64 protein-coding genes, 1 tRNA gene, 1 other RNA gene and 2 other annotated features (1 of these 68 running past the window's edge) are annotated in these 57,671 nt (G+C 34.5%); of the genes, 9 read left to right on the top strand and 57 right to left on the bottom strand.

Annotated elements, in window-relative coordinates; genetic code table 11:
• On the top strand, window positions 1-370 hold the 3' end of the coding sequence (locus EDD63_RS03910) for a glutamine synthetase III family protein (RefSeq protein ID WP_134168690.1). Its footprint begins 1,730 nt before the window's first position; 370 of the gene's 2,100 nt are visible here — the last part of the coding sequence; its start codon lies off the left edge, out of view; it ends in the stop codon at window positions 368-370.
• A gap of 40 nt (window positions 371-410) precedes the next feature.
• Here the strand turns inward: EDD63_RS03910 and EDD63_RS03905 are convergent, their stop codons facing one another.
• From EDD63_RS03905 to EDD63_RS03890, 4 genes are all read right to left on the bottom strand, one after another.
• The gene (locus EDD63_RS03905) at window positions 411-1,124 is read right to left on the bottom strand and encodes a hypothetical protein (RefSeq protein ID WP_134168688.1); all 714 of its coding nucleotides are present in this window, start codon (window positions 1,122-1,124) and stop codon (window positions 411-413) included.
• 111 nt (window positions 1,125-1,235) lie between these two features.
• Window positions 1,236-2,072: a MetQ/NlpA family ABC transporter substrate-binding protein gene (locus tag EDD63_RS03900; protein ID WP_134168686.1), complete on the bottom strand. Its 837-nt coding sequence runs from the start codon at window positions 2,070-2,072 to the stop codon at window positions 1,236-1,238.
• Between the two features lie 26 nt (window positions 2,073-2,098).
• Window positions 2,099-2,836 carry a methionine ABC transporter permease gene (locus EDD63_RS03895; RefSeq protein ID WP_208318296.1) on the bottom strand — a complete coding sequence of 246 codons (738 nt, stop codon included), beginning with the start codon at window positions 2,834-2,836 and terminating at the stop codon, window positions 2,099-2,101.
• Entirely contained in the window at window positions 2,836-3,870 is a 1,035-nt protein-coding gene (locus EDD63_RS03890) for a methionine ABC transporter ATP-binding protein (protein ID WP_134168684.1), read from the bottom strand. The genes EDD63_RS03895 and EDD63_RS03890 overlap by 1 nt, the downstream gene beginning before the upstream one ends.
• A 33-nt stretch (window positions 3,871-3,903) precedes the next feature.
• Window positions 3,904-4,141 (bottom strand) — a binding site (T-box leader).
• A gap of 108 nt (window positions 4,142-4,249) precedes the next feature.
• On the opposite strand from EDD63_RS03890, the gene EDD63_RS03885 reads away from it, so the two are divergent.
• Complete coding sequence (locus tag EDD63_RS03885; RefSeq protein ID WP_134168681.1) at window positions 4,250-5,023, top strand: alpha/beta hydrolase; 774 nt, start codon at window positions 4,250-4,252, stop codon at window positions 5,021-5,023.
• 34 nt (window positions 5,024-5,057) lie between these two features.
• On the opposite strand, the gene EDD63_RS03880 is transcribed toward EDD63_RS03885, so the two are convergent.
• Window positions 5,058-6,827, bottom strand: coding sequence for an oleate hydratase (locus tag EDD63_RS03880; RefSeq protein WP_134168679.1), 1,770 nt, complete (start codon window positions 6,825-6,827; stop codon window positions 5,058-5,060).
• Between the two features lie 166 nt (window positions 6,828-6,993).
• Between EDD63_RS03880 and EDD63_RS03875 the strand changes: the two genes are divergently transcribed.
• A complete protein-coding gene (locus EDD63_RS03875; protein WP_134168677.1) occupies window positions 6,994-7,575 on the top strand; it encodes a TetR/AcrR family transcriptional regulator in 582 nt (193 codons plus the stop codon).
• Window positions 7,576-7,597: 22 nt separating this feature from the next.
• Here EDD63_RS03875 and EDD63_RS03870 read toward each other — a convergent pair whose 3' ends face one another.
• Window positions 7,598-9,079 carry a nicotinate phosphoribosyltransferase gene (locus tag EDD63_RS03870; RefSeq protein ID WP_134168675.1) on the bottom strand — a complete coding sequence of 494 codons (1,482 nt, stop codon included), beginning with the start codon at window positions 9,077-9,079 and terminating at the stop codon, window positions 7,598-7,600.
• A 4-nt stretch (window positions 9,080-9,083) separates the two neighbouring features.
• On the bottom strand, window positions 9,084-9,695 hold the full coding sequence (locus EDD63_RS03865) for a cysteine hydrolase family protein (RefSeq protein WP_134168673.1): 612 nt from the start codon (window positions 9,693-9,695) through the stop codon (window positions 9,084-9,086).
• A 128-nt stretch (window positions 9,696-9,823) separates the two neighbouring features.
• Between EDD63_RS03865 and EDD63_RS03860 the strand changes: the two genes are divergently transcribed.
• Window positions 9,824-10,231 carry a hypothetical protein gene (locus tag EDD63_RS03860; RefSeq protein ID WP_134168671.1) on the top strand — a complete coding sequence of 136 codons (408 nt, stop codon included), beginning with the start codon at window positions 9,824-9,826 and terminating at the stop codon, window positions 10,229-10,231.
• Window positions 10,232-10,684: 453 nt separating this feature from the next.
• Here the strand turns inward: EDD63_RS03860 and EDD63_RS03855 are convergent, their stop codons facing one another.
• The 7 genes from EDD63_RS03855 to EDD63_RS03825 all read right to left on the bottom strand — a co-directional run bounded on the left by EDD63_RS03855 (window position 10,685) and on the right by EDD63_RS03825 (window position 18,197).
• Window positions 10,685-11,395, bottom strand: coding sequence for a LiaF transmembrane domain-containing protein (locus EDD63_RS03855; protein ID WP_134168669.1), 711 nt, complete (start codon window positions 11,393-11,395; stop codon window positions 10,685-10,687).
• Window positions 11,388-11,849, bottom strand: a complete 462-nt coding sequence (locus EDD63_RS03850; RefSeq protein WP_134168667.1) for a LytTR family DNA-binding domain-containing protein — start codon at window positions 11,847-11,849, stop codon at window positions 11,388-11,390. Before EDD63_RS03850 ends, EDD63_RS03855 begins: the two co-directional genes overlap by 8 nt.
• 226 nt (window positions 11,850-12,075) lie before the next feature.
• A tRNA-His gene (locus EDD63_RS03845) sits at window positions 12,076-12,151 on the bottom strand.
• A gap of 79 nt (window positions 12,152-12,230) precedes the next feature.
• Window positions 12,231-12,902 carry a hypothetical protein gene (locus EDD63_RS03840; RefSeq protein ID WP_134168665.1) on the bottom strand — a complete coding sequence of 224 codons (672 nt, stop codon included), beginning with the start codon at window positions 12,900-12,902 and terminating at the stop codon, window positions 12,231-12,233.
• A 134-nt stretch (window positions 12,903-13,036) separates the two neighbouring features.
• Window positions 13,037-15,121 (bottom strand): elongation factor G, encoded by a 2,085-nt coding sequence (locus EDD63_RS03835; RefSeq protein WP_134168663.1) that lies wholly within the window; start codon window positions 15,119-15,121, stop codon window positions 13,037-13,039.
• Window positions 15,122-15,132: 11 nt separating this feature from the next.
• Entirely contained in the window at window positions 15,133-15,801 is a 669-nt protein-coding gene (locus tag EDD63_RS03830) for an ankyrin repeat domain-containing protein (protein ID WP_134168661.1), read from the bottom strand.
• Between the two features lie 182 nt (window positions 15,802-15,983).
• Window positions 15,984-18,197: a peptidase U32 family protein gene (locus tag EDD63_RS03825; protein WP_134168659.1), complete on the bottom strand. Its 2,214-nt coding sequence runs from the start codon at window positions 18,195-18,197 to the stop codon at window positions 15,984-15,986.
• A gap of 83 nt (window positions 18,198-18,280) precedes the next feature.
• Here EDD63_RS03825 and EDD63_RS03820 point away from each other — a divergent pair, with 83 nt between their 5' ends.
• A complete protein-coding gene (locus tag EDD63_RS03820) occupies window positions 18,281-18,793 on the top strand; it encodes a nitroreductase family protein (RefSeq protein ID WP_134168657.1) in 513 nt (170 codons plus the stop codon).
• 11 nt (window positions 18,794-18,804) lie between these two features.
• On the top strand, window positions 18,805-19,647 hold the full coding sequence (locus tag EDD63_RS03815) for an aldo/keto reductase (protein ID WP_134168655.1): 843 nt from the start codon (window positions 18,805-18,807) through the stop codon (window positions 19,645-19,647).
• A 26-nt stretch (window positions 19,648-19,673) separates the two neighbouring features.
• Here the strand turns inward: EDD63_RS03815 and EDD63_RS03810 are convergent, their stop codons facing one another.
• Window positions 19,674-20,132, bottom strand: coding sequence for a GNAT family N-acetyltransferase (locus EDD63_RS03810; RefSeq protein WP_134168653.1), 459 nt, complete (start codon window positions 20,130-20,132; stop codon window positions 19,674-19,676).
• A gap of 1 nt (window position 20,133) precedes the next feature.
• Window positions 20,134-20,772: a hypothetical protein gene (locus EDD63_RS03805; RefSeq protein ID WP_134168651.1), complete on the bottom strand. Its 639-nt coding sequence runs from the start codon at window positions 20,770-20,772 to the stop codon at window positions 20,134-20,136.
• Window positions 20,773-20,882: 110 nt separating this feature from the next.
• Between EDD63_RS03805 and EDD63_RS03800 the strand changes: the two genes are divergently transcribed.
• On the top strand, window positions 20,883-21,761 hold the full coding sequence (locus EDD63_RS03800; RefSeq protein ID WP_134168649.1) for a class I SAM-dependent methyltransferase: 879 nt from the start codon (window positions 20,883-20,885) through the stop codon (window positions 21,759-21,761).
• A 26-nt stretch (window positions 21,762-21,787) separates the two neighbouring features.
• On the opposite strand, the gene EDD63_RS03795 is transcribed toward EDD63_RS03800, so the two are convergent.
• From EDD63_RS03795 to EDD63_RS03605, 41 genes are all read right to left on the bottom strand, one after another.
• A complete protein-coding gene (locus EDD63_RS03795) occupies window positions 21,788-22,657 on the bottom strand; it encodes an HAD family hydrolase (protein WP_134168647.1) in 870 nt (289 codons plus the stop codon).
• 8 nt (window positions 22,658-22,665) lie between these two features.
• Complete coding sequence (locus tag EDD63_RS03790) at window positions 22,666-23,436, bottom strand: histidinol-phosphatase (RefSeq protein WP_208318295.1); 771 nt, start codon at window positions 23,434-23,436, stop codon at window positions 22,666-22,668.
• A complete protein-coding gene (gene hisE, locus EDD63_RS03785) occupies window positions 23,436-23,768 on the bottom strand; it encodes a phosphoribosyl-ATP diphosphatase (protein WP_134168642.1) in 333 nt (110 codons plus the stop codon). Before hisE ends, EDD63_RS03790 begins: the two co-directional genes overlap by 1 nt.
• 8 nt (window positions 23,769-23,776) lie before the next feature.
• Entirely contained in the window at window positions 23,777-24,094 is a 318-nt protein-coding gene (gene hisI, locus EDD63_RS03780) for a phosphoribosyl-AMP cyclohydrolase (protein ID WP_134168640.1), read from the bottom strand.
• Window position 24,095: 1 nt separating this feature from the next.
• Complete coding sequence (hisF, locus tag EDD63_RS03775) at window positions 24,096-24,857, bottom strand: imidazole glycerol phosphate synthase subunit HisF (RefSeq protein WP_134168638.1); 762 nt, start codon at window positions 24,855-24,857, stop codon at window positions 24,096-24,098.
• Window positions 24,851-25,582, bottom strand: coding sequence for a 1-(5-phosphoribosyl)-5-[(5-phosphoribosylamino)methylideneamino]imidazole-4-carboxamide isomerase (gene hisA / locus EDD63_RS03770; RefSeq protein ID WP_134168636.1), 732 nt, complete (start codon window positions 25,580-25,582; stop codon window positions 24,851-24,853). The genes hisF and hisA overlap by 7 nt, the downstream gene beginning before the upstream one ends.
• Window positions 25,560-26,183 (bottom strand): imidazole glycerol phosphate synthase subunit HisH, encoded by a 624-nt coding sequence (gene hisH, locus EDD63_RS03765; RefSeq protein ID WP_134168634.1) that lies wholly within the window; start codon window positions 26,181-26,183, stop codon window positions 25,560-25,562. The genes hisA and hisH overlap by 23 nt, the downstream gene beginning before the upstream one ends.
• Window positions 26,180-26,764 carry an imidazoleglycerol-phosphate dehydratase HisB gene (hisB, locus tag EDD63_RS03760; protein WP_134168632.1) on the bottom strand — a complete coding sequence of 195 codons (585 nt, stop codon included), beginning with the start codon at window positions 26,762-26,764 and terminating at the stop codon, window positions 26,180-26,182. Before hisB ends, hisH begins: the two co-directional genes overlap by 4 nt.
• A 9-nt stretch (window positions 26,765-26,773) precedes the next feature.
• On the bottom strand, window positions 26,774-27,790 hold the full coding sequence (gene hisC / locus EDD63_RS03755; RefSeq protein WP_134168630.1) for a histidinol-phosphate transaminase: 1,017 nt from the start codon (window positions 27,788-27,790) through the stop codon (window positions 26,774-26,776).
• Window positions 27,777-29,069, bottom strand: a complete 1,293-nt coding sequence (gene hisD, locus EDD63_RS03750) for a histidinol dehydrogenase (protein ID WP_134168628.1) — start codon at window positions 29,067-29,069, stop codon at window positions 27,777-27,779. The genes hisC and hisD overlap by 14 nt, the downstream gene beginning before the upstream one ends.
• Window positions 29,053-29,697, bottom strand: coding sequence for an ATP phosphoribosyltransferase (gene hisG / locus EDD63_RS03745; RefSeq protein ID WP_134168626.1), 645 nt, complete (start codon window positions 29,695-29,697; stop codon window positions 29,053-29,055). Before hisG ends, hisD begins: the two co-directional genes overlap by 17 nt.
• Window positions 29,694-30,818 (bottom strand): ATP phosphoribosyltransferase regulatory subunit, encoded by a 1,125-nt coding sequence (gene hisZ, locus EDD63_RS03740; RefSeq protein WP_134168624.1) that lies wholly within the window; start codon window positions 30,816-30,818, stop codon window positions 29,694-29,696. Before hisZ ends, hisG begins: the two co-directional genes overlap by 4 nt.
• Window positions 30,819-30,852: 34 nt before the next feature.
• Window positions 30,853-31,093, bottom strand: a binding site (T-box leader).
• 107 nt (window positions 31,094-31,200) lie between these two features.
• On the bottom strand, window positions 31,201-31,536 hold the full coding sequence (locus tag EDD63_RS03735) for a hypothetical protein (protein ID WP_134168621.1): 336 nt from the start codon (window positions 31,534-31,536) through the stop codon (window positions 31,201-31,203).
• Between the two features lie 75 nt (window positions 31,537-31,611).
• Window positions 31,612-32,823, bottom strand: coding sequence for an HlyD family secretion protein (locus tag EDD63_RS03730; protein ID WP_134168619.1), 1,212 nt, complete (start codon window positions 32,821-32,823; stop codon window positions 31,612-31,614).
• On the bottom strand, window positions 32,801-33,283 hold the full coding sequence (locus EDD63_RS03725; RefSeq protein WP_134168617.1) for a hypothetical protein: 483 nt from the start codon (window positions 33,281-33,283) through the stop codon (window positions 32,801-32,803). The genes EDD63_RS03730 and EDD63_RS03725 overlap by 23 nt, the downstream gene beginning before the upstream one ends.
• 11 nt (window positions 33,284-33,294) lie before the next feature.
• Window positions 33,295-35,451 (bottom strand): peptidase domain-containing ABC transporter, encoded by a 2,157-nt coding sequence (locus EDD63_RS03720; RefSeq protein WP_134168615.1) that lies wholly within the window; start codon window positions 35,449-35,451, stop codon window positions 33,295-33,297.
• A complete protein-coding gene (locus EDD63_RS11535; RefSeq protein WP_166667535.1) occupies window positions 35,441-35,614 on the bottom strand; it encodes a hypothetical protein in 174 nt (57 codons plus the stop codon). Before EDD63_RS11535 ends, EDD63_RS03720 begins: the two co-directional genes overlap by 11 nt.
• Before the next feature lie 88 nt (window positions 35,615-35,702).
• A complete protein-coding gene (locus tag EDD63_RS03715; protein ID WP_134168613.1) occupies window positions 35,703-36,371 on the bottom strand; it encodes a GntR family transcriptional regulator in 669 nt (222 codons plus the stop codon).
• A 27-nt stretch (window positions 36,372-36,398) separates the two neighbouring features.
• Entirely contained in the window at window positions 36,399-37,487 is a 1,089-nt protein-coding gene (locus tag EDD63_RS03710; protein WP_134168611.1) for a DUF871 domain-containing protein, read from the bottom strand.
• A 42-nt stretch (window positions 37,488-37,529) separates the two neighbouring features.
• Window positions 37,530-37,976, bottom strand: a complete 447-nt coding sequence (locus EDD63_RS03705) for a DUF3284 domain-containing protein (RefSeq protein WP_134168609.1) — start codon at window positions 37,974-37,976, stop codon at window positions 37,530-37,532.
• Complete coding sequence (locus tag EDD63_RS11530; RefSeq protein ID WP_166667534.1) at window positions 37,976-38,134, bottom strand: hypothetical protein; 159 nt, start codon at window positions 38,132-38,134, stop codon at window positions 37,976-37,978. Before EDD63_RS11530 ends, EDD63_RS03705 begins: the two co-directional genes overlap by 1 nt.
• A gap of 29 nt (window positions 38,135-38,163) precedes the next feature.
• A complete protein-coding gene (locus EDD63_RS03700; protein WP_134168607.1) occupies window positions 38,164-38,379 on the bottom strand; it encodes a hypothetical protein in 216 nt (71 codons plus the stop codon).
• A gap of 13 nt (window positions 38,380-38,392) precedes the next feature.
• Complete coding sequence (locus EDD63_RS03695; RefSeq protein WP_134168605.1) at window positions 38,393-38,704, bottom strand: PTS sugar transporter subunit IIA; 312 nt, start codon at window positions 38,702-38,704, stop codon at window positions 38,393-38,395.
• A 61-nt stretch (window positions 38,705-38,765) separates the two neighbouring features.
• On the bottom strand, window positions 38,766-40,178 hold the full coding sequence (locus tag EDD63_RS03690) for a PTS sugar transporter subunit IIC (RefSeq protein WP_134168603.1): 1,413 nt from the start codon (window positions 40,176-40,178) through the stop codon (window positions 38,766-38,768).
• Between the two features lie 81 nt (window positions 40,179-40,259).
• On the bottom strand, window positions 40,260-40,562 hold the full coding sequence (locus tag EDD63_RS03685) for a PTS sugar transporter subunit IIB (RefSeq protein WP_134168601.1): 303 nt from the start codon (window positions 40,560-40,562) through the stop codon (window positions 40,260-40,262).
• Between the two features lie 188 nt (window positions 40,563-40,750).
• Window positions 40,751-42,457, bottom strand: a complete 1,707-nt coding sequence (locus EDD63_RS03680; protein ID WP_134168599.1) for a DUF885 family protein — start codon at window positions 42,455-42,457, stop codon at window positions 40,751-40,753.
• A gap of 11 nt (window positions 42,458-42,468) precedes the next feature.
• Window positions 42,469-43,365, bottom strand: a complete 897-nt coding sequence (locus EDD63_RS03675) for a YitT family protein (protein ID WP_134168597.1) — start codon at window positions 43,363-43,365, stop codon at window positions 42,469-42,471.
• Window positions 43,366-43,367: 2 nt separating this feature from the next.
• Window positions 43,368-44,183 (bottom strand): pyrroline-5-carboxylate reductase, encoded by an 816-nt coding sequence (proC, locus tag EDD63_RS03670; RefSeq protein ID WP_134168595.1) that lies wholly within the window; start codon window positions 44,181-44,183, stop codon window positions 43,368-43,370.
• A gap of 61 nt (window positions 44,184-44,244) precedes the next feature.
• On the bottom strand, window positions 44,245-45,681 hold the full coding sequence (gene miaB, locus EDD63_RS03665) for a tRNA (N6-isopentenyl adenosine(37)-C2)-methylthiotransferase MiaB (protein WP_134168593.1): 1,437 nt from the start codon (window positions 45,679-45,681) through the stop codon (window positions 44,245-44,247).
• Window positions 45,682-45,798: 117 nt separating this feature from the next.
• On the bottom strand, window positions 45,799-45,972 hold the full coding sequence (locus EDD63_RS03660; protein WP_134168592.1) for a 4Fe-4S binding protein: 174 nt from the start codon (window positions 45,970-45,972) through the stop codon (window positions 45,799-45,801).
• Window positions 45,973-46,037: 65 nt separating this feature from the next.
• A complete protein-coding gene (locus tag EDD63_RS03655) occupies window positions 46,038-46,832 on the bottom strand; it encodes a TIGR00282 family metallophosphoesterase (protein WP_134168590.1) in 795 nt (264 codons plus the stop codon).
• A complete protein-coding gene (rny, locus tag EDD63_RS03650; RefSeq protein ID WP_134168588.1) occupies window positions 46,832-48,382 on the bottom strand; it encodes a ribonuclease Y in 1,551 nt (516 codons plus the stop codon). The genes EDD63_RS03655 and rny overlap by 1 nt, the downstream gene beginning before the upstream one ends.
• A 163-nt stretch (window positions 48,383-48,545) precedes the next feature.
• The gene (locus EDD63_RS03645; protein ID WP_134168586.1) at window positions 48,546-48,716 is read right to left on the bottom strand and encodes a DUF2200 family protein; all 171 of its coding nucleotides are present in this window, start codon (window positions 48,714-48,716) and stop codon (window positions 48,546-48,548) included.
• Complete coding sequence (locus EDD63_RS03640) at window positions 48,713-49,063, bottom strand: DUF2200 domain-containing protein (RefSeq protein ID WP_134168584.1); 351 nt, start codon at window positions 49,061-49,063, stop codon at window positions 48,713-48,715. Before EDD63_RS03640 ends, EDD63_RS03645 begins: the two co-directional genes overlap by 4 nt.
• A gap of 11 nt (window positions 49,064-49,074) precedes the next feature.
• On the bottom strand, window positions 49,075-49,638 hold the full coding sequence (locus tag EDD63_RS03635; protein ID WP_134168582.1) for a GNAT family N-acetyltransferase: 564 nt from the start codon (window positions 49,636-49,638) through the stop codon (window positions 49,075-49,077).
• Between the two features lie 177 nt (window positions 49,639-49,815).
• On the bottom strand, window positions 49,816-50,850 hold the full coding sequence (recA, locus tag EDD63_RS03630; RefSeq protein WP_134168580.1) for a recombinase RecA: 1,035 nt from the start codon (window positions 50,848-50,850) through the stop codon (window positions 49,816-49,818).
• A gap of 37 nt (window positions 50,851-50,887) precedes the next feature.
• On the bottom strand, window positions 50,888-51,346 hold the full coding sequence (locus EDD63_RS03625; RefSeq protein WP_134168578.1) for a CinA family protein: 459 nt from the start codon (window positions 51,344-51,346) through the stop codon (window positions 50,888-50,890).
• The gene (pgsA, locus tag EDD63_RS03620; protein WP_134168576.1) at window positions 51,346-51,924 is read right to left on the bottom strand and encodes a CDP-diacylglycerol--glycerol-3-phosphate 3-phosphatidyltransferase; all 579 of its coding nucleotides are present in this window, start codon (window positions 51,922-51,924) and stop codon (window positions 51,346-51,348) included. Before pgsA ends, EDD63_RS03625 begins: the two co-directional genes overlap by 1 nt.
• Before the next feature lie 2 nt (window positions 51,925-51,926).
• Complete coding sequence (locus EDD63_RS03615) at window positions 51,927-52,889, bottom strand: helix-turn-helix domain-containing protein (protein ID WP_166667533.1); 963 nt, start codon at window positions 52,887-52,889, stop codon at window positions 51,927-51,929.
• Window positions 52,890-52,984: 95 nt separating this feature from the next.
• Window positions 52,985-53,317: RNase P RNA component class B (rnpB, locus tag EDD63_RS03610), an RNA gene on the bottom strand.
• The gene (locus EDD63_RS03605) at window positions 53,316-53,627 is read right to left on the bottom strand and encodes a DivIVA domain-containing protein (RefSeq protein ID WP_243833730.1); all 312 of its coding nucleotides are present in this window, start codon (window positions 53,625-53,627) and stop codon (window positions 53,316-53,318) included. Before EDD63_RS03605 ends, rnpB begins: the two co-directional genes overlap by 2 nt.
• 111 nt (window positions 53,628-53,738) lie before the next feature.
• Here EDD63_RS03605 and recU point away from each other — a divergent pair, with 111 nt between their 5' ends.
• Window positions 53,739-54,320, top strand: a complete 582-nt coding sequence (recU, locus tag EDD63_RS03600; protein WP_134168570.1) for a Holliday junction resolvase RecU — start codon at window positions 53,739-53,741, stop codon at window positions 54,318-54,320.
• Complete coding sequence (locus EDD63_RS03595) at window positions 54,310-57,186, top strand: transglycosylase domain-containing protein (protein WP_166667532.1); 2,877 nt, start codon at window positions 54,310-54,312, stop codon at window positions 57,184-57,186. The genes recU and EDD63_RS03595 overlap by 11 nt, the downstream gene beginning before the upstream one ends.
• Window positions 57,187-57,671 lie beyond the last annotated feature (485 nt).

Below are 57,671 nucleotides of genomic sequence, written 5' to 3'. Positions count from 1 at the left end.
AACAATGGTAAATATGGCAAAGAAAAACATTATCCCTTCCGTCTTAAAATACATTAAGGACTTAAGTGAAACTGTCGCTGTAAAAAAATCAATTGTTGCTGATTTAGATTGCATTACCGAAGAAGCTATGATTAAAAAACTAAACAAGTTAATCCATGAAGTATACACAAAAACTGAGTTATTAGCAGATGATATTGTTGCCGCAAACGGCATTAGCGATAACATTAAAAACGCGACATACTATGGTGAAAGTGTATTAGCAAAAATGGTAGACTTACGTGCAGTGGTTGATGAAATCGAACAAAACTGTTCTAAAGAATACTGGCCATTCCCATCATATGGAGATTTATTATACTCAGTAGCAGATTAGTCTTAGATATATAAAAAGCCTCGCTTGATTGCGAGGCTTTTTATATGTCTACACTGATTGTACGTTTAAACATTAAATTGAACTCATTATAATTGAAATTCAAATAAAACACATATGTTCCTGAATTCACTTGAGACAGATCAAATGTATAATAATCTTTTTGTTGTTGGTAATCACCTTCAACTTTTACGGTTTCACTTTTCACATACTCAAATGGAATAACTCCCTTTTGATTTAGCGTATAAGAAACCATAGGTGTGCGTGGTTTTTGATCTTTTTGCACATAATATGTAGTTTCCATATATAAAGTAGTCCCTTCAAGTCGATGTTCCTCCTTGAAACTCAATACCTCATCGATATAACGATACAAACGTTTTTCTAGTACTTTCCCATTTCCTAACGTTACTTTTATCGTAAACTCATTATTTCCTGTTTTAATTCCACTTTGAAATAGTGGAGTTGAGTAAACTGCTTGGCTAGTGACATCTTTTAGTAAGGTTGTATCATGAAAAATCTCAATCTTTGAAATTGTTTCACTACCTTGATTTATTTCCCAATGAAACGTTAAGTCGTTTGCAGAAGTCAACTTTAACGAGAAATTAGAAATACTAGTAGTTTTCTCACTATCATTTCCTGCAACAACCGTGTTTGGGGTGTTACTTGGCTGAACAAACTCATAAGTCAATATTGCAATCAATAGCAAAAGCACTGATGCAAGTGCAACAAAAATTTTATTTCGTTTCACAAACTCCATAGACCTCACGCTCCTTGCATTGATTATACCATACAAATAAGAAATGCTTGTCTATTATTGATTCATGCACATAAGAAAACCCAACAGATATTATCTATTGGGTCAAAATAATTAATCAAAAGCTGGAATGACTAAGTCACCAAATGTTTCTTCAATGAATGTTTTAACTTTTTCTGTGTGTAACGCTTTAATTAAAGCTTTTGTTTTTGCACTGTCTTCGTTTCCTTTTTTAACTGCAAGGATGTTTGCATATTTTAATGCACCTTTTGAATCTTTTGTTTCTGCAACAATTAGTTTATCTTCAACTTTATTTGTAAGTGCATAGTTTCCATTAATTACAGCGTAATCAACATCTGGTAGTGTTGCTGGAATTCCAGCTGCTTCCACTTCTTTGATTTCTACATTTTTTGGATTCTCTACAATATCTACAACTGTTGATTTTAAGTTGTTGCTATCTTTGATTTTGATAATGCCTTTTTCTTGTAACAATAGTAATGCACGGTATTCATTTGATGGATCATTTGGAATAGTAATAACTGCTCCTTCTTTTACATCAGCAACTGAAAAATCTGAGTTTGTTTTTTCATTATCCTTTGCATAAATTCCTAAAGGTTCAATGTGAATATTTGCTACAGCTACTAAGTCTGTTCCATTATCTTCATTAAAACTGATTAAGTATGGTTCATGTTGGAAGAAGTTTGCATCAATTTCTCCATCATCTACAACTGTATTTGGTAAAATGTAATCATCAAATACTTTTACTTCTAATTCATATCCTGCTTCTTTTAAATCTTCTTTTACTTCTTCTAAAATTTCAGCATGTGGTGTCGCACTTGCTGCAACTGTAATCTTTTCTAGTTTGTCATCAGCGCCAGCACTATCATCTGATCCTCCACATCCTGTTAAAACCAATAAACCAACAATTAAGCTTGCAATAATTTTTTTCATCTTCTTATCCTCCTTAAGATACACTTTTAATGTGTTAATTTTTTTGCGAAATAATTTGCACTTGATTCAATAATTACAACAATAACTAATATAATGACTACCGTTGTCCATGTTGCATCAAGTTCATGTCTTTGATATCCATAACGAATAGCGAAGGCACCTAATCCTCCACCACCAACTTGTCCTGCCATTGCTGTAAGTCCTAATGCAGAAACAAGTGTCATCGATATAGAACGTATCAATCCTGGAATACTTTCTTTAATGTAAACTCTTGTAATAATTTGTAAGGGGGAATCCCCCATTGAGATACTTGCCTCAATCAATCCAGAATCCACATCTGCCAATGCACTTTGTACTTGTCTAGCAAAGAATGGAATAATTCCAAAAACAAGTGTCACAAGCATTCCTGTGGTCCCTGTCGCCGTACCTACAAGTACTCTTGATAATCCCATCATCAATGGAATCAAAATAACAAATGGTACTGCTCTAAAGAAATTGATAAATTTATCAAATACAAAGTAGATAATTTTGTTTTCCAACAAGCCATCTTTGTTTGTAACTGTCACAATCACTCCAACAAGTAGTCCAAGTAATAATGCAACAATACCAGATGCAAGTAACATCCATATGGTTTCCCAAGTTGCATTAACTAATTCTTTCACCATAATTGGATCATTCATAAATTCCATTGGTAGTATATGATCAATTAATTCAATAACTTTACCAATGATCAATTCAAAGAATTGTGAAATTTGACTTCCCATTAATTTAACACCTCAACTTTCACACCTTGTTTTTCGATATATGAAATAGCATCTTGTCTATCTTTGGTTTCACCTTTTAGTTTTACAACGAGATTTCCAATTGGAGTTGCACTTAGTACTTCAACATTCGCAAATACGATATTAAATTCTAAATTAAATTGGTTAACCAATTCTGACATGATTGGTTCATCGGTGTTACTTGAACCATATGTTAAACGAAGCATCGTTTCATTTTCTTCCAACTTAACAAGTGGATTTTCTTCTTCAATCATTTCATATATTTCATTAATCGAAGTTGTCGTATTAATGAAATTCTTTGTTGTCTGATTTTGTGGGTTACTGAAGATATCCACAATATTTCCTTGTTCAACCACGACTCCATTTTCCATAATCGCAACACGATTACAAATTTGTTTTACAACCGCCATTTCATGCGTGATGATAACAATTGTAAGTTTTAATTTCTCATTAACTTCTTTTAGTAATTGCAATATCGATTGTGTTGTTTGTGGATCCAGTGCACTTGTTGCTTCATCACAAAGCAAGATGCTTGGATCATTTGCAAGCGCTCTTGCAATGGCAACTCTTTGTTTTTGTCCACCAGACAGTTGACTTGGATATGCTTTTGCTTTATCTGACAATTCTACAAGTTCAAGTAATTCACTTACTTTTGCTTCGATTTCAGCTTTACTTTTTCCACTACCTTTTAATGGATAGGCAATATTTTGTGCAACCGTTCTTGAACGCATCAGATTGAAATGTTGAAAAATCATTCCGATTTTCTTACGTTCTTCACGCAATTGCTTTGCTGGTAATTCAATTAAGTTTTTCCCATTTACCCATACTTCACCACTCGTTGGTCTTTCAAGCAAATTGATACAACGTATAAGTGTACTTTTTCCTGCTCCACTAAATCCAATGACACCAAAGATATCGCCTTCATCCACACTTAGCGATACATCTTTTACTGCATGCACATCATGTGTTTTTACTTGAAACGTTTTCGAAATGTGTTTTAAGACAACCTTTTCCATATATCCTCCAAAATCATAAAAAAAACATTCACCCATAAGGACGAATGTCATCGTGTTACCACCTTAGTTCATTATTGCATCACTACAATAACCTCTTCAAGTTCTATCAAACTCTAGCACGTTAACGGGTGCACACGGTACAATCTAAAGCAAGCTCTCAACTGTACTACTCCAAGACCATATTCAAGTTCGACTTATCTTATCCTTTTTCACCAACCAGGACTCTCTATGAAGACTTTTGAAACTCTACTCTTCTTTTCATCGTATTTGTTTTGTATTGAGTTCATTTTATGCTATTCATTTTTTATTGTCAACAGATTTTACATATCTTTTTTTCAAAATTTGTGACGACACATTACTTTTATGTCATAATATACCTATGATTCAATTTATAAAGAAATGGTTCCATCGTCGCTTTTATAAGAAACCTGTGATTCTTTGTATCCATGGATTTGGGCGTCGCCGTTCACACGAATATGATAACTTTAAACTATGGGGACAAGAGGATTATGAGTTTGTAACTTTTGATATCTTTGACTACAAAGATGAAGCAGATACCAATGCAAATCAATGGATTCAGCGATGTGAAATACAAATGGAACAACTCCTTCAAAAACATCATGAAGTATATGTTATCGGCTTTTCTATGGGTGGTGTACTTGCAAGTCATATAGCAAGTAAATATCCAGTAAAGAAGTTGATACTGCTTGCCCCTGCATTTGAATATATTAGTGCAAAAACGGTTTTAGAAGTTGTCGGAAAATTACTCTCGCAACAGAAAAACCCATCCGATATGTCAGTAAAACATACACAAGCATTTCGTGAAGTCGTTAGTGCATGTAAGGATGATATTGCAGCAGTCACTTGTCCAGTTCTATTCATTCACGGTGACAGTGATCCTGTAATTCCATTACGCAGTAGCATTAATGCATACAATAAGATAAAACACGAGGAGAAGCGTTTATACACCTTACATGAGGGTGTTCATCGCTTAATGCTAATGACAAATACAAACAACGAAGTCTACGAATTATTTGATGCTTTTATGCATGATCGAATCGTGACAAAACTTCGACCACAGGCATTTGATCCATATGCTGAAAACAATGAAGAACAACCTGTCGATATACAAAACAAAAATGAAGCAACTTGATGATTCAAGTGCTTCATTTTTTATATACACATACTTATAAAAGTTTTGCATTTTTAAGTAATTCTTCAATATATGTTCCATCTATTTTCTTCATGAAATGTTTAACCAAATGCTTTTCAACAAATGGTAATTCCATTTCACTAAGTTTCTTTTTATCTGATAGATAATATACTGAATTGGCAAGTTCACGAAGATCGTAAGCTGATGCAAAGACCTCAGGAACACCACGTTCAATATCAAGTAATTGATATACAGCTTCCATTGCCGTACGAACTGAATATTCAGTTGTGAAAACGGTATCTCTTTTTGTATCCGCAAAATTTCCAATAAAGGCTAAATTCGTTGCATCTTTTGGTACAACAAGTGGACGGTCACCTTCTTTACGTACCATAAAATACGAAGTGATAAATGGCATATACACTGGAATTGAGACACAACTATTTACCATCGCATCAATTTGATTTTCTGGTACACCTAAGTGATACATCAACTCCGCAGCAATTTCTTTACCCGAGCATTCTTCAACTGGTTTTTTGATGTAGTTTCCTGGAATTCCAGAATATAGCGCATATACCCATGCAACGCTTTCATTGTCTTTTTGTTCCTTGAAGTGTGGTTGTCTATGCATTGTAAATGATAACATCCAATTTGAATCTTTCACTGTGACAATTCCACCAGTCACCACTTTGCCTGAGCGCATTTTACGGTGTGTCAAACGTTCTAAATATGGTTCGATATCAAAGTTTTTAAACGTTACTGTTGCTGAAACATACCAACTTTTTTCTGGTAGATTTTCGCAGAACACATCCGGATTACCAAACTCTTTACTTTGACTTGCTAAGTTTTTCCATAACTTCCAACTTCCACCTAATTCATGTGTGATTCGTGCAGGTGTATTGTGATCACCTTGAGTTGAACTTTCAGTGATAGAACCATTTGTTACAAAGACTAAATCATTTTCTGATAGTACAACTTCCATAGGCTCATCATCCTTAACAAGCTTTAAGATTTTTGCGACTTTTTTATGCTCTGTTATATCAACAAGTACATTATCCACTCGTGTATTCATCTCAAAATGTACACCTTCTTTTTCCAAGTAACTCAACAATGGTTTGACTAATGACTCATATTGATTATACTTTGTGAATTTTAATGCAGTGAAATCAGGTAATCCTTTAATATGGTGAATAAAACGCATAATATATCGACGCATTTCAATAGCTGAATGCCATGTTTCAAAAGCAAACATACTACTCCAGTAAATCCAGAAATTCGATGCGAAGAATTCATCTGTAAATACATCTTCTATTTTCTTACCAATTAGACGATCTTCACTTGTCATAAATAATTCAACTATCTCTTTTTGGGCTTGTTTTGTTAAAGTAAACATACCATCATCAGTAACTCTTTGTCCGCGTTTTTCGATAATTCTACAATTTGAAGAGTTTGGATCATCTTTATCTAACCAGTAAAACTCATCAAGTACAGATGCATTTTCTACTTCTAGTGATGGCACAGAACGAAATAAGTCCCATAAACACTCAAAGTGATTTTCCATTTCACGTCCACCACGGACAACAAATCCATCGTGTGGTATAAATGTTCCATCCAAAGAACCACCATTGATACCTAACTCTTCATAAATATGAATATTACTACCTTTCATTTGACCATCACGAATTAAGAAGACCGCTGCAGCAAGTCCTGCTAAACCTGAACCTACAATATGTGCAGACTTATCATCAACTCCTTGTGGTTTTCTTGGTCTAGCAAATGCTTCATAATTTCCATTTGTATATTTCATATCTTCCTCCTGTATCTCAACATTCCTGCATACATTTCCACTATATAATTAATTAGTTCATGTGCATTAGTTGCATGCTCCTATTATATTTAGCGTACAATAGAGGTACAATAACCAGATTTTAAAATCTGGTGTGTGTAAAACAATTGACGAACGAGGTAGAAAAATGAATACATCACAAATTGAAAAAGGATTAGAGACAAAACATCATATTGATCAAACACTGAAAGCGATGATAGTAGAAATGCCCTTCCACAAAATTACCGTTCAAGAAGTAACTAAACGCTGTAACATTCATCGCAAGACCTTTTACATACACTATCCATCCCTTGATGATTATTTCATTGAACTGCAAGATACCATCTATAATCAATTGATGATGGTCAATGATCACAACTTCAAAGATGTTGATGAAATAAACTATGAACTGCTAATGCAAGTTGTATATGATTTCATCAACTGTGATCAATCGTTTTACAATTATCTAATGCAAGCAAACTCCTATATGTTTATATTCAACGGTGTAAAAAAGCGATATGTAAAACACGTAAAAACGTATATTTTAAAGAAATACCATTGTAATGATAAGGTTGCGCAAATCATTTCATCTTATGTACTTGAAAATATCGTACATTGTTATCGTATGTGGCTTGAACAACCAGATGAAATCAGCTTTCTTGAATATCAAAAACTAACTGCAAATCTTGTATACCACGGTTTGAAAAGCTTAAATGAAATCCCAAAATAAAAAGAGAATCCGCGATTCTCTTTTATTTTTTTCGTACACTTTCTAATAAGCTTAGTTTCAAATCTAACAATTCCTTCGATAAATCTACATAGTATTCTTGTGGATATTCAAAACGTAAGATTTCATCCCACATCGTTTCTCTACTTGCATTTGCATGTTTACGAATATCTTCTAAACTTGGGCAATCATAAACAAGATTTCCATGTTCAATAATTGGAACCAATAAGCGTTCCAAACGATACGTTCCTTTTTCAATAGTTTTAAACTTCCAAACATCTTGTGGGTGATAAATCACAAGATCTTCTTCTTCATTTAACACTTCGTGAGAGAGTGTTAATAAATCAGCAAGTGCTTTTCCATTTTTTAAGCAATATACACGATATAATTCTTTCTTTCCAGGATTTGTAAGCTTGATAGCATTATCTGATACTTTAATTTTTGGCGTATAACTTCCATCTTCTTCTTTAATTGAACTTAGTTTATACACTCCACCAAAGACTGGAGAACTTTTTGAACAAATTAAGTTTTCACCAACTCCAAAAACATCAATTTTAGCACCTTGATCAATTAGTGACTTAATAATATATTCATCAAATGAATTAGATGCAATAATTTTTGTGTCCTGCATTCCTTCTGCATCCAATCGTTCACGAATTCGTTTTGATAAATAGGCAATATCCCCACTATCAATTCGAACACTTTGTAAGTAGTTTCCTTGTGGTAGCAGAACTTCTTTATGCACACGAATGGCATTAAGTAGACCACTGTTTAATGTGTCATAAGTATCTAGCAATAATGATGTTTCTTTTGGAAAGTGTTTTGCATATGCAACAAACGCTTCGTACTCACTTGGATAGCTTTGAATAAAACTATGCGCCATTGTTCCTGAGACAGGCATATGAAACATTTGTCCTGCTTTTGTATTACTTGTTCCAAATACCCCACCAATATATGCTGCTCTTGCTCCATAGTTTGCAGCATCAAAGTTATGTGCACGTCGTGCTCCAAACTCTAATACACTTCTACCTTTACTTGCACGAACGACACGATTTGCTTTTGTTGCAATTAAACTTTGATGATTACAACATAATAGCAAAGCCGTTTCAATTAACTGTGCTTCGATAATTGGTGCTTCGACACGAATAATTGGTTCGTTTGGAAATACGACAGTTCCCTCTTTTACTGCATATACATTACCTGTAAAAATAAAGTGACGTAAATAATCTAGAAACTTTTCATCGAAACGTCCCAATGATTGTAAATAGAAAATATCTTCTTCATTAAAATGCAAGTTTTGAATGTAACCAATCAATTCTTCTAGTCCTGCAAAAATTGCAAATCCTCCATTATCTGGATTTTTACGATAGAAGTAATCAAAAGTTACAACTTGGTCTTGTCTTCCTTCATTAAAGTACACTTGAGACATCGTCAACTCATAGAAGTCCATCACAAGTGATAAATTACGTGCATCACGTAAATCAAATTTTAAATCGTATGTTTTCATAATATTACTCCATTACCACAACTTGAATACCATTGTTTATCATTAATTCACAAGCAGTTTGATTTGCCTTGTCACGAGAATGTACTTCTGGAATATCATACGTTTCCACCATATTCACAGGTACAATAACACGTTTATCACTTAGATTATGTTCATTGATAAATGTTTGTAAACTTAATGCAAAGTGTAAAATGCAAATATCTGTACAACAACCAACTAAGACAAAATCATCAAATTGACTTAATAAGTCAGGTAATTGATCTTGAAATTCTTTTGCCATAAATGTATTGGTACTATTTTTATGAATCAATCGTTTAACTAGTGGTTGCATTTCATCAATCACTTCACTTTCACTAGTATCCTTAATACAGTGAATTGGATATGCATCAAATTCTTTTGCATCCAAGTTGTGAGAATCACATATAAATGTCGTTGCATGTGCTTGTTTTACAAGATCTTGAATTGGATTTGTAATATGCATAATGTAAGAATCACTAAGTGCTCCTTCTTTGATAAAGCCATTAATCATATCCACAACAAACACATGTGGTCGCTGCAATTCAGACAAAGATGTCCTTGCCAAGGTGTCCATTGTTTCTGGTTTTAATTTTGCCATAAACTTCCATCCTTTACTTTATGATTACTATTATACACCAAACTGTGAACTTTACCTGAAAAATATCAACAGCCCTTGTATTATTCTTTAACAGGAATATAATATATCTTAATACAAAAGAGGTAGACATGAATAAATTAAAATACAAGTTATATCAATTTATGCAAGGACGTTATGGAAATGACCAACTGAACACTTTCTTGTTGGCATTTGCAGTAGTCTTCAACATTGTAATGGCATTATTTGTGGGTAGTAATTGGATTACTGCCACAATAACGTGGATTCCGCTTATCATTTTCTGGTTTCGTTTCTTCTCACGTAAAGTATATCGCCGTCGTATTGAAAACAATAAGTTTCTAGGAATGTGGTATAAAATCCGTGCTCCTTTTAGACGCACAAAACGCAGATTTGAAGATAAGAGTCATAAGTACTACAAATGTCCTAAGTGCAAACAAGTTGTACGTGTGCCTAGTGGAAAAGGTAAAATTGAAATCACTTGTCCAAAGTGTAAAACAAAATTTTCAAAGAGAACATAAAAAAAGCCCTTAAATTGGGCTTTATTAATTAGGATGTAAAACAAGGTAGGAAGATAGGAAAGGGATATTTAACCTCGTTTTACTTAGTTCATTATAGCAATAGGTCAAAGAAATGTAAATATTAATTTGAATTTTTTCATTAATGTAAATAAATTGAAAATAAAAAGCAATCATGCGTGTTGATGATTGCTTTTTATTTTGAGTAGACGCCCTTCCTACAAAGCGCATGTCAAAATTAATGTTTTGGGGGGATAACAATGAATTTTAGACAAAAACTCGACATTTCCTACCTTCCTAGTAGGAAAATAAGATATTACTTTGTTCACCCTTCCCTGGTGAACATTTTGGTATGTATACCTTTCCTATCCTGTCTATATAATACCATAAAAGAAAACAATGTCAAGCATTTCCTACACGTTTAGTAGGATTATATTATAATAAAGAAAAAATCACCTAAATATAGATGATTTCCAAATTCCCAAGAGCTACTTCTCCAGTAATAAGAAGTTTTGGTAGATTATAGTCTCTTTCATGAAAACCTTCATCTACACCACCTAAACTAGAAGATACATCAACTTGTGTGTTCCATTCTTTTGGAATATATAAAGTAAGAGTAGCAAGTGATACATCTAGTTTGATTGTCGCTCCCTCTGGATCTAGTTTTGCTTGTTGTAAATATAATTGAAGAGAACCTAAACTAACTTCTGCTGTAATTAGTCGTAGATTTTGTGAATGTATATATTGTGCACTTCCTGATAATGCAGTATCAATATTGATCACACTTTCATCATGGCTGCTTTGTTTTGTATAATCTGCATGTTTTCCACTACGGTGATAGCGAATATGATTGTAACGATAGGAGTGATCTTTGAATATAATAGAAAGTCCAATACTTACAAACACCCCAGCACCCATTAATGGAAAGAAGCTTAAGACATCTTCAATTTGTAGATAGGAACGATTAATCCATACTGCCAAACATAGTGGCATTACAATTAAAAACCAGTTTCTGTATTTAATATTACTTACAACACATAGCAGTAATAGTACAGTCCAAATCATATGCATTAGATTGATAGATAATCCTAACATAGGAACAAGTACAATCATGACCCCTACTGCTATAAACACAATTCCCCATAGCCAATTTGTTTTTTTATTCATAATAACTCCTTTCGTGAAGACGTAGCTTCAATTCTTTGTAATACATTCTAGAAACATAAACTTCTTTTACACTATTCATGAACCGAACCAAACTGCTGCTTGTGAGGTTCTTTTGAATCGACATCACTTTAGTGATATTTATAATCGTCGATTTACTTACTCGCATAAAGTATTCTGGTAATTCTTTTTCTAACTCGTATAGTCGATGTTTAACCATATACGCATCATTCTTCGTGTGGGCATACACGCTGTCTTCTGATGTTTCAAAAAAGAGAATGTTTTCCACTGGTACATACAATTCTTCTTCACCCTTGTAGAGTACTAACCGTTTTACCCCTTTGAGTCGATTTTGGATGAATTTTTGTATATCTTTTATTTCTTTAGTTATATCTTTTGTTTTAATGACAATTTCTTCATCATTATCATCTTCAATTAACTCAATGTGTATCTTCATAAAATTCTCCTTACATGTATTATACTAAACTCAATGAAAAAACATAGGCTTTCACGCTAAGTGGTAAGAATTTACGGTTAAGATGCAATAATTGAGCATCATGCACGCTTTTAAGTAGTTATCTGCACTTGAGATTGTAAAAATGACATACATTGTATGCCAAATGTATGCCAAAATCGAATGAGCATAATAAAAACCTCTATTGCTAGAGGTTTATTGCTTTATATGGGGCGACCGATGGGATTTGAACCCACGCATGACGGGACCACAACCCGCTGTGTTAACCACTTCACCACGACCGCCATATTTCAGTAAGCATTACCTATTATAAACAAAAAGATACCGTTTGTAAATAGGTTTTGCTCACTATTTGAAATAATTTTACTTATTCTCTGGAGTTGGTGTTACTGTCTCAGGATCCACTTGTGCTGAAATCTCAATTTCAACATAATCACCATCTTTTTCTTTTACATTTAAGACACGTCCAATAAAACCAGTAACATCTTTATTTTCTTTAAGATATGCACGAAGTTTCGTCATATCTTTTTTATTGATACTTCCTAAGAAAGTTCCATTATCTAAAGACACCTTTTCTTTTTCTACGATAATTTTAGATCCAATTGCAATTGAGTTATATGCATCTGGTAGTTCTGTTTCTACTTCTGTAGTCATCACAATACGTTTACGCATGCTAGCATTTACATCTACTTTTTTACGCAATCCGTTTACTTTGTCTTTAAAATTAATATTAGGTGTAAACTCAATTCGTTCATCAATGGATTTTAATGCACTAATTGAACCCATTGCCGTTAAAACAAAGAATAACGTAATGAATAAAATAACTACTCCTAAAAAGATACTAAGTGTAAATGCATAAACAGTTAATACCGCAAAGGCAATTGCGATTAAAAGTTCAACAAAGAAACTCTTCTTTAATTGGTCTGCACTTTTCCATTCAGTTCCTATTTTTACTTTTTGCTCAGCAACTTCCCAGTCACCACCATTTTTTTCAACATTTTCTTTTTGTTCATTAACTTCTTGATTCTTTTTCATAACGCGCTCCCAATTCTAACAATAATTATTATACTAAGTATCTGATACTTTTACAATTGCAATCATACACTTCACGTAATATTCAATATTGATATGCAAGAAAACCGATAGTTAAAAACTACCGGTCATTTCTCTTATGCTTCTTTTGCTTTTCGTGCCTTATCAATGATTTGATCTTTCATTGCATTTGGTATTTCATCATAGCGTTCAAATTCTTGCGTATAATGTCCACGACCTTGTGTACAAGCACGTAGTATCGTTGGGAAGTCAAGTATTTCTGCTAATGGTGCAGTTGCTGTAATTACCTGTTTTCCTCCTTCAAGATCCATCGAAATAATCATTCCTCTACGTTTATTGATTTCACCAATTACATTTCCTGTGTATTCATCAGGAACTGAAATTCTCAAACTCATAATTGGTTCCAATAATACTGGGTTTGCTTTAGGAATACCATCTTTATAAGCTAAACTTGCAGCAAGTTTAAATGATAATTCATTTGAATCGACATCATGATATTTACCATCATATAAAACCGCTTTTGTGTTTACCATTTTGTATCCAGCCAGTACTCCAGTTTCCATAGCTTCACGTAACCCTGTTTCAACTGCTGGGAAATATCCTTTTGGCACTGCTCCACCAACAACTCGTGTCTCAAAAACCATTTCTTCTTCATCTGGATTCGGTAAGAATTCAATAAATACATGTCCGAATTGTCCATGACCACCAGATTGTTTCTTGTGTCGACCTTCGGCTTCCACTTTCTTTTTAATCGTTTCACGATATTGTACTTTTGGATCACTTAATTCAACATCGACTTTATAGCGATTTTTCATTTTATTAACAATCACTTCAAAGTGTTGTTCTCCAACTCCATAAAGAACAATTTGTTTCGTTTCTTTATTGTTATCGATCCATGTTGTTTGATCTTCTTCGAGTACTTTTTGAAGTGCTCCATTTACTTTATCATCATCCGCTTTTGTCTTTGGACGAATTGCATGACCAAGTAGTCCTTTTGTAAATGGTATTGGATCTGCCACATAATGTTTTCCTTTATCACAAAGTGTATCATTCGTTTGTGTAAATTGTAATTTACTTACCGCTCCAATATCACCTGTAAATAGTTTTCCTACAGCAGTTTGGTGCTTTCCTTTGATAATAAAGATTTGTGAGATTTTCTCCATTTCATCTTTTTTCGGGTTGTATACTGCCGTATCACTTGTCAGTGTACCACTTAACACCTTTAAGAACGAAATTTTACCAACAAATGGGTCAACAATTGTTTTAAATACAAGTGCGCTTAACGCTTCATCTTCTGCTGTTTGTAGTTCCACTAATTCATTTGTTTTTGTGTCAGTCAGAACAATTGTACCTTGCTCACCATACGTTGGAAAATACTTCACAATAAGGTCCATTAAACGTTCAATACCAACTGATAACGTTGCTGAACCACTAAATACAGGAACAATATCCCCATTACGAACACCAATACGAACACCTTTTGTAAGTTGTGCTTCAGTGAATTCTTCTCCACTAAAGTATTTTTCCATCAATTCATCATCACCCATTGCTACAGTTTCTGCAATTTGTGCTTTATATGTATCAACGATTTCACGATAGTCATCAGGTACATCATATGCTGTATCACGACTAGCCTTTTCACCTTTAAAGTACCACACTTTATCTCTTAAAATGTTAATTGAACCAATTACTTCTCCATTTTCTAAAATTGGCATCTCAAAAGGAATAACACTTTTCCCAAATGTATCACGCAATGCATTGTATGTTTCATCAAATGATGTATGATCTTCATCTAGTTTGTTAATAAAGAAAATTGCTGGAATCTTTTTATCCTTTGCAGCTTCCCACGCATTAATCGTTCCTGGTTGTACTTTATCTTTTGCACTCACAATAATTAATGCATTATCACAAACTTCCATTGCTGCTTCTTGTTCTCCAATATAATCTAGATATCCTGGAGTATCTAAGAAGTTAATTTTATAATCTTGCCACTCAATTGGAACAATCGATGTATAAATCGACATTCCTCTCGCAATTTCTTCACTGTCATAATCAATAAGTGAACTTCCTTCACTTGTTTTTCCAAAACGATCACTTGCTTTTGTAAAATAAAGCATCGCTTCTAAAATAGAAGTCTTTCCTGAACCACTATGTCCTAACACGGCGACATTACGTATTTCACTTGATTTATAATCTCTCATACTTTGTCCCCCTATCCTAATAACGGTTCAAGTTCACTTTTTAATGACTCTCGAACATAATTGATGGCTTTCTTTCCATCTTCATCTTCAATATTTTTATCTGCACCATAATCAAGTAATTTTTCAACTAATCCTGCATATCCAGCATATGCTGCGCGCATTAATGCAGTACAACCATTATTATCTTGTAAGTTTACATCTGCTTTTGCCACTAGCAATAAATCAATTGCATCTTGTTTATACGCTAGACATGCTTCCATTAATGCGGTTCTTCCTTTTTCATCACGTAAATCGAGCATTAAATCACCTTTCAATAATTCACGAATTACACGATCATACCCCAAGAATGCTGCACGCATCAATGCTGTGCGTCCCTTGCAATCTTGAATATTAATATCCGCTCCTGCTTCCATTAATTTCTTTACGATGGTCTTATTACCTTTTTTTGCTGCTCCCATCAATGCAGTTCTTCCTTGATTGTCTCTTAAATTTACATCTGCACCATTATCAATTAAAATTCGTACGACATCTTTATAATCTCTTTTAGCAGCACGCATGAGAATGGTTCTTCCTTCTGGATTTTGATAATTAATATCCAATCCCTTTTTAATTTGGGCAACTAGTGTAGTTACATCCCCCGTAGCTCCTGTGTTCCACAGGATTTTCATTTGCTCGTCCATTTCAACACTTCCTTTCATTCACTAAAAAATGCGAATTCTCTTCGCATCATGAAACAAACAAAAAAATTGGGATGATGATTTCTTCACTTACTGATCCTTGAATGTTTTGCATACTCATCACCCCTCTCTTGAAATTAATATAGCAAATAAAAACCACATGCGCATCCATGTGGTAGTATCTGCTAATAATTTGGAATTTTTGCAAGAATCGCTTTAACTTCTTTTTCTGATTCATCTGTAAAATCAAGTCGAAAGTGTTCAATTCCCATTTGCTTGTATTGATCAATATTTGCAATTTCATCTTTTGGCATATCTTGATAGATGGAAATGTAGCCATCTTTATCTTCTTGAAGATAATATCGATGCTTATGTAAATCCTCTAAATAATATTGCGCATTTACATTTGTCCTTGAAATTGCTGCTTTGATAATATTGGTTTTGATATGCATCACTTTTGCTTTTCCATAAAGAACAACACCTATATTCGGTAAAAAGTGATATGTCTTTTGAAAGTCTTGAACAAGATCAAAAATTGCTTCATGCGTCAATTCGCGTGACACATAAATATGTTGATTTTGCATCGATTGTAAATATGCCAAAGATTCACTGTTGGATACATTAAGACTTTCATCAATGATTTTTCCTTGATTTAGACCTCCGATATCCCCGACCATCTTAGCTTCATCACATTGTGTACTTACAACATTGCTCTGGCGATACATAACAGGCATTTGATCTTTGTAGGTTTTATACAACTCATAATTGCTTGTGAATAGGCTAGCTTTTACATCTTTACATGCAAGTAATTGTTCCTCGTTTAGTACCGTAAGTTCAAGTGAAAAACTTTCAAATGTGTCCTTGATAGGTGCACATGCAAATTGTACATGTTTACGTGTGAAATCTTGTACCCGCAAATCATAAAGTGCATCCAATGCTTGTCGACGTAAAGCATTAATTTGCTGTAAAGGTAAGAAAATATCATCATCTTTTTCTACTTCAATTTGTTTAAAGGCAAATATTGTATCGTTGGTTTTATCGATACGTTTTTGAATATCTGCTGCTTCAACTGGACGCTTTTGTGCTTTATCAATATTACAATCACTTACTTTTTGCACTTCATGGATACCATCACTGACAGTTATTTCTAAAGGTTTACCAATGCGTAATTTCACTTTTGCATACACATCTACTTTTCGTTTTAGGTGTTGATAACTTTGACTAATTGTTGCTTCAAGTTGCACATCCTTTGTCTTAACTACTTCACAGCCAACTTTAACGGAAAGTTTTCCTTTATCAATCTCGATTACATCTCCTTTATTGGCACCATTGACTAGTAAGTCTTGTACATAAATTCGATTCAGTGTAAATCCATCATTACTTTCATTTAGAAAACGAATCCCGTCATGTTGTTTAATATCTGCAACTAGTGAAATTCCAATACGATTGTTGCGAATATATACAACTTTACCTAAAGGAATACCGACATGATTTGGTCTTTCGTGATTCATCATTTGCTTATCATTCTTTTCATGAAAATGAGCTTTTGTGTAATGACGATTAAACAATACCTTCAACTGGTCCAATTGATCATCTCGTATCTTGAAATGTTCTTGATCAATTGCTTGACGATACAACATCGTTGTATATGCAACATATTGTGGACTTTTCATTCGACCTTCAATTTTCAGTGAATGCACTTCGGCATTTTTTAACTGGTCAATATCTTCTAATAAAAAGTTATCTTTTGGACTTAGTAAATATGCATAATCGTGTACCATCGTTCCATTTTCATATAAGCGATATAGCATACGACAATTTTGCGCACACATTCCACGATTTCCACTACGATGCATATGAAGCGCAGAAAATAGACATTGTCCTGAAAATGAAATACAAAGTGCTCCATGCACAAATACTTCTTTTTCTATATCTATGTCTCTATAGCTTAACATTTGCTTATATGAAGTCTCACGGGCGAGTACTGCACGGCTAACACCTTGACTATGCAAAAAGGCTAATGCTTCATGATTGTATATATGCATTTGTGTAGAAGCATGCACTTCAAAATCAGGATATGTTTTACGTATTGCATAAAGTAAGCCTAAATCTTGCACAATACAAGCATCTACTTGCGCATGATATAAATCATCAATGTAATGCATCACGTTGTGGAATTCATGTTGGTAAATTAGTGTATTAACAGTTATATAAATTTTACATCCATATGCATGCGCATACTGAACCATTTCGCGTATTTCATCCATTGAAAAGTTTGCCGCAAAGGCTCTTGCCCCAAACAATTCTCCACTTAAATATAAAGCATCTGCTCCATTTTGAATGGCAGCAATCGCACTTTCTTTATTTCCGGCTGGTGCCAATAACTCAATTTTTTTCATGTCCGTATTGTATCATAAAGTTGCATATGTTTTTCATTTTTAATAAATTGTCTTATAATGTACATAGTTAAGGAGGATTCATAATGTTAGAAGTTTTTAATAAACGTTGTAGTATTCGAAAATATCACGACAAAGTTGTAGAAGATGAAAAGTTACAAGAAGTTCTTCATGCAATTCAAAGTGCTCCAACTTGGAAAAACAAACAATGCTTTGAAGTGATTGTGGTTGATGATCGTCAAACATTAGAAAAACTAGGTGCCCTTGTGCGCTATAACCCAAGTGAAAGTGCCTATACGATGTGTTCACATAACCTTGTATTCATTGCTCGACCAGACAGTAGTGGACTACGTGATGAAAAACCATACTACATGGCAGATACAGCAATCGCAATTACGCACGCAAGCCTAGAAGCAACAAATCAAGGATTAGGTACTTGCTGGGTTGGTGTATTCCCTGAAGAAGAAGTAAAAACCTTACTAAACATTCCAGAAACTTATAAAGTTGTTGCCCTTATGCCTCTAGGATATGCAAATGAACCATATGCAAAACGTCCAAGACGCGAAATTGATGCAATCGTGCATCACAATACATACTAAAGGAGAAAATTATGCAAAACTATACATTAAAAAATGGTGTTGAAATTCCAAGAATTGGATTTGGTACTTGGAAATTAAACACAAGAGAACTCGCTTATCCAAGCGTGAAAGAAGCAATTAAAGCAGGATATACACATATTGATACATCTGCAGTGTATGCCAATGAAGAGTTCGTTGGTGAAGCCATTCGTGATGCAAATGTAGATCGTGAAAGTCTATTCATCACAACAAAACTATGGAACGACGTACGCGGTTATGACGAAACACTGGATGCATTTAACACTTCACTAGAAAAACTAGGTGTAGACTATATTGATTTATATTTAATTCACTGGCCAAACCCAGTAAAATATCGTGAGAACTGGCAAGCGATGAATGCTGCTTCATGGAAAGCGATGGAATACTTATATAAAGAAGGAAAGGTGCGTGCAATTGGAGTATCAAACTTCTTACCACACCATCTGCAAGAATTAGAGAAAACAATGGAAATTGCACCAATGGTGAATCAAATTGAATTACACCCTGGTCAATTACATAAAGAAACGGTAGCGTATTGCCGTGAACATGAAATTCTAATTGAAGCTTGGAGCCCATTAGCAAGCGGTGATTTGATTCAGAAAAAAGAAATCGTGGAATTAGCTGCAAAATACAATAAAAATGTTGGACAATTACTTTTACGTTGGCACTTACAACATGACTTCTTGCCACTACCTCGTTCAACAAATCCAGAGCGTATTGCCTCTAACTTAGATGTCTTTGATTTTGATATCACAACAGAAGACATGAATTATATCGACGCATTACCTTATGAGGATACAAACTCTAACACAGATCCAGATACAGCAAACTTCTAAAAAAAGGAACTTACGAGTTCCTTTTTTTATATACATTTTACATAGAGTTGGCAAGGATTATGAGCATCCCATAAGGTTGGAAATATCTCTACTGGTAGAAAACCTTCCTTTTGGTAAAACAAATTCGTTTGATCATACGATGCATAATGTCCACTTGCGACTGTTTTTACTTGAAGCATTTTGTATCCATGATTTTTTGCATAGATTTCTGCTTGTTGAAGTAAAGCATGACCATATCCTTTTCGTTGTTTATCGATATAAACACCCATTACTGTTACTTCTAAAGTTACTTCGCTTGTTTTTTTCAAACTAATAAAACCAACTGGTTTATTTGTTTCAAATACTACAAAACAAATTTCATTACGTGTTTGCTCGATATAATTTTCACGTGAACTTTCTATACCAAACCAAGTCTCTAACCGCTCTAACACCGCACGCGCAATAGTTTCTTTTTGTTTTACATCTTCAATTAGACATACATCCATATTATTGAAGTTTGATAATTTCTAAGCGACCATTGTTGTTGATGACATAAATCGTTGCTTCACTTTTCAATTCATCAGCTTTTACACTTGTATCTTCATATGAAATTGAAATTGTAACAACATATGCATCAAAATCTTGTGTTTCTACCGTATCTGTTGTTCCTTCAGCTTCATTTCCAGGAACTGTAACTGTATAACTTAATGCTTCTGTAGTCGTATTTGTTACTTTCGCTTCACTTACGACTGGTAAGTTTGCTTTTCCATAATCATCACTGATGAAACGGTAATTTGCATATACGTAGTTCATGGCAAACGTCTTCCATTCCTCACGACGATCTTCAGGGATGTATGTTAATCCACCAACATCTTCTGAACTTTCTTTATTTTTTAAACTAAAGAAATCAATCGCAAAGTTTTGTGCAACTAAATTTGCAATTTTTTCTTCATCATTTGATTTAAGTGCATCTGTTAATTCATTGTAAGTTACCACTTGATATTCAAATGCATTTTTTGGTGCTTCATATACTTCATTTGTTTTTATTTGTGTCTTTGCCACTTCTACTTCATCATTCTTTGATCCACCACATGCGACCAAAGTAATCAGCATTGCGACAAGAAATAATTTTCCAAGTTTTTTCATAGTGCCTCCTGCATATACCAAAACATTATACCATAAATCAAATAATGTAGATTCCTTTTTTAAACAATTGCACACCATGGTATAATAGGAAAAGAAATTATGAGGTGTCTATGAAATTAATAGCAAATAACTGGAAAGATTATGAATGTATAGATTGTGGAAATGGAGAAAAATTAGAGCGTTGGAAGAACGTGATTTTACGTCGTCCAGATCCTCAAGTTATATGGCCAGTCGATACGTCAAACTCTATGTGGAGAAAAGTTGACGCGCATTATCATCGCTCAAAATCTGGCGGTGGTCATTGGGAGTTTATCAAGAAAGTTCCTGAACATTGGACAATTTCATATAAAGAACTGACTTTCAAAGTTAGCCCTACAGGATTTAAACACACAGGTTTATTCCCTGAGCAAGCAGCAAACTGGGACTATATGATGGATACAATTAGAAATAGTGGACGTGATGACATTCGAGTTTTAAATCTATTTGCTTATACTGGTGGAGCAACTCTTGCATGTGCCAGTGCAGGCGCAAGTGAAGTAGTTCACGTTGATGCATCAAAAGGAATGGTCAACTGGGCAAAAGAAAATATGCAACTCAGTCATCTAACAGATAAGAAAATTCGTTTTATTGTTGAAGACTGTGTCAAGTTCGTAAAACGCGAAGCAAGACGTGGACGTACATATCACGCAATTATTATGGATCCACCAAGTTATGGAAGAGGACCAAATGGTGAAATGTGGAAAATTGAAGAACAATTGTATCCACTAATCTCTGCTTGTCTAGATATCTTAGATAAAGATGCATTATTTTTCCTAGTAAACTCGTATACAACCGGATTAGGGGCAACTGTACTAGAAAATGTTTTACACTTAACCGTGAAAAAGCAACAAGGCCAAGGTCAAGTTACTTGTGGTGAAATTGGATTACCAATCACATATACAAATCAAGTTTTGCCATGTGGAATCTACGGACGTTGGGAAGCAAAATAGTAAAAAAAGAAGCGTATCATATCACATTATTGATTTGCTTCTTTTTCATTGTCTTCTAATACTTTATAGATCAGTTTTGCAATTCCATCTTCTTCATTGCTTAATGCTACATAATTTGCAGCATTTTTAACTGTTTTACTTGCCTGTCCCATCGCATATGAATTCTCGAATTTCTCAAGCATTGAGATGTCATTTAAGCCATCACCAACTACGAGTACTTCTTCAGGTTTATACCCATACACATCACATACTTGTTGAATTGCATGTCCTTTTGTTGCTGCTAAAGCATTCACTTCAAGGTTCAATTCGTGTGACGATGTTACGGTAATACCTTGAACTACTTCAAGTGCTTTTTGTACATCGATTTTATTTTGTGCATCAGTGCAAATAATTTCTAATTTTAAAATCTCTAAATCCAAAATATTTGTAAGATTACTTTCAACATGATAGTCCTTTGTAAAGTTTTTAATGATTTCATCTAAGTTTTCTTGTTTTTCTCCATGAAATAATCTTAAAATTCTTTCACGAACATAACCGATAAAATCATCACCTTCATAAAATGCATAACGACCTTCTGTAGCATAATAGTCAGGAGAAAGTCCAAATGTGTCAAGAATTGCTTGAATTTCAACAATTGCATCACGTTCTAATGGATTTACAACTAAACAATTGCCTTGATTATCATAGAACTGCGCTCCATTTAAAGCAATACACTTTGGTCGAACATCAATTGGTTCTATTGCTTGCTGTAAAGCTAAATAGTCTCTTCCACTTGCTGGCATAAAAGAAACGCCATGATGACGTAACATTTCAACCGCTTTAATATTTTCTTTACTTACCACATGGTCCTCATTCAATAAAGTTCCATCTAAATCACTTACAAATAATCGAATCATACATACTCCTATAATTTTAATGTGTCAATAAAATGCAATTGTAAACCTTGCATTTCTTTTTGTGCTATTTGCTCCAAAGAGCGATCGAGTAGCACACTTGGGTTATGTGCATCATACCCAAAGACAACCTTACATCCTTTGTTTGCAATAATTTTAAACACATCATAGTGTGGATACATATATTGCATTCCTGTAGGATATACCTTCTTACCATACTTCATCCCTTTAAGATTGATTTCTAAGACTGCATCATTGCGATTTACGGCATCACAAATACGTGCGATTGCTTCTTCATTGCGTTTGGTGAAATCTTCTTTTCCTAGCATAAAGTAATCCACATGTGCTACATATGTAGTCAATTTTGCATCTAATGCTGCAATGATTTGTTCTGCCATATAATCTACATCATCATCACTACAGCCATGATCATAATAGTGATCAAAGTTTTTTGCATGTTGACCAACAATCATATAGTCACAACGTGATTGAACATCCTTAAGGTATTCTTTCTTATCTTCAAAATATTCGAACTCAACACCTACACGGATTTCAATTTGATCTTTATACTTCTCTTTTAGTTCATACATACGTTGAAAGTAGGCATCCATTTCAAGAAACGGAATTCGCTCTTGTGGATCGTCCCAACCATCATATCCTAAATGTTCACTAAAACCAAGTACTTGAAAGCCTGATTTGATTGCATTTTGAATATATTCTTCATCTTTTCCAACTGCATGTCCACAACGAACGGTATGTGTATGATAATTAAATGACTGCATTAATATTTCTCCACAGGTTTTCTTTCTGGTTTTAAGTTCCCACTTTTTTGACTACGTTTTTCAAGTTCATTATTTACATCATCCAATGTAATATTCTTTTCTGCCATTAAGACAAAAAGGTGGTAAAGTAAATCGCTAATTTCATTTACGATTTCCTCTTTATTATTTTCCTTCATTGCTGCAATAATGACTTCGGTTGCTTCTTCACCGATTTTTTTCAAGATTTTTTCTAAACCTTTTTCATATAAATATGCAGTATAGCTTCCAACTTCTGCATGTTCTTTTCGATCAAGTAGTGTTTCATATAACACTTGTAATTCATTTTTTGCCATACGTCCTCCTATAAAACTTTATGAAAGAAACATGATTTTTCACCTGTATGACAGGCAACTCCATCCTGTTTCACAACTAACAATATTGTATCATAATCGCAATCCAAATACATATGAACCACGTGTTGATAATGCCCACTTGTTTCACCTTTTAGCCAAAGTTCGTTTCGACTACGTGAGTAATATGTCGCTAGCTTTGTGTCGATTGTTTTTTGTAAGCTTTCTTCATTCATATATGCAAGCATCAAGATTTCATTGCTTCCTTCTTCTTGTACAATTACTGGAACTAATCCACCTTGTTTTGCAAAATCTATTTTATCAATCATCTTAAACCCTCACTGGAATGCCGCGCTCATCTAAGTAACGCTTTACTTGTCCAACAGTTAATTCACCATAATGAAATAAACTAGCTGCTAATGCTGCATCAGCTACATCTTCTTTGAAGACTTCATAAAAATCTTCAAGACTTCCACATCCGCCACTCGCAATAAGTGGCACGTCAATAATGGCATTGACGGCACGTAACATCTCTATATCAAATCCTTGTTTGGTTCCATCTGCATCCATACTTGTTAGCAAGATTTCTCCTGCACCTAAATCAACCGCTGTTTTTACCCAATCAAGTAAATCCAATCCTGTATCAATACGACCACCAGCAACAAATACATTCCATCCACTGTTATCTTCGCGTTTCTTTGCATCAATTGCGACTACTACGCATTGCGAACCAAAAGCTTTCGCTCCTTGTGAAATTAACTCTGGTTGCTTAATAGCTGCAGAGTTTAATGAAATTTTATCTGCACCAGCTAACAACATGTTACGCATATCTTCAACTGAGCGAATCCCACCACCAATCGTAAAAGGAATGTAGATTTCTTTTGCGACATCATTTGCAACATCAACCATCGTTTTACGTTCTTCATGTGTTGCTGTAATATCTAAAAACACAATCTCATCTGCTCCTTGTGTATAGTATTCTTTAGCTAAAGTAACGGGATCACCAACTTCTTTGATTCCAACAAAGTTGACTCCTTTCACCACTTTTCCTTCTCTTACATCTAAACAAGGAATGATTCGTTTTGTTAGCATGAGATTTCCCCCTTTGCAACTGCAATCGCTTGTTTTAAATCAAGCGTTTTATGATACATAGCCTTACCTGTAATTGCACCATAGAAATTTTTAATCTTTGCAAGTGCAGCAATATCATCAATATCTTTAATTCCACCACTGGCAATAATTTGCATGTTGACATGGTTTTGCAATTCTTGATACATCGATGCATTTATTCCACTCAGTGTTCCATCTTTTGAGATATCTGTCACAATAATTGTTTTCACACCCATGTTTTCAAGCTTCTTTGTGAAGTCTAAATAGTGTTCATTACTTGCTTCAAGCCAACCACGACCATATACATAACCGTCTTTAAAGTCTACACCGACTGCAATCTTATCCCCATAACTAGCAAGTGCTTGTGCTAGAAAATCTGGATTTTCTAAAGCAACCGTTCCTAATATCACACGACTTACACCGTTTTTTAGATAGTAATCAATTGCTTCCATGTTGCGAATTCCACCACCGATTTCAATAGGTATCGATAAGGTTTTGGCAACTTCAACAATAGCCTGTGCATTTTTTAGCATTCCATCTTTTGCCCCATCCAAATCCACAAGGTGTATATACTGTGCACCTGCCGCTTCAAATTGTTTGGCAAGTTCTAAGATACTTCCGTCAACACGTTCCACTTGATTGTAATCCCCTTTGTATAAACGAACAGGTTTTCCATCAAGTATATCAATTGCTGGTAGAATAATCATCACACACCTCCATAAATTTCTTTAGCATTGCAAGTCCAACTTCACCACTTTTTTCAGGGTGATATTGCATCGCATAAATTTGTCCCTTATGAAAATACGCAGGAATTTTTGCATTCCCATACATACTATACGCAACTAGATCATCTTCATCATAGTTTGTAGCAACAAAACTGTGTACAAAATACACATATGCATCTTGTTCTTTATCAATAAGCACATCATCTTGTGTATATTCAAGTTGATTCCAACCCATATGTGGAATTTTTCCATCCACTTTGATACGTGTAACTTCTCCTTTAAAGAAAGAAAACCCGTCTGTAATTTGGCCTTCATATCCTCTTTCAAACATAACCTGCATACCCAAGCAAATACCTAATAGTGGTGTTTTGTTTTTTACAACTTGATACACAACATCAATCAAGTTTCGTTTATTTAGATTTTGCATCGCTTCTTCAAATGCACCAACACCAGGTAAAATAACCCCATCAGCACGTTCGATTTCGTATGGATCCGACGTAATTATCGTTTTCGCACCTAGTGTATCTAAAGCATTTTTTACACTATGTAGATTTCCTAACCCATAATCAATAATCGCTATCATTGAATCACTCCCTTGCTCGAAGGAATTGCTGTACCTTCAACACGAATTGCCTGTCTCAATGCACGCCCAAACCCTTTAAACATCGCTTCTACTTTGTGGTGATCATTATCTCCATACGCAATATTGATGTGCAATGTAAGTCGTGCTTGCATGGCTAGTGCATAGAAGAATTCTTTGGTCATTTCTAGTGAATAATTGTTGATGTTATCACGTGTAAATGATGCATTAAACACCAAATATGGACGTCCACTAATATCCAAATCCACTGTACATAATGTTTCATCCATTACTAAACGCATACTTCCATAACGTGCGATTCCACGTTTATCTGCTAAAGCATCTTGGATTAGTTCACCAAGCAAAATTCCACAATCTTCAATCATGTGGTGATCATCTACATATAAATCTCCTTTTGCTTTACAGCGTAAATCGATATTTGAGTGAAATGCAAACAACGTCAGCATGTGATCAAAAAAACCAACACCTGTATCAATATCACATGTACCACTACCATCTAGATTGATTGACATTTCAATTTGTGTTTCTTTTGTATCTCTTTTCTTACTCGCAATACGTTTCATACTTTCACCTTATACCTTTCGTAAGATATCCATAACTTTCTTATTATCTTCATTTGAACCTACGGTTATTCTAAAATATTCATCTTTGAAATTACGAATGATGATTTGTGCATCATCCATTAGTTGTAACAACTTCTCTTTATTTGTACTTGTGCCATAGAAATAGTTTGCGCATGATGGATATAGTGTAACATTCTTTGGTTTATCACGTCCATAATCCTCATACATAACATCTCTAGCTTGTTTGATTTGTTCAATATTTTCTTGCACACGTTCTTTCTGTTGGAGGACTCTAGTAGCCACGACTTGAGTTAATGTATTTACATTATAGGGCACTTTATACGTCTGTAATGTTTCCATCGTTTCTTTGTGTGCAATCATCATTCCACAACGAATGGCAGCTAAACCAAATGCTTTAGATAGTGTTCTAGTCACTAGTAAGTTTTTGTATACATCCACTTGATCAATCATAGAACTATCGCTGAATTCTGCATATGCTTCATCAATAATGACATATGTATTCGCAAATGCCTCTACAATTTTTATAAGATCTTCTTTTTCAATACAACGTCCTGTTGGATTGTTTGGATTTGAAAAACAAATCAAATCCGGATTCGCTTTCTTTCCAAGTTGAATAAATGAATCAACATCAAATGTGTCTTCTACTTTCAAAGGAAAGCGTACAATGTTTGCATCTTGCAATGTTGCATAATAGTCGTACATTGAAAAATCGTATTCAAGTGTATAAAGAGTTTTATTCGATCCTAAACGTAAGTGAATTAGTAATCCTAAAACTTCATCACTTCCATTACCAACCATAATTTGATCTGCATCAACCCCAATATAGCTTGCATATGCTTCTCTAATCATTGTAACATCATTGTCTGGATAACGATTAAAATCAATATTCTTTATATCTTCAATAATGGATTCCAGGATGTCGGCATCGATATTTTTTGGATTTTCATTTGCATTCAACAACAATCCTTGTTGTTGATTTGCTTCATATGCATCAATCTTTTTCATTATCTAATCTAACCTCAACTGCATTTGCATGTGCAAATAATTCTTCTTGTATTGCAAATGTTGCAATTTTCCTTCCTTCTTCTAACAATACTTCTTTTGGATAATACAAATATGAACTTGTTTTCACAAAACTGTGAACCCCTAATGGTGAATAAAACCGAGCGGTTCCATTGGTTGGAAGTACGTGATTTGTCCCTCCGAAGTAATCTCCAATACTTTCACAACTGTAATATCCCAAAAAGACACTTCCTGCATTTGTAACAAGTGGTAAATATTCTTTTGCATCTTCTACCATTAACTCTAAGTGTTCTGGTGCAATCGCATTTGAATAGGTAATCGCTTCTTCAACACTAGTTACAACCATCGTATACCCGTATGCGTTAAATGATGTCTCGATAATATCTTTTCTAGGCATATCTTTCATTTGTTTGGCTAATTCTTGTTCAACTTGATCTACCAAAGTTTTACTTGTTGTAATTAAAATACTACTTGCCATTGGATCATGTTCTGCTTGACTCATTAAATCTGCTGCAATATATGCTGGATTTGCTTTGGTATCTGCGATTACTAGAATCTCACTTGGCCCTGCAACCATGTCAATATCCACTTGTCCATATACCAGTTTTTTTGCTTCGGCTACGTAAATATTACCTGGACCTACAATTTTATCTACACGAGGAATACTTTCAGTTCCATATGCAAGTGCTGCAATTGCTTGTGCACCACCAACTTTATAAATCGTATCCACGCCAGCGATTTTTGCAGTTGCTAGAATCACAGGATTGATCTTTCCTTCTTTATTTGGTGGTGAGACCATAATTACTTCTTTAACGCCAGCGATTTTTGCAGGAATCACATCCATAAGTACAGTACTTGGGTAAGGTGAACGTCCTCCAGGTACATAAATTCCAACCTTCTCTAATGGAATCACGCGTTGTCCCATATACACACCATTATCTTTTTCTAACTCATATCCTTGGCGTTTTTGCGCTTCATGATAAAATGTAATGTTTTTCTTTGCTTCTTCTAGTATGGCAATCAAATTTGGATCACAGTTAGCATATGCCTCATCGATTTCTTCTTTACTAACAGTAAAGGAATCTAAAGATACACCATCAAATTTATTTGTATATTCTTTTAATGCTTCATCTTTACGTTTTTTTACATCACGTAAAATATCTAAGACAGATGCTGTAATATTTGGGTCGATTTCCATCGAACGTGCTTGCAATAATTCATTAAAAGCAGCTTTATCTTGTATATCAATTTGCTTCAACATTTCGATTTCTTACCTCCTTTTGCAAATCCGTAAGTACCTGCATGATTTCATCACGTTTCAAACGAAAACTTGCTTTATTCACAATGACACGTGCACTAATATCACAAATACGGTCCAAAACAACTAAACCATTTTCTTTTAGTGTCGTTCCTGTTTCCATGATATCCACAATCGCATCACATAAGCCAAGTATCGGTGCAAGTTCTACTGAACCTTCAATTTTAATGATTTCAACATCAAGACCACATTGTTTAAAGTATGTTTTTGCGACTGTTGGATATTTTGTCCCTATTTTAATGTGTCCAGTTTTTGTGAATGGATCTTTACCTGGCAAACTAGCTACGATAAATCCACATTTTCCTAGTTCCAAATCAAGTAACTCATAAAAACGATTTCTTGATTCTAATAGTGTATCTTTACCAACAAAACCTAAGTCTGCAACACCTTGTTCAACATAGGTCACACAGTCTGCTGCTTTTACTAAAAAGTATTCAATATCTTTTTTCGTATCTTGAATTACAAGTTGACGTGTATCTTTTTGTAAGTTTTCAATACCATAACCACAAGCATCTAGCATCTTTACACTTTGCTTTTGCAATCTACCTTTCGTTAATGCAATTGAAATCATAACTGTTCTCCTTTTACTTTAACTCCTGTAATTGATGTATTGGGTGTCAATACAACAATTGTATTTTCATCATATGTCTTACGCAATGCAATGGCTTCCACAAGTGCATCACGACCATATTCAATTTCTACTTTCTTTGCTTGCTCTTCATAAGTGTAAGCTTCCATTAATTGATCAAGTTTGATTGAAAATCCAACAGCTGGACTTGCTTTTCCAAAACGTTCAAGTAAATCATCATAGCGTCCTCCAGAAAGCACACGTAATCCAACCCCTTCAACAAAGGCATCAAAAATAATACCTGTATAGTAATTCAAGTTTCCAATCTTACTCAAATCAAAAGAAACAACATCTTTGTATCCTAGTGTTTCTAGTGTTTGATATACACTTCGTAAATTATCAATGACAGCAAGTAATTCATCATTGAAAGCAAAACGTTGTGCCATATCTAATACATCTACTGGACCACTCCACCAAATCATCTCTGTAAAGAATGTTGCATAAGCTTCATCTATTGCTAGTTCATTTACGTAATTTTTTAAGTCAACTAGTGCTTTACGATCAATCAAATCTGCTAATACTTCCATTTGTTCATCACTTAAATTTGCTGCTTTACAGGCTTCTTTAAAGAAACGTACATCACCAATTTCAAAGGTGAAATCCTGTGTACCTACTACTTTTAGTGCATCTAGTGCAGTTACAAGTATTTCAATATCTCCTTCAGGTTCAGCAAGACCAATCAGTTCTACTCCACAATCCGTAATTTCATTTTTATTTCCTGATAATGTTTCGTGTGATTTGAATACATTAGCACTATATGAAAAACGTAGTGGTCCACTAACGTCTTTAAACTTCGTGGCACAAACACGTGCAATTGGAATTGTCATATCAGCTTTTAATGTCACAATACGCCCATGATCATCCATAGATTTATAAAAGTCTTGTTCCTTTATATTTTGAAAACCGACAGCATATGTCTCATAGTATTCAATTCCTGGAGTTATGACTTCATCATATCCCCATAATCGAAATGTTTTCTCAATTTCTTGTTGTAGTTGTCTTTTCTTTTTCGCCTCAGTCAATACTAAATCACGCATTCCTGATGGTACACTAAATATATTCATATGATCCTCCTTTATATACAAAAAAAACTTCCATCCAAAGGACGAAAGTTTAACTTACGTGGTTCCACCTTTTTTTATTGATACTTCACAGCACCAACCTCTTCGAGTACTATCATACTCTAGCAAGATAACGGTTGCAGGGACACCGATGAAGACTACTTATTTCACCTTCATAACTCCAAGACGTGTTCACGAATCTGCCAATCTTCTTTTTCACCAACCAAGAAGTCTCTACGCTTTTTAGATACGTTACTATTTCTTATCATCGTTTATTGTTAGAATTATTATATGACGTATGTTTCATTGTGTCAACAGTATTTTCATTTTCTTTCATGTAAATATTTTCATAAATAAGAAAAACCAGATTTCTCTGGTTTCCGGCTTATAGATAACTTGCCCATCGAGGGGTTCTTCCCCAAGCCATTGTGTGGAAATACACACGAATTCCATTTCCGTTCGCACCTGATTTAAATACTTTTGCAGCTCCACCTAGCACAGTTGATATTGCACTAGCATACGGTGCAGCAGCCGCACAAAAATATGCAATCGCACTTGAGACCGTTGAGCCAACACTCAACCACCAAGAGATATTTTTACAATCGGTCTTTGTTATTGTGTACGTCCACTGCGCATGTCCAGTATGCGTCCAATACCCTTGTGCAAAATGTTCCAATTTGTTATCTACTGCAACATAGTGTTTTGGTAATACAAGTTCCATAGTTCCTCCTTTCTAAGCAAGGTGCTCATCATTATATTCACCTCGAAAAAAAAGAATCCTAAGATTCTTTCAATTCTATGATGTAAAGTTGAGTAAGGATAATACATAGTCTAAATAGCTTTCTTCTTCATAAACAATTTTACAGGTTACTGGCATCGATTTTTTTAATTGTTTAAAACTCTTTGTGTCTTTGACCTTTGCATAGTCCATCATAACAATCATCCGATATACAAGAACTTGTCCATTACTTGTCTCTTGTTGCAACGTGCCTTGATCAATACTCACTACCATTCCTGGTATATTTGGATAAAGGTGTTCATTCAAACCATGTAGTTGTATGAACACTGGATCACCAAGTTTAATCTTTGCTATATCATTTGCATCGACATACGTTTCCACTACCCAACGATTTGGTTCATCTTTACTAATACTTGCTACTACTCCATTTGCTTGAATGCTTACTCCTTCGTACATAGGATTTAAATAGTGTACATATCCTTCACTAGTTGCACGAATCACATAGGTTGATTCATTTGTTGATGCTAGTAAATGATTTCCCTCTAACTCTTGTTTTTGGGTTTCTACTTGAGTTCTTTGTGTACCTAACTCACTGATGAATTGATAAAATAGTTTATCACTTTGTGGAATGTTTTGTAGTTCTTGCTGCAGCTGTTTTACTTCGTCTTGCAAAGCTTCTACACTACTTTGCTTTCCCTCCTTTTCCATAGGATCACTGATGCTTGCAAGAGTTTTTTGCTCTTGGGAAAGCTTTTGATTTTTTTGATATAAACTTTCTTCTACTCGTTTTCGTGAGATTTGTTCTTCTTTTACTTGTAGTAAATAGTATTCGACTTTTCCATAGTATTCTTGTTGCAATCCATGATTTTGTAAATGATTTACCTTCTCACGCAATGAACTTTCATATAAATCCATAATGGATAGTTTTTCTTTTGCTTGATTGTATTGCTCGAGTAAAGCTTCTACTTCACTACCATTTTTCCCATCACTAACAACAAATAAGATATCGCCATTTTCTACATATTCACCTTCACTTGTTTCTATTGAGATAACAGCACCTTGTACATTACTAGTTACATAATGACTATCTTTTGCGACGATATTGCCTTGTCCATAGACAACATAGGGTTTCAAAAGAAAACATGAACCCCAAGCAATAAGACTCGTAAACAATACAGTCACAAGCAAAGTAATCCATATATACTTTGGCGGTTTGCGATCAAAGAAAAAGCGTGTAAACTTCAAATCATGTACGTTGTATAGTTTCATGTGTTATTCCTTCTAAAGGAACATACATCACTGCATGAATTCGTTCTTCACTATTCTCATAAAACAATGTATATAGTTCTCCAGTGCTAGCATATTCATGTTCATACAAATACACACTTAACTTTTGATGTGATAAATCAAAAAATCTTGGATGGTCGCAAAATTCTACACACAAGCAATCTTCAAGCGTGATTTGCTGAATGGTTGAAAATGATTCATGTATAGTGTTTGTTTGCATCATCAACGTATAATCCAACAATAAATCACCTTCATCTGTAAATGTACTTCCACACAATTTATGAATTAATGGACCATGAACATCGACTTGTTGAAGTTGGATACGATTGATGAATTGTTGCAGATATCGTTCAAATTCATACACTTGTATTTGATGAATCGGTTCAGTAATTAATTGTTGTAATTGTAATGATGCATGTTCACTAATTTTTATATGTTTCATAAATTCCTTTCTTATGTTTTTTCTAACATACGATAATATAAGCCTTTTCGTGTATATAATTCCTCATGACTTCCACTTTCCAATATTTTTCCCTGGTTGAGTACATGAATTACATCACACGACCGAATTGTAGATAGACGATGTGCAATGAGTATTCTTGTGTAACCTTCAAGTTGATTAAATATAATATCTGTAATCATCGCTTCACTTTTACTATCCAAATTACTCGTTACTTCATCAAAGATAAAAATATCTGGTTGTTTAAGCAAGGCTCGAGCAATTCCAATTCGTTGTTTTTGTCCTCCGGAAATATTACTTGAACCTTCTTGTATCATACTTAAATACCGCTTTTCCAATCCATCAATCCATTCGTGTATTCCTACTTGTTTACATACTCGAACAATCTCTTCATATGATGCATCTGGTTTAGCAAGTTTCAAATTATCTAATAATGTCCCAGAGAATAACTGTACTTCTTGTGGTACATATGCAATTTTCTTTCGCAATTCATGCATACACAAATCTTTAATATCATAATCACCAATAGTAATTGATCCATGTTCTACTTCATAATAGCGAAGTAATAAACGAACAAGTGAAGTCTTCCCACCACCACTTTCACCAACAAGCCCAATAACTTGACCAGGCTGAATCGTAAAGCGTAATTGTTTAAATAGGTAATCTTGTTTTCCATATGCAAAACTTACATCATGAAATACAATTGGTGCATCTAATGTAAACTGTGTAATTGCTACATCTTGCATTTCCTCACTATCAAGTTCCATTAACTCTCGAAGCCGATCAATGGAAATTCCAACTTCTTGAAACCGTAGCTGCAAGGAAACTAAACTTTGTATCGGTTCCATAAAATATTGTGATAGTGTTTGAAACACCAACAAATCACCAATACTCATTTTCTGTTGCATGATGTAGTATGCACCTACACCTAGAAAAATATAGTTTGCTAGTCCATTTATACTATTGGATAAAAAAGATTGTAGAATAGATAATTTTCCTTCTTTATAGTTAATGGTCAGTGTTTTAATAAAAGCTTTTTCTATTGCAAGTAAACGTTGCTTTTCATTGTTTTGCGCTTTCACTGTATCCATATTTTGCAAGGTTTCAATTAATGTTGCATTCATTTGCGAATTAGCTTCCATTTGCTTCATATTAATCGCCTTATATGGTTTCTTAAAGACATAGATTAAGACAATATTCAATAATACAATCACAAACAAAATAGAAAATAACGTGCGATTCATCGTAAATAAAATCACTGAAGAACAAATCGCCAAGACACAATCCATCAATAAGGAAATCGCTACATTTGAAAACACTTCCTTTATCGTAATTGCATCTTGAAATCGCGTTAGGATATCCCCCACTTTGCGATTTTTAAAATAACTAAATGATAGATACAGAACGTGCTTGAAATAACCAAGTAATAAAGGAATATCAATCTTTCTTGAAAAGAAAAGTAAGACATGTTCTCTTGCTGCTGATAATGTATTTTGTAGCAACAAGACAAACGAGAAGAATACCAAATACACAACTAGCAATTGTCCTTTGTTGTAGGGAATTAATTCATCCATCACAATCTTTGAGCAAAGAGATGATACAATGCCAAACACAGTCAAAAAGATGGACATAAAGATAACTTGTAAAATTAGTTTCTTATATGGCAACATCAAATTCGCAAACAAACCAAACATTGACTGACTTTTCACACTTGCTAGTTTTACATCATGTTCTTTTACTAATACAATGACAATCCCACCAAAGATAGTTTCCAATTCTTCCTTGGATATCTTTTTTACACCAGCAATTGGATCTGCAATAATGTATTCTTCTTTTCTTGTGATTTTATAAAGTAAGATATAATGCCACTGCCCTTGTGAATTACTAACCTGTAAAATAATAGGATAGATCATATCATTATGTAAATCTGATACACTCGTACGAACTGCTTGTGCTAAAAATCCATAAGAGTGCAAAACATCTACCAAATCATGAACTCTTGTTCCTTGAAGTTGAACGCCTAACTGTTCACGTAATGCTTCATAACTATAGGTATATCCATAATGTTGCAATACACTTGCTAATGCTGCAACACCACAATCATAGTCATCGCGCTGCAATACACATGCATACTTCTTTTTACGAATCATGATGATCTTGTTTTCGCATCAATATCAAAGAAACAAACATAATAAATGTGAAAAAGAAAATCACACTTGTAAAATCAAGTGGAAGAATTTTAAATGTTACAAGTAATCCCAATCCAATGGCTAGCCAACTACTTACTTGATATATGATATGTAAATATTTCATAGAAAACTCCTTTCAATACTCTATTCACAAAATCACTCAAAATTCCTAATATATACAAAAAAACCGCCATTATAGAGCGGTCTTTAGACTATGTTACGATTTCAATGACTTTTTCTGCTGGGTTGTTGTACACCTTCATAAAGATGACTGGTTCCCCACTAATACGATTCACAATGTTTTCGACAAGGATGATTGGTTCGTTTACGCGAACCGCTAACATATGTGCATATTGTGGTGGTACCATCACCGGCTTAAAACGTGAAGTTAAACTTCCTTCACTATACAAGCGATTGAAATCTTTCCAATTTGGAAGATTTCTTAATTCTTCATCACTTAAATTTAAGCGACGAATATATATTTCTTCAATACATTGTGGCACTTCATTTTTACTTACTAAGCGAATCATTCGAACCACTGGTTCATCATCACTTATTCGTAAAGCTGCTTGTACATCATCACCTGAACTCGCTTTCACATCGAAATAAATCATCTTATATGTAAGACTATCTATATCTTCTGTGTTAATCAATGTATTCTTTTTATGAAGGGTGCTATCAGCAACAAACGTTCCCCGATTACTGTCACGATATAGATACCCCTCATCAACCAATGCCGAAACTGCTTTGCGCACCGTCATTCGACTTGCATCAAAACGTTTCGTGAGATCACGCTCACTTGGAATTGGTGAATTGGGTGGTAAATCTTTTATCATTTCCAGCATTTCCTGTTGGATTTTCTTATAAACAGGAACATCCATGCGTTCTCCCCCCTTCAAGCAAAAATGCTATTCCATAAAACCGAATGGTCTCCAAGGTTCGATGTAATCAAGTAACATCATTTCATTATCAGGAATTCGTCCGATAACATTCTTGCGCCCATCATTTGGCATATCTTTTAATACGATGTGTAACTCACCTTTGTAACGTGAGTAGTTATCATTAACAACGATTACATCCCCACGACGTAAGTCCCTTGTGTTTTCTGGTGGTACACTTTCACTTGCATACGTTACACGTGGAAACGTCGAACGTGCCATGTACTCACTCATATCTCCACGAACATAATGTTCATGTTCAAAAATTACTTTGCGTTCTGTTGGATGCAATTCTTTTTCGTAATCAATTTTAAACGTCAATAAACCTGGTTGAATTTTCGCACAAGTTTCTAATTCTTCACGTGTAGCAAATTGGTTTCCGATAATTACATCATCAATCATACCTGTCGCTACCAAGTGACGCATTTGCACATCAATTGGTAAATCACGATGTGATTCAAGTGTACACAATCCTTCGTTCACTGGCCAAGGCCCAAACGTTCCCTTTGCTTGACTAGAAACGAAGGCTGCAATTTTTAAGCCGTGTTTCTTAATCATATTATTGCATAAATTGAAATGTTTTTCACTTAAACCTGTGTATCTTTGTGGATAAAAATTGTGACAAGTAATCATTTTATCTTTGTCTGGATAATGAGAAATAATATTATCAATATATCCATTTCCAAAACTTGCATTAATTTCGATTTTTAAGCCTTCTTTATTGTACGTCATAAGGCTTTCTTTTTGCCCACCAAATCCTTCATCTAAACGAATTCCATCAGCATGCATTTCTTTAAAAAATGATAGATCATCATAACTTGCACCTAACTTTTCAAACACAAATGGTGCAACATCTAAAATTACTTCCATGTTGAATGTATGTGCATAATCGATCATTTCTCTAAATTCTTCTAATATTTCTTGTTTTGTTCTTCCTTCAACACTTAATAGACAAGTGAAGATTCTTGTAAATCCACATTCAGCAGCATCTTTAATATACGCTTTATTTTTTTCTAAAGGTGCATGTTCTGGATATACAGATATTCCTAATCGAGCCATCTTTTTCTTCCCTTTCTTTTAAAAAAAGAATAGTGTTAACCACTATTCTTTACTATCTAGTAATGTTTGAAGTTGGTTAAACATAAGATCCATCTTTTTTTTACTTGAACGAGAGAATAATTTATTCATTAAACTAAAATTCAAGTTTTTGCTTGTTTTATCAGAAATAAAATCTTCTTCATAAGTAAGAGCAAAAAGATCTTCATCTTCATCTTCAAGATGATACGATACCGTATTAACACCTTGCGCACTAAAGAATTTTGCAACATATACTTCATTTGGTACAAGTTCAGTCAATTCTACCTTAACACGTCCTTCTTGTCCCATCTTTGTTTTTAATTGCTTGTAATAAGTAAATCCAGAATGTAAATCACTTTCTGTATATTGCTTACCATCTTCGCTGTTTGCATTGATATCTGCTAATATCGACTCCATAAAAAGTTTATAACACGTTTCCTTTTTACCGCGCATCAATCTAGTTGCTTCCATTATTTATCCTTCTTTCTGTTTTTAAACAATTGAAAGGCACCATACCCTGCGATGACAACACCACTAACTAACATTGGTATACTATTTCCCATCAGCGGATAAAAGCAAATTAACAAACAACCTAATCCTAAAAGTACTAATGCATTTTCTTTCTTCATGTTTACCACCTAACTTCTATTATTATATACTATGCAACCGAAACTGAAAAGTATAAAACGGAACCAATCTCTGTTGCTTTAATTGCTGCTTTCGCTGTAGCGATTGCATCTTCCATATCTTGTGCATCTACTGCAAAAAATAAGTTAATACCTTCTTTTTTTTCAAAAGTATATTTGTATTTATCAATTCCTTCAACAATTTCAATAATAAAGTCTTGTTTCATCGGACACGAAATTTTAATCATCTTTTACTCCTTACTACTTATCTAATCTTTTGTATACGTCAATAAACTCGTTTGCTAAAATCTTGAATGCTTCAGCACTCATTAATTGATCCTCTGCATGAAGTAACAATAATGTTACTTTTTCCAATTCTCCATTAGCTTCTTGTTGAATCAATTTTGCGTGTGCGTGATGTCCTTCTGTGAAGAATTTCTCTCCTTCAGTGATCGATTCTTGTGCTTTTTCATATTCCCCAGCTTTCGCATGTTGGATTGCTTCAATAAAGCAACTTCTAGCTCCCCCAACATTTGAAATGATTTGAAAACATACTAATTCTAATCCTTCCATAACTAACCTCCTATAATTAGTGCAAAAGGAGGATTGAATATCCTCCTTAAAATGTTAAGTCCTATTCAGCTTCTGTATCAGCTAAATCAACTTTGTTACCGATAAGAACGAAGATTCCCCAAATAACAACTCCTATTACAAGGTTAACAAGTGCTAATACACCCGCTAATATATTACCACCAGTTGCAAGAATTGCATAAACTACTGGAGGCATAATCCAAGGTACTGGTACATATACAGGTGGAACAATTTGAGCTGCTGTAGCTGCATATGCAATGATTGTAAGTACAATTGGTACTAACATCCAAGGGATGAAGTAAATTGGGTTAAGCACGATTGGCATACCAAATACGATTGGTTCGTTAATGTTGAAAAATCCCATTGGTGCAGATAGTGCTGCAATTGTTTTTGATTCTTGACGTTTTGAGAAGATGAAGATTGCGATAATTAAGGCAATTGAACATCCAGCTCCACCCATCCAAACGTATGCATCAAATGATCCACGAGTCCACATGTATTCCATTGCTTTTCCAGCAGTGTGTGCAACGTTGTTTTCAGTAGTAGCTGTTAAGTATACACCATCTAATACTGGTGCAAGTACGTTTGTTCCGTGGATTCCAAAGAACCAGAATAATTGTACTGCGATAACTACGATGATTACTGCTCCAAATCCTTGAGATAACGCTAAGAATGGTGCTTGTACGTTTTCGAAGATAAGATCTCCAATTGAAGAACCAGTCCATAAGTTTACTAAGTAAGCAGCGATACCAGCAATGTAAATTGCGATTACTCCAGGAATAATTGATGCGAATGCTTTCGATACTGCAGGTGGTACTGAATCTGGTAATTTAATTGTAATTTTAGCTAACATTAATTTACAGTAAATAACTCCAGTTACTAACCCAACGATTAATGCTGTAAATAATCCACCAGCGTTTAGGTACGACCAGTTAAGATTTCCCCAAGCTCCAATTCCAGAAATAACAGTTCCTCCAGCATCTGCTGTACCAAGTGTTAATCCAGCTGTTTTGAAAATTTCTAGTGCATCAGCACCTAAAACTGTTTCCCCTAAGTCAATTGCTGCAAATGCAGATTGTGGTGTAACTGTAATGAATGCTGCAAAAGCAACTACCCCACCAGCTAATGCTGGAACTTTGTAAACTTTTGCAAGTTGGTAACCAAGAGCAAATACGAATACCATTGATAAGATTGCTAATGTACCCCACCAAACGTTACCGTTAACTCCAATAATTCCAGATACGAATGAGTTTGAAACGAAACTGTTTCCTGCTCCCCACCATTCGTTTGGTAAATCTCTAAAGAATACGTTTAGTAATGTTGCAAATGCTCCTGCCATTGTGATTGGCATAATTGCGATAAACGCATCACGAATTGCAACTAAGTGTTTTTGCGAACCAATTTTCGCTGCGACTGGAACAAAATGTTGCTCCATCCAGTTTGTAAAACCTTTCATGTTCCTCTCCTTTTAAATGAATCAATACTATGTAATAAATCGATCTTCACTTTTCCTACCGATTTACTCACCCTAATAAAACTACTTAACTAAAGCTAAAGCGCTTTCAAGAACTTTTTTACCATTCATTGTTCCATAAGCTGCCATGTCGATAACCATTACTGGTTTTTCGTTATTTACGCGTTCTTTCATTTTTGCTTCTAAATAACGAACTTGAGGTCCTAAGCAAATTACATCAGCTTGCTTAATTGCATCTTCACTGTCAGCATCTCCAACTGCCCAGATGTTTGTTTCCACACCCATTTCAGTTGCTGCTTCTTGCATTTTCTTTACAAGAGCACTTGTTGACATTCCTGCTGTACAGACTAGCAAAATATTTGTCATTTTCGTTCCCCTTTCTTGGTATATACCACTCTTTACACTCTTACTATACCACACAATTCCCATATTTCAAGTAGGATAAGCATTTTTTTTACACATTTATTGTAAACGATAGTTTCACTCCTTGTCGCACCATACGCTTGAGAAATGTATATTTTATAATTTTTATCTTTTGAGCATTAAAAAAAGCCCTATTTAAGGGCTTTCTCTACATATTCTTCAACAACTGAGAACGGTGCTGGTCCTACTTTTAGGATCGCTTCATGGAATTTTTTAGGATCAACATCATCATATTTTTCATATAAATCGATGAATTTTTGACCACCTACATAATATTCTGCGAAAATTCCAGGTGAAACTGCAAGGGTTGAATATATTTCATCAATATCTCCAAAGATCTTAAGTGACTCCATCATTTCTTCCTTTGTTTTTCCATCATAATTGATTTCTAAATCCGCTTGTAAGATTAAACAATATTGCCATCTTTCTGCTAAATCATTTGCTTTTGCGGCTTCTGGTTTAAGTGCATATTTCGTTGTAAAGAATTGCACATAATTTGCCCAACCTTCAGTATATCCACTGTAATCTAAAAGCGAACGAATCAATGGTTGTTCTTGTTCTTTGTAGTATTGTTTTTGGTACATATGACCTGGGTATCCTTCATGGGCAATCGTTGAAAAATCTTCTCCGGTAAAGTCTCCATTTAAGATCATTCTTTCTTTTGTATGTACTTCATCAATTGGACTAACAAAGTATGCAGCTGCAGTATTTCCTAAAATTTTACGCATTGATTCTGGTACGATTTCCATTTCATACTCTAAATCTCTTACTGCAGGAAAATCATCTTTTGTTTTTTTGCTTAAGTCTTCTAATACTTCATTCGGATCTTTCAATTTCGTGTAAACACTACTAGCGAAACTAATGTTCGAATAGTTTTCTTGTGCTTCATTTAAGTAGTGTGTAGCCATATCATTCACATATGTACGATATTCTTCAATATCCATACCTGTTGTATCTTTAATTTGTTTCGCAAACAGTTCTTTTCCGTTTGCATATTGAGCCATACCTTGATCGAGTGCTTTGACTTGTAAGTTATCAAGTCCAGTTGCTAAATTTGTATAAGCTGTTTGTAAAGTTCCATTTACTAACTCTTCATTTTTCTTAATGTATGCTGCCTTATCTTTTTTGGATATACCATCAACTTCATCGATTCTTGTTTTAAATGAATCAATAAGGAATGAATGATCTCCACTTACATATGTTTCAACAACTTCTTTTGTTTTGGCAATATGCATTGGTTGCATTCCAAAACCTTTATCTTGTCGAACTTGTTCGAATGCGATAAGTTCTCCAAAATATGATTCCGTTGTTTCTAATAGATTTAAATAGGATTTCACATCTTGTTCATTACGGAATGTATAGAAATAAAAGTTAAACGGAATATTACCTGGTGCTCCATGGTTATAGTCCAAATCATTAGTAGTAAGGTAGTATAAATCTTCTAATGGAATATCTTTTACTGGTTCATATGCATCTAAGAGTACATCATATGTCAATTGTTGTTGCTCACTCAAGTCATCTCGCTTGAAACTCTTGATTTTTTCATATACTGCATCACCTTGTTCTTGTGATACTTTAAAGTCTTCAAATGTAGGAATGCTTTGTTCATATAGAACATCATCACTATATCCAAATTTTTCTTTATCTGCTAAAAAGTAATTCAAGCTATAGTCTGTTTCATCAAAGACTTCATCAATCATTGAATCTACATATTTTGTAAATTCTTTGTTTTCGTTATCATTTGACAGTCCAGTTGTACTTACTTCTTCATCAGAAGAACATGCAACAAGTGTAAATGCCATAACGAAGACAAGTAATACGTTTAATAATTTTTTCATTAGTTTCCCTCTTATAGATGTTTCAAGAAATTTCCACTGACACTTAATCCTTCAGAGAATATGATAAAGGCATGACGATCAATTTTCTTAATTTGATGTTTTAAGAAATGCACTTCATCTTTACTCACTGCTGTCATAAGTACATAGGTTTCTTTTTCTGTGTAACCACCAACCCCTTGCCAGTAGGTTACACCACGATGTAATTCATGCGTAATAAAATCAACAATATCTTTATTTCTTGTAAAGATCATCGCTGTCATATTGATGTTTTGATAGTGAACCTTGTCAATCACAAAGGTTGATACCACCAAGTAAATCATTGAGTAAATCGCTGTATCGATATTAAACAAGATCGCACAAACGATAAATAAACAAGTATTTACCATCAATGATAACTTCCCCACACTAAAGTTTGGATTTCGTTGGGATAGATAGACCCCAACAATATCAAGTCCACCGCTTGAACCATGAGCTCGAAGCATTATTCCAGTTCCACACCCAGCAATAAACCCACCGGCTAAACAAGATGCCAGTGCATCATGAACGACAGGTGCAGAGGGTACGGGAATAATAGATAAAAAAGTTGTCTGCATAGCAATACAAAGCAAAGTCAACGAGAAGAATCGTTTTGAGATTTTTGTATACGCTAAAATAAATAATGGAATATTGAAACAGAAGTTGATAATCCCACTAATTTCAAAGGGAAATACAATACCAACATCTGCCAAAAGGGTACGCACAATTTGCGCAACTCCTAAAATCCCACTGGAATATATATGCACTGGAGTTAAGAAAAATGAAATCCCACAAGAAGAGATAAAACATCCTGCAATGATAAATGCAATATTCTTAACGAACTTTTTGGTCCGCTCATCACCGTTATGTTTTAAGTTCTGTGTTTGTAACATACTTACTCACTCATCTTTCTAGACTTATTTGCACATGCCTCCATCGCTTCCATTACGATGTCTTTTAGCTGTTTATCTTCCAGGACATGAACTGCTTCTATCGTTGTCCCTCCTGGACTACATACATTTTTAACCAATTGATCCAAAGAGTCTTCACTTTCTTGAACCAACTTTGCTGCTCCAAGTACGCTTTGACTTGCAAGTAATCGCGCATCTTCATAACATAGTCCTTGTTTCATTCCACCTTGAATCAATGCATCAATAAACATAAATACATAGGCAGGACTTGAACCACTTACAGCAACTACACCGTGCATCTTTTCTTCGGGTATTTGGACAGTTACACCCAATGCTGAAAAAATTGATGTTACGACTTGGTTTTCTTGAACACTGATGTTATCACTTGCACAAATTCCACTTGCGCCTTCATTTACTAATGCAGGTGTATTTGGCATAATTCGTACAACCTTTACATCTTGTTCAAATAACTTACGAATCTTATCAATCATCATACCAGCTGCAATACTGACAATGACTTTATCTGATGTATACACATCTTTAATTTCTTCAATAACACTTGGAAAATGAATCGGTTTTACTGCCAGTATTACAAAATCACAAAGCTCCATAATTTCCTTATTGTCTTTTGCAATACGTATTCCAAATTCATTTTTTAACTTCTCGTGTTGTGTTTCATCTGCTGCATATACATAAATATTGTTTGCATCAAAAAGGCTTGCTTGAAGCATTCCTTTTAAAATTGCAGAACCCATATTTCCGCAGCCGATAAAGCCAACTTTATAATCCATCTTACTCATGTATATATTCTATCCTTTTTCTAATTCATTGTCCACAAAGGCAAAAGAAAACAAGTCCATTTTAGACTTGCTTTCCATTTAATGACCAGGTTTTTGCATCTGTAATTTCTACATCTACAATATCTCCTGCTTTGATCTTTTGATCTGTTGTAAAATTCACTAGTTTTTGTTGTTCCGTGTATCCTGAATATACATCTTTATTCTTTTTACTTGGACCATCAACAAGCACTTTACAAGTTTTACCTTTCCATGCTTCATTTTTCAAACGCGCATAGTGGTTCGTTCTTTCCATCAATCGATTCAAACGGTCTTGTTTGACTTCCATTGGTACATTATCTTGCATCTTAGCAGCTGGTGTACCTTCACGAGGTGAATAGATAAACGTAAAGGCGTTATCAAATTGACAGTATTCTACAATATCCAACGTGCGTTGGAACTGCTCTTCTGTTTCATTTGGAAAACCTACGATAATGTCCGTTGAGAAAGCAACATTTTTTATCTTGCTTGCTAATTTATCAAACAATGTACGATACTCTTCAATCGTATATCGACGTCCCATGATTTTTAGCATATCACTATCACCAGATTGTACTGGCAAATGAATAAATGGCATAATGTTATCATATGCCGCAATGACATCAATCATTGCATCACTAAAGTCCCAAGGATGACTTGTCGTAAATCGTATGCGTTGGATACCCGTTTTTGCAACTTCTTCTAATAAACGTGCAAATCCGCCATCAATACCCAAATCTTTTCCATAAGAATTTACATTTTGACCTAGTAGTGTTACTTCTTTAAAGCCCTCATCAATCAATGTTTGAATTTCAGCAAGTACATCTTCCATCGTACGGCTTCTTTCTTTACCGCGTGTGTAAGGCACAATACAATACGTACAGAATTTGTCACATCCATACATAATATTCACCCATGCCTTGTGTGTTCCAAAGCGTTTCACAGGTAAGTTTTCAATCACTTCACCTTCTTGTGAGAATACTTCGATTGTACGTTCTTTATTCATCATGGCTTGATATAACAATTTTGGTAAACGGTGTATGTTATGTGTTCCAAACACCAAATCCACATGGGGATATTTCTTTAAGATAATATCCACAATTTCTTCTCCTTGCGCCATGCATCCACACATCCCCATAATTAAATCTGGGTTAGTTTGCTTCAAACGTTTTAAAGATCCTAGTTCTCCTAATACTTTATCTTCTGCATTTTTTCGAACTGCACATGTATTCAATAAGATAAAATCTGCTTCTTCTGGCGTATCCACTTGTGTAAAGTGTAGTTGTTCAAGAATTCCCGCAATGGTTTCTCCATCACGTTCATTAGCTTGACATCCATAAGTACGCAAGTAAAATTTGCGATCCACACCAAGGTTTTTCACTTCTACTGGTACTTCAAATAATTCTTTTTCAATTTTTACTTGTTGTTTGGTGCGCTTTTGCGCATCTTTCAAGTTTGGTAATTTATAGTCGTTCTTTTTCATATCGTTAGCATTATAACACATCTAAGTCATTTGCCAACACTTGCCTTGTGAAAATACCAACTAGGAAACACAAAAAAAGCAGACTCCATAGGAATCCACTATTTTTGACTTTATTAATTATTGAGTAATGGCTTCAGTAGGGCATGTACCAATGCAAGCACCACAGTCGATGCAAGTTGCTTCGTCACATACTGCTTTTCCATCGTCATTCATTGAAAGTGATTCAACTGGACAAGATCCAACACAAGCACCACATCCAATACAAGTATCTAAATTAATTTTTACTGGCATGTAAAGTCCTCCTTTATGACATTCCCATGTTATCACCTAACTATGAAGTTAGTCAATTATAACTGTTATTCAGAATATATTTCTCCTTTTTCAGGAAGAATCTGCAATCGTTTAATTGAAGTTGCACACTTTTGTGCTTCATCAAATTCGATAACAACTGCATTTAACATTCCTTCACCTTCCGCCACAGTAAAGCGTGTTTTTTCATCTGTTGTAAAGCGTGTTAATACTTCTGTTACATCACGCCCAATAATGCTTTCGTATGCTCCACACATCCCAGCATCGCTAATGTATGCACATTTACCAATAATACGGTTATCTGCGGTTTGTACGTGTGTATGCGTACCTATGACAGCATGTATTTCATCTTTGAAATAATAAGCAAAGGCAAGCTTTTCACTTGTTGCTTCTGCATGAAAGTCGCAAAAATAGAAATCCGCTTCTACATTACGAAGAATTTCTTTCATACAATCAAATGGCGAAGAATTCACTTCAATCATAAACACTTCACCCATTACATTACAGATACAAACTTTATATCCATTGACTTCAACGACTTTGTAGTGTTGTCCGCGATCATCTGGATTTAAGTTCATTGGCACAACTAATTGTTCTGCCTCATCAATAAATTGAAAGATTGGATCTTTAGAGTAAGTGTGATTTCCCATAGTGATTACATCCACACCTGCATTAAGCAAAGCGTGGTAAATCTTACGGGTAATCCCCTTACCATGTGCACTATTTTCTCCATTGGCAACCACTAAATCTAATTGTAGCTCGTCCTTAAGACGAGCTACATTGTTGATTACCATGTTTCGACCGACCGATCCTACAATATCACCAACAAATAAAATTCTCATTATTTTGCGATTTCGTTAGCTCTTGTTTCGCGGATAACAGTAACTTTAATTTGTCCTGGATATGTAAGTTCAGCTTCAATCTTATCTTTTAATTCACGTGCTAATTTTACAGCTTTCAAATCATCAATTTGATCTGGAGCCACAAATACACGAATTTCACGTCCTGCTTGAATTGCATACGTACTTTCTACACCATCAAATGATTTTGAAATACGTTCTAAGTCTTCCAAGCGTTTGATGTAGTTTTGCATTTGTTCTTTACGTGCCCCTGGACGTGCTGCACTTAATGTATCTGCAGCATATACAAGGTTACTAATTAAGTATTTTGGCTCTGCATCTCCATGGTGTGATTGAATTGCATTTAATACAACTTCATCTTCTCCATGTTTTTTAGCAAACTTATATCCAAGTTCTACATGTGAACCATCTACTTCATAGTCGATTGCTTTTCCTAAATCATGTAACAAACCTGCACGTTTTGCAAGAACTTGATTTAATCCAAGTTCAGCAGCCATCATTCCTGTAAGTTCAGCAACTTCCATTGAATGTTGTAATGCATTTTGTCCGTATGAATAACGATATTTCAGTTTTCCGATAAGACGAATCATATCTTTGTCCATTTTTCCAATTCCTAAACGGAAAATTGCATCTTCTCCTGCTTTAAGAATACTTTGATCCATGTCTTTACGTACTTTGCGTACGACTTCTTCAATACGTCCTGGTTGAATACGTCCATCTTTAATTAAACTTTCAAGTGCTTGTCTAGCAACTTCACGACGAATTGGATCAAAACAAGAAAGTGTAATTACTTCAGGTGTATCATCAATATTTAAATCTACTCCTGTAGCTTGTTCAATTGCTTTAATATTACGTCCTTCACGCCCGATAATACGTCCCTTCATTTCCTCAGAAGGTAGGTTTACTACGCTTACCATACGGTCAGCTGCTTCTTCTTGCGATAAACGTTGTACCGACAATGCGATTATATTACGAGCTTTTTCATCAGCTGTACTCTTTGCTTCATCCTCACGTTCTTTAATGTAAGATAATACTTCATTATCCATACGTTTTTCAATAATTGAGAATAACTCATCTTTTGCTTGTTGACTTGTCATTGCTGCAATTCTCTCTAACTCTTCGACTTGTGAGTCGATTTGTTTTTCTAATTCTGCTTCTTTCTTGTCTAATGCTGACATTCTCTCACTTAATTGCGTATTTTTCTTTTCTAATTGTACTTCTTTGCTCACTAAAGCCTCATCCCTAAAATTGAGACTGTCTTCTTTACGAATTAAACTGTTTTCTTTTTCTAATAATTTAGATTCTTGAGCTTTAATTTCTTTTTCTGCATTAAGTTTCAATTCATGAGCCTGCGTTTTCCCCTCAAGCACAGCTTGTTTGATTGTTGATTCCGCTTTTGACTCAGCTTCTTGTATTGTCAATTTGGCTTGTTGCTCACTTTTTGTAAGCCCCATTTTACCAGCGATTGCCATAATAGCAATTCCAATAATTAAACCGATAACACCAGACAAGAGGATTGTAGTTACATCCATATGTTTCTCCTCTTTTCTTGTTGTAATAATCTGAGTAATGATACCCATATATAATAATACATCTAATTCAAGATTTCGGCAATGATTTAACGATTCAAAAAAGAGAAAAACAATTTCTGTTCTTCTCCTTTTTCCTTATGATCGTAAGATAAGTGAAAGCGGTTCAATTCAATTCATTCAACATGATTTCCAGTTGCTTAACTGTTTTTAGTATAGATTCTTCCATATCTTCAACTTTTTGATTTCCAATGACACCTTGAATCATACTCGCATTTGGATGAATTGCTGGTGCATTTTGAATAAAGTGGTCCATATCAATATGACTTTCTCTCATTTTCTTAGAATTTTCTCAATATCTTTACCTTTAGCCAGCTCATCAACAAGTTTATCTAAATAGCGAATATTCAACATGAGAGGGTCTTGAATATCTGCAATGCGCACCCCACAAATACTACCTGTTATCTTCACTGCATTTGGATGAATCTGTGGTGCAAATGTATAAAACTCTTCTACTGTCACATGACTATCTAATTGTTTTTTTAGATTTGCTTCATTATATCCTGTAAGCCACATCGTAATCGTGTCCAATTCTTTTTTTGTCCTGCCTTTACGTTCTACTTTTTGGATATACATTTCATAAATCTTGCCAAAATCCATTTGAAATACTTTTTGATTTGCCATAAATTGCTCCTTTACATTTCTACTTGATGCTCAATTATTTCATATTCATCTCTTAAAATTCCAAATTTTAAAGAATCCCAGTACATATCTTCCCAGTAGCGTACCTTACGAATCCTTCCTTCCAGTTGCATACCTGCTTTCTCTCCTACACGTGCCATTCCTACATTTTTTGACCATGTAGTAAAACCAACATGTTCAATATCAGGTAAACTAGTAAACACATATTGAATCCATAACTTTAGAATGTGCGTACCTAACCCTTTGTTCCAATCCTTTTTACTATAAAGTAAAATCCCTACTTCTGGCCATTTAGCAAGTTTACCATCATCAAAATAATAGGTAACTAGACCGATGATTCTATCTTCATATTCCACCAACATACAATCCTTGCAATTGACATATGTACTTGGTGCAATCTTCTGACTAAATTCTTCATAGGTATACATTGGATCTTTGAAATATGGACCATTCCATTTCATCCACTCCAAATCTCCTTGATATGCAATTTTATATAATGCATCAATATCACTTGCTTCAATTGTTCGTAATACAATTTTATCTGTTTTAATTTTCAAATTTGCCTCCCTTCGTGGAGGCTATTGTGTATCTTTTCCTCCGTTATTTTTTGTGATATGTATTCGTTTTTTCATGATTGTGTCCTCCTTAATGTAATTTCACTTTACCATAGTTTCTTTATAGAGTAAAAAAAGATGAAGTTTCAATTAACGAAACTTCATCTTTTTTATATTCAATTACGCAGCAGCTTCTTCTTTTGGACGAATTGCTTCACGAACAAGTTGTGAGATTTCTTCCATCACATCCTTGTTTTCTTTTAAATATGCTTTCGCACTTTCTTTACCTTGTGCTATTTTATCCCCTTTATAAGAGAACCATGCACCACTTTTTTGCACAATGTCATGATCTACAGCTAAATCAAGAACTTCTCCAACAAATGAGATTCCTTCTCCATACATAATTTCCACTTGTGCAACTTTAAATGGAGGTGCAACTTTGTTTTTTACAACTTTAATGTTTACTTTATTTCCAACTACTTCCGTTCCAATTTTAATCGCTTCACTACGGCGAATATCAATACGTACAGAAGAGTAGAATTTTAACGCACGTCCACCAGGTGTTGTTTCTGGGTTTCCAAACATGATTCCTACTTTTTCACGAAGTTGGTTAATAAATAATGCTGTACATTCACTTTTGTTCATGACACCAGCTAATTTACGCATTGCTTTTGACATTAAACGCGCTTGTAAACCGACTTGCAAATCTCCCATTTCCCCATCAAGTTCAGCTTGAGGAACAAGAGCAGCAACTGAATCGACTACCACTAGATCAATTGCACCAGAACGAATTAACATCTCACAAATTTCTAATGCCTGTTCTCCTGAATCTGGTTGTGATAAAACAAGTTCATCAATATTTACACCTAGATTTTTTGCATATAAAGGATCAATGGCATTTTCAACATCAATAAATGCAGCACGTCCACCTTTTTTTTGTACCTCAGCAATTGCATGTAGCGCTAAAGTTGTCTTCCCACTTGATTCTGGACCATAGATTTCAATGATTCTTCCTTTTGGATATCCACCAATACCTAATGCTTCATCAAGTTTAATACTTCCCGAACTGATTGCATCTACTGAAACATTTGCACGATCTCCAAGTTTCATAATTGAACCTTTACCAAATTGTTTTTCAATCGCACTTATTGCATCACTTAGTAAGGCATCTTTTTTGTCTTCTGCTTTTTTATCATCTACTTTTTTTGTTGCCATGATTTCCTCCTGTTTCTTATATATTTGTCTGGTTTTCTTATTTTCCTAGAATATCTAAAACTTTATGCGCTAAATATGCACATACTTGTTCTCTTACTTCATTACGGTTTCCTGGAAATATTTCTTCAAATACATATACATCTTTATCGTAATAAATTGCCATATCTACTAAACCTACAGCTTTTCCTTCTAGTACATCTGGTCCAGCATTTCCAGTGCATGACAGTACAATGTTTGCTTCGATCTGTTTTGCACCTTGTATTGCCATAGCCTTTGCACACTCTTTACTTACTACTCCATAAGTTTCAATCAAATTAGGATCGATACCCAAGACATGCTCTTTTACTTCACTCATATAGGTGACAAAACCACCTTTAAGAACTTTACTTGCTCCTGGCACTTCACTTATCTTAGCACATAACAAGCCACCAGTGAGTGACTCGACGGTGGCGATAGTAAGTTGATGTTGTTGTAGTCTAGCAACAAGTTCCTTCATTATTTACTCTCCAAGATAAATTCTTTCATTTCCATGAAATACTTGATTCCACTAATTACAGAAACAAGGGTTGCTGCGTAAACAAGTATTTGATCTACTGGAATTCCTACAGCAACAAATGGAACATTTGCAAGTAGGACAAAGATAATGGCAAACATTTGTAATACCGTTTTTAATTTCCCCCAAATACCTGCAGCTACGACGATACCTTTTTGTGCTGCCATCATACGCATTCCATCAACTAAGGTATCACGCCAAATCATAATTACAACAGGCACAACACTTACTTGTCCACTAACTGCAAGCAGAATAAATAGTGTATTCACTAATAATTTATCTGCAATCGGATCGATAAATTTTCCAAAGCTTGTTATTAACTGATATTTTCTTGCAATATAGCCATCTAGAAAATCAGTAAATGATGCAACTGCAAAGATAAGCAATGCAATTACATTTTTCACTGGAAGTAATGTATCCATGATATGTATGTTTCCTAAGTTCATGTCAATTACATAAACACAAACAATAATTGGAACTAATACCACCCGAAACAATGATAATTTATTAGGTAAATTCATAGTTACTGACCTTTCACATTAAGTGTTATATCTAATACGTTTCCATTTGCGGCAACGCTAGGATCAATTGTCATTTTTGTCCCATTGATATATATACTTACTTTTTGATCTGCATAGTTTCCAAAATTAATCGTATAGATGTCATTTGCACCTGCAGTTCCTGTATAAACAATTTTACTTGTGCTGTTATAAACATCACCAATAATCACTTCTTGTCCATTAAGATATACACGAATCCAAGATTCTGTTCCATTTTCTAAACGAATATCTAATTCCAAAGGATCGTTAAGTTTTACACCCGTAATATCATATGTTGAAGGATTTACTTGCGTAAATACAACACTGTTTTTTTCTTGTTCTTGTTCTTTTTTTGTTTCATCTGTATCACCATTATCTTTTTCTGGTGTTGGTGTCGGTGTTACTTCACTTTGCTTGTCATTATTTGCACTTGAATCATCTGGTGCAAATACATTGTTAAACACCGCAAAAATAATCACTCCAACAATCACAACGACAATCACTAATAATGAAATCAGTGAAATATCTACTTTGCTTTTACGGAAACGAGATGATTGTTTCACGTTTTGTCGAATTGATTTTAAATCTTTATTTGCGCTAACTGGTGGCTCTGTATAGGTATGAGCCTTTGGTACTTCACGTCTTTGTTTAATGTTTTGATCCAATTCTTCACGCTCTTGGATGGCTTTCATTGATAATGTTTGTGTGTATTCTTCAACGCTTGTATCATAAGCATCACGAATATCATCGAAATTCACACCTAATACTTCCGCATACTTACGCACATAAAATCTAAGATAACTAATATCATTTTCGAAAAAATCGAAATCTCCATTCTCAATCGCCTCAATTTGATCAGGGCGCATTTTTGTCATCTTTTCAATATCCGCATATGTATATTTTTTCTTTAATCTTATATCCTTTAATTGTTGTCCAATTTCTTTCATATCACACCTCGAAATATGCATACTCTACACTATTATAGCAACTTAAGTTGGATAAGTAAAACAAAAAGGAAACCGGAGTTTCCCTTGTAAATAACGCATATAAGCCATGTTCTGTACTCCGAAGAGTGGTAACCATTTATCTACACTTACGTGTCCCTATTGAACTTCGGTTCGTTCGCTAGAGTTCCCCTACCAATATTTGGGTTTCTCGCTTGTGGGGTTTACCCGTTCCAGTCTTTACGTTTCCATAAAGCATCGTCACTGTGGCACTTTTAAAGACGCCATCCATAGTTGCCCTTAGGATTTTGTCAGCCGTTAGCTTTCGCTACCTAGATTTATTTTTTTATCTAGCACAAACACTACAATCATCACAGATTGTGCGAGCATGGACTTTCCTCTACTTTTGCAAGCAGCGATTACCCTGCGTTATCTTTTAAATACTTCTGCTTCTAAATTTGAAATTCGCTTCAACAAATCCACATAATCTACTTGGTTTTGTTTATCACATTCATAATTTAATTGTGCTTCAAGCTCTTTGATTTTCGCTTGTAGTTTTTTATTTTCATCTTCATAACGATGTAAATGTTGCCCAAGTTCTTCAATAAAGGCACCATATGCTTCGTAATCTTCAATAATTTTATCTAAAAAACTATCTACTTCACCAGTTGCATACCCTTTCATATCCACATGAAATTGCTTGTCTAGTATGTCTTTAATCGTCAAATTGTATCTTTCCATAATATCACCTACTTCAGTTTCGCAAATTATACATTAAAAAGCAAGTGTGTGCACTCATTTTTTAATAACTGTCCTTGCATTTTTCGTGTATAATATAGAATAGGTGAAATTATGATAAACTATCCAACAAAGAAAAAACCAGCAGTTCAAAGTATTTCCTCAACAAGTAATCAAAGAGGAATGAATTTGGAAAAAGATTTAAATGATTCGAATACGTTCTATAAAGAAACAGGTCGTGCTCTAATTTATAAGAAACCGACACCTGTACAAATCGTACGTGTAGACTATCCAAAACGAACCGCTGCAAAAATCGTGGAAGCCTATTATAAAACACCAAGTACAACTGATTACAATGGGATTTATCGATCAACGTATATTGACTTTGAAGCAAAAGAAACTACAAGTAAAACTTCTTTTGCCTTCCGCAATATTCATGAACACCAGATCGCACATTTACGTGCGGTAAAGCAACATGGTGGAATTGCATTTCTAGTTATACGATTTATTGCGTATAATGAGACATATCTACTTGATGCAGAATATATCATCAATGAAGAAAAGCAACATAAATCCATATCCTATAAAAAGGTGCAAACCCATGGATATTTAATTGATGAATCATATACACCACGTTTGAAATATTTAGATGTGGTGGACGCAGTATACTTTAAGGAGGATTCTTATGGCAAATAAAAAAATAAATACGCCAAAAAGGTCAAAACCAAGTAATGGTCAAAAAACAAAAACAAAATCAAAATTAACTGGACGTCGTGTCGTTAATACGATCTGTATCATTATCCTAGCTGGGATGATGCTTGTAAGTGTAACAGGTTTTGTGATGTTGCAAGACATCTTATCAAAGAAGCAAAATGACCGCAGTGAATTAACAGCGAATGCTTCAACCCGCATGTTTGCGATTGATGGAAGTTTAATAACAACCCTTTCCATGGGAGATGGAATTCGTGAAAACGTAAAATTAGAGGAAATTCCAAATAATGTAATTGATGCATTCTTAGCGGTAGAAGATTCTCGTTATTTTGAACATAACGGATTTGACTTACCCCGCTTTATTAAATCAGGTGTCATCAACGTTGGAGCTGGTGGAATCCGCCAAGGTGGTTCTACATTAACTATGCAACTTGTTGATAATGCAAACATGCTTCAATTAACAGAAGAAGAAAAAAATGAAGCGAATACATTAACGAAAATCGAATGGAAAATTCAAGAGATTTTTAATTCGATGGAGCTTGAAGCAGAAGAAAGCAAAAACGATATCTTAGAAAACTATTTAAATAAGATTAACTTTGGAGGTCCTGCTCGAGGGATTGAAAAAGGTGCAGAATACTATTTTGGTAAATCGGTTAGTGATATCAATTTAGGAGAAGCCGCTTTCTTAGCTGGTGTAATTAACGCCCCTGCCACAAACAACCCGTATAATGGTGTAACATCATATGCACAGGTTGATGAAAATGGTGAGCCGATTCTCAATGAAGCAGGCCAACAAACTGCTGTAGTTACTGTTAACCATTACGATGCAGCAATTGAACGTCGTAATGACACGCTATATCAAATGTTGAATCACGGATATATCAGTGAACAAGAGTACAAAGTTGCTGTATCTGAAGATTTATCATTTCAATTAAGTGGTGCTGCACAATTTCAGGTAGATGAATACCAAAGTTTTATTACGTACGCTGCAAATGAAGTACTTGAGAAAACTGGATATGATCCATATACAACACCAATGGATATTTATACAACAATGGATATCGAGTCACAGCAACTTGCAGATAGCATCTGTAATAGTGAAGCGGTCGATTATACAGGTACTCCATTTAATATCAATGAACAATACGATGAACGTTATCAAACGGGATTCACATTAATGAACAATCAAACCGGTGAAATACTCGCTTTCGGTGGTGGACGCGGGGATATCACAAAAAACCGTGCATGGGATTTAGACCAACAACCTGGATCAACTGCAAAACCAATTATTGAATATGCTGCAGCATTTGATAACTTAGGATATTCAACAGAACATGTTATTGAAGATGGTCCAACAGCCTATACTGACACTGATATTCTATGGAATGCAGATGATCAATTTAGAGGTGACTTAGACTTACGTGAAGCAATTAACCACTCGCTTAACGTCCCTGCATTCAAAACCTTACAGGAACTTGTAAATACAATTGGTATTGACGGTGTACAAGATTACATGAGAAAACTTGGTATTCCAGAAGATGTCGTTGAAAACTTCGTAATGGGATATTCTATTGGTGGTGGAGATTTACGTATGACAACACTACAATTAGCTGAAGCATACACTACATTCGCCAATAAAGGACAACGTGTAACTCCATACTCGGTAAAAGAAGTAAAATTCCAAGATACAACAATAAAAACATATAAAGCAAAAACTGAAAAAACTGATGTATATTCTGAAGGAGCAGCATGGCTAATGTCATATATGTTAGCAGGTGCTGTAGATGAAGGTTGGGGAAATATTAATTCATTCACTAACTCAGGATATCGCATTTATGCCAAAACAGGAACTTCATCTTATGAGGATGATGACCCAACACTTAAATATCCAAAAGGTGCAGGAAAGGACAAATGGATTGTTGGATATACTGACAAATATACAGTTTCCGTTTGGGCTGGATATGATAAAGGTGTGCCTGGAGAAGACAACTATCTAGATGAATATAAACTTTACAATTGGAATTTAGAAGGTCGTATTGCTAGAACCATGCTAGACCATATTACGAATAATGGTGAAGACGCATCAAAAGAAATGTTTGCACAACCTGCTGATGTATCAAGTATTAGTTATACAAAAGGTACTTGGCCATATGCAACAACAGCAAACAATGATACAAAAGCGTATATCTTAAAGAAATATGCTGGTAATCTAAAAGCAATTGCAGCAGACCCACTAAGTGATCCTTCATCAATTACCGTTACATACAAAGATGGTAAAGTAGAATATGCAATGAGTGCATATCCTGATGCAAGTGCACTAGAAGAAAAGAGTCATACAAAATCTATGACTGCAAAAGGTATAACAAAAACTGGTAAACTGTGGTTTGATAAGTCATTTATCTTTGGAGTCGTACAGTATAAATTTACAGTAAAACTAAATGGTACAGCCATCGAAACATTTACTGGTACATCTGATAAAGGTGTATACGAAAAGTTACCATCAAATGCTAAAAATGGTGATACTGTTGAAGTTTGCGGATTCTATCAATATTCAAAAACTGACACAAAATCAAAAGAAGTATGTGCTTCAGTAACTGTTGATAAAAAAGCAACTCCAGTAGGAACTGAATTTCTAAATCTATTCCAAGAAGGACTTACAGCTACTGAAGTAAAAGCTAGAGTTGATACATATATGAGTGCAAACTTCCCAGATGTGAAAAACTATGTCATCGTAGAAGACCCAACAGCAAAAATGGGTACGATGGGTAAAGCTACAACAATAAAAGTTGGTGACATCTTAGATGCATCTAAATCTTATATTATTGCTGTAGGTACTAAAAAAGCAGACTAATCACATATGAAGATGATTTATCCTTTGATAGATCATCTTTTCTTATATTCATTTTTAATTATGCTATAGAATTTCATATTCATTGTAGAAAAATCTCTTATAAATATGCACAAATATCTATATCAAGAGTGTAATTACTCAATCGACACTATAAGATGATAAAGTGTAATTCAATTATCATTCAGTGCAAAACAAATACAGGCATATTGTAAACAAAGTTTCTGTGTTGTTTATCAGGAATGGTATTTTCGTATATTTACACTAAAACGAAAAAAAGAGTCTGATAAACTTCAATAGATTATAAATCAATCTATTTCGTTACAGCCCTTTTTTACGATTTATTTGAATAAGCTAACTTGAATAAGGAAACATTTTTAGGATTAATAATTATTTGGCTTAATTCAACCAGTGCATACCAAGTCTCGATAAATCACTGATAAGTACTGAATAATTTATGTGTCTTTAAAGCATTTCTTGTGATGGTA

This window comes from Breznakia blatticola, assembly GCF_004365815.1.
Lineage (GTDB): Bacteria > Bacillota_I > Bacilli_A > Erysipelotrichales > Erysipelotrichaceae > Breznakia > Breznakia blatticola.
Note: the sequence above shows the minus strand (reverse complement) of the source record. Positions and strands in the feature narration are given on the sequence as shown.

Bases quoted from the DNA above. Each gene is read 5' to 3' on its own strand.
- EDD63_RS03905 (WP_134168688.1), bottom strand. From the start codon at position 1,124: ATGGAGTTTGTGAAACGAAATAAAATTTTTGTTGCACTTGCATCAGTG.
- EDD63_RS03900 (WP_134168686.1), bottom strand. From the start codon at position 2,072: ATGAAAAAAATTATTGCAAGCTTAATTGTTGGTTTATTGGTTTTAACA.
- EDD63_RS03895 (WP_208318296.1), bottom strand. From the start codon at position 2,836: ATGGGAAGTCAAATTTCACAATTCTTTGAATTGATCATTGGTAAAGTT.
- EDD63_RS03890 (WP_134168684.1), bottom strand. From the start codon at position 3,870: ATGGAAAAGGTTGTCTTAAAACACATTTCGAAAACGTTTCAAGTAAAA.
- EDD63_RS03885 (WP_134168681.1), top strand. From the start codon at position 4,250: ATGATTCAATTTATAAAGAAATGGTTCCATCGTCGCTTTTATAAGAAA.
- EDD63_RS03880 (WP_134168679.1), bottom strand. From the start codon at position 6,827: ATGAAATATACAAATGGAAATTATGAAGCATTTGCTAGACCAAGAAAA.
- EDD63_RS03875 (WP_134168677.1), top strand. From the start codon at position 6,994: ATGAATACATCACAAATTGAAAAAGGATTAGAGACAAAACATCATATT.
- EDD63_RS03870 (WP_134168675.1), bottom strand. From the start codon at position 9,079: ATGAAAACATACGATTTAAAATTTGATTTACGTGATGCACGTAATTTA.
- EDD63_RS03865 (WP_134168673.1), bottom strand. From the start codon at position 9,695: ATGGCAAAATTAAAACCAGAAACAATGGACACCTTGGCAAGGACATCT.
- EDD63_RS03860 (WP_134168671.1), top strand. From the start codon at position 9,824: ATGAATAAATTAAAATACAAGTTATATCAATTTATGCAAGGACGTTAT.
- EDD63_RS03855 (WP_134168669.1), bottom strand. From the start codon at position 11,395: ATGAATAAAAAAACAAATTGGCTATGGGGAATTGTGTTTATAGCAGTA.
- EDD63_RS03850 (WP_134168667.1), bottom strand. From the start codon at position 11,849: ATGAAGATACACATTGAGTTAATTGAAGATGATAATGATGAAGAAATT.
- EDD63_RS03840 (WP_134168665.1), bottom strand. From the start codon at position 12,902: ATGAAAAAGAATCAAGAAGTTAATGAACAAAAAGAAAATGTTGAAAAA.
- EDD63_RS03835 (WP_134168663.1), bottom strand. From the start codon at position 15,121: ATGAGAGATTATAAATCAAGTGAAATACGTAATGTCGCCGTGTTAGGA.
- EDD63_RS03830 (WP_134168661.1), bottom strand. From the start codon at position 15,801: ATGGACGAGCAAATGAAAATCCTGTGGAACACAGGAGCTACGGGGGAT.
- EDD63_RS03825 (WP_134168659.1), bottom strand. From the start codon at position 18,197: ATGAAAAAAATTGAGTTATTGGCACCAGCCGGAAATAAAGAAAGTGCG.
- EDD63_RS03820 (WP_134168657.1), top strand. From the start codon at position 18,281: ATGTTAGAAGTTTTTAATAAACGTTGTAGTATTCGAAAATATCACGAC.
- EDD63_RS03815 (WP_134168655.1), top strand. From the start codon at position 18,805: ATGCAAAACTATACATTAAAAAATGGTGTTGAAATTCCAAGAATTGGA.
- EDD63_RS03810 (WP_134168653.1), bottom strand. From the start codon at position 20,132: ATGGATGTATGTCTAATTGAAGATGTAAAACAAAAAGAAACTATTGCG.
- EDD63_RS03805 (WP_134168651.1), bottom strand. From the start codon at position 20,772: ATGAAAAAACTTGGAAAATTATTTCTTGTCGCAATGCTGATTACTTTG.
- EDD63_RS03800 (WP_134168649.1), top strand. From the start codon at position 20,883: ATGAAATTAATAGCAAATAACTGGAAAGATTATGAATGTATAGATTGT.
- EDD63_RS03795 (WP_134168647.1), bottom strand. From the start codon at position 22,657: ATGATTCGATTATTTGTAAGTGATTTAGATGGAACTTTATTGAATGAG.
- EDD63_RS03790 (WP_208318295.1), bottom strand. From the start codon at position 23,436: ATGCAGTCATTTAATTATCATACACATACCGTTCGTTGTGGACATGCA.
- hisE (WP_134168642.1), bottom strand. From the start codon at position 23,768: ATGGCAAAAAATGAATTACAAGTGTTATATGAAACACTACTTGATCGA.
- hisI (WP_134168640.1), bottom strand. From the start codon at position 24,094: ATGATTGATAAAATAGATTTTGCAAAACAAGGTGGATTAGTTCCAGTA.
- hisF (WP_134168638.1), bottom strand. From the start codon at position 24,857: ATGCTAACAAAACGAATCATTCCTTGTTTAGATGTAAGAGAAGGAAAA.
- hisA (WP_134168636.1), bottom strand. From the start codon at position 25,582: ATGATTATTCTACCAGCAATTGATATACTTGATGGAAAACCTGTTCGT.
- hisH (WP_134168634.1), bottom strand. From the start codon at position 26,183: ATGATAGCGATTATTGATTATGGGTTAGGAAATCTACATAGTGTAAAA.
- hisB (WP_134168632.1), bottom strand. From the start codon at position 26,764: ATGAAACGTATTGCGAGTAAGAAAAGAGATACAAAAGAAACACAAATT.
- hisC (WP_134168630.1), bottom strand. From the start codon at position 27,790: ATGAAAAAGATTGATGCATATGAAGCAAATCAACAACAAGGATTGTTG.
- hisD (WP_134168628.1), bottom strand. From the start codon at position 29,069: ATGTTGAAGCAAATTGATATACAAGATAAAGCTGCTTTTAATGAATTA.
- hisG (WP_134168626.1), bottom strand. From the start codon at position 29,697: ATGATTTCAATTGCATTAACGAAAGGTAGATTGCAAAAGCAAAGTGTA.
- hisZ (WP_134168624.1), bottom strand. From the start codon at position 30,818: ATGAATATATTTAGTGTACCATCAGGAATGCGTGATTTAGTATTGACT.
- EDD63_RS03735 (WP_134168621.1), bottom strand. From the start codon at position 31,536: ATGGAACTTGTATTACCAAAACACTATGTTGCAGTAGATAACAAATTG.
- EDD63_RS03730 (WP_134168619.1), bottom strand. From the start codon at position 32,823: ATGAAACTATACAACGTACATGATTTGAAGTTTACACGCTTTTTCTTT.
- EDD63_RS03725 (WP_134168617.1), bottom strand. From the start codon at position 33,283: ATGAAACATATAAAAATTAGTGAACATGCATCATTACAATTACAACAA.
- EDD63_RS03720 (WP_134168615.1), bottom strand. From the start codon at position 35,451: ATGATTCGTAAAAAGAAGTATGCATGTGTATTGCAGCGCGATGACTAT.
- EDD63_RS11535 (WP_166667535.1), bottom strand. From the start codon at position 35,614: ATGAAATATTTACATATCATATATCAAGTAAGTAGTTGGCTAGCCATT.
- EDD63_RS03715 (WP_134168613.1), bottom strand. From the start codon at position 36,371: ATGGATGTTCCTGTTTATAAGAAAATCCAACAGGAAATGCTGGAAATG.
- EDD63_RS03710 (WP_134168611.1), bottom strand. From the start codon at position 37,487: ATGGCTCGATTAGGAATATCTGTATATCCAGAACATGCACCTTTAGAA.
- EDD63_RS03705 (WP_134168609.1), bottom strand. From the start codon at position 37,976: ATGGAAGCAACTAGATTGATGCGCGGTAAAAAGGAAACGTGTTATAAA.
- EDD63_RS11530 (WP_166667534.1), bottom strand. From the start codon at position 38,134: ATGAAGAAAGAAAATGCATTAGTACTTTTAGGATTAGGTTGTTTGTTA.
- EDD63_RS03700 (WP_134168607.1), bottom strand. From the start codon at position 38,379: ATGATTAAAATTTCGTGTCCGATGAAACAAGACTTTATTATTGAAATT.
- EDD63_RS03695 (WP_134168605.1), bottom strand. From the start codon at position 38,704: ATGGAAGGATTAGAATTAGTATGTTTTCAAATCATTTCAAATGTTGGG.
- EDD63_RS03690 (WP_134168603.1), bottom strand. From the start codon at position 40,178: ATGAAAGGTTTTACAAACTGGATGGAGCAACATTTTGTTCCAGTCGCA.
- EDD63_RS03685 (WP_134168601.1), bottom strand. From the start codon at position 40,562: ATGACAAATATTTTGCTAGTCTGTACAGCAGGAATGTCAACAAGTGCT.
- EDD63_RS03680 (WP_134168599.1), bottom strand. From the start codon at position 42,457: ATGAAAAAATTATTAAACGTATTACTTGTCTTCGTTATGGCATTTACA.
- EDD63_RS03675 (WP_134168597.1), bottom strand. From the start codon at position 43,365: ATGTTACAAACACAGAACTTAAAACATAACGGTGATGAGCGGACCAAA.
- proC (WP_134168595.1), bottom strand. From the start codon at position 44,183: ATGAGTAAGATGGATTATAAAGTTGGCTTTATCGGCTGCGGAAATATG.
- miaB (WP_134168593.1), bottom strand. From the start codon at position 45,681: ATGAAAAAGAACGACTATAAATTACCAAACTTGAAAGATGCGCAAAAG.
- EDD63_RS03660 (WP_134168592.1), bottom strand. From the start codon at position 45,972: ATGCCAGTAAAAATTAATTTAGATACTTGTATTGGATGTGGTGCTTGT.
- EDD63_RS03655 (WP_134168590.1), bottom strand. From the start codon at position 46,832: ATGAGAATTTTATTTGTTGGTGATATTGTAGGATCGGTCGGTCGAAAC.
- rny (WP_134168588.1), bottom strand. From the start codon at position 48,382: ATGGATGTAACTACAATCCTCTTGTCTGGTGTTATCGGTTTAATTATT.
- EDD63_RS03645 (WP_134168586.1), bottom strand. From the start codon at position 48,716: ATGAGAGAAAGTCATATTGATATGGACCACTTTATTCAAAATGCACCA.
- EDD63_RS03640 (WP_134168584.1), bottom strand. From the start codon at position 49,063: ATGGCAAATCAAAAAGTATTTCAAATGGATTTTGGCAAGATTTATGAA.
- recA (WP_134168580.1), bottom strand. From the start codon at position 50,850: ATGGCAACAAAAAAAGTAGATGATAAAAAAGCAGAAGACAAAAAAGAT.
- EDD63_RS03625 (WP_134168578.1), bottom strand. From the start codon at position 51,346: ATGAAGGAACTTGTTGCTAGACTACAACAACATCAACTTACTATCGCC.
- pgsA (WP_134168576.1), bottom strand. From the start codon at position 51,924: ATGAATTTACCTAATAAATTATCATTGTTTCGGGTGGTATTAGTTCCA.
- EDD63_RS03615 (WP_166667533.1), bottom strand. From the start codon at position 52,889: ATGAAAGAAATTGGACAACAATTAAAGGATATAAGATTAAAGAAAAAA.
- EDD63_RS03605 (WP_243833730.1), bottom strand. From the start codon at position 53,627: ATGGAAAGATACAATTTGACGATTAAAGACATACTAGACAAGCAATTT.
- recU (WP_134168570.1), top strand. From the start codon at position 53,739: ATGATAAACTATCCAACAAAGAAAAAACCAGCAGTTCAAAGTATTTCC.
- EDD63_RS03595 (WP_166667532.1), top strand. From the start codon at position 54,310: ATGGCAAATAAAAAAATAAATACGCCAAAAAGGTCAAAACCAAGTAAT.